The 42,257-nt window shown below is 38.4% G+C and carries 45 protein-coding genes (1 of these 45 cut by a window edge); 11 read left to right on the top strand and 34 right to left on the bottom strand.

Translation table 11 applies throughout. The features are described from left to right. Window positions 1-67 precede the first annotated feature (67 nt). The 7 genes from J2Z32_RS09585 to J2Z32_RS09555 form a co-directional block, all read right to left on the bottom strand. A complete protein-coding gene (locus J2Z32_RS09585) occupies window positions 68-319 on the bottom strand; it encodes a hypothetical protein (RefSeq protein ID WP_210088935.1) in 252 nt (83 codons plus the stop codon). Between the two features lie 125 nt (window positions 320-444). After that, complete coding sequence (locus J2Z32_RS09580; protein WP_210088934.1) at window positions 445-837, bottom strand: YopX family protein; 393 nt, start codon at window positions 835-837, stop codon at window positions 445-447. 210 nt (window positions 838-1,047) lie between these two features. Continuing rightward, window positions 1,048-2,166, bottom strand: a complete 1,119-nt coding sequence (gene dcm / locus J2Z32_RS09575; RefSeq protein WP_210088933.1) for a DNA (cytosine-5-)-methyltransferase — start codon at window positions 2,164-2,166, stop codon at window positions 1,048-1,050. Between the two features lie 34 nt (window positions 2,167-2,200). Beyond that, window positions 2,201-2,458, bottom strand: coding sequence for a DUF7667 family protein (locus tag J2Z32_RS09570; RefSeq protein WP_210088932.1), 258 nt, complete (start codon window positions 2,456-2,458; stop codon window positions 2,201-2,203). A gap of 16 nt (window positions 2,459-2,474) precedes the next feature. Beyond that, complete coding sequence (locus J2Z32_RS09565; protein ID WP_210088931.1) at window positions 2,475-2,744, bottom strand: hypothetical protein; 270 nt, start codon at window positions 2,742-2,744, stop codon at window positions 2,475-2,477. Window positions 2,745-2,758: 14 nt separating this feature from the next. Continuing rightward, window positions 2,759-3,001, bottom strand: a complete 243-nt coding sequence (locus J2Z32_RS09560; RefSeq protein WP_210088930.1) for a hypothetical protein — start codon at window positions 2,999-3,001, stop codon at window positions 2,759-2,761. Beyond that, entirely contained in the window at window positions 2,998-3,786 is a 789-nt protein-coding gene (locus J2Z32_RS09555; protein WP_210088929.1) for a phage antirepressor KilAC domain-containing protein, read from the bottom strand. Before J2Z32_RS09555 ends, J2Z32_RS09560 begins: the two co-directional genes overlap by 4 nt. 66 nt (window positions 3,787-3,852) lie before the next feature. Between J2Z32_RS09555 and J2Z32_RS09550 the strand changes: the two genes are divergently transcribed. Next, window positions 3,853-4,092 (top strand): hypothetical protein, encoded by a 240-nt coding sequence (locus tag J2Z32_RS09550; RefSeq protein ID WP_210088928.1) that lies wholly within the window; start codon window positions 3,853-3,855, stop codon window positions 4,090-4,092. Here J2Z32_RS09550 and J2Z32_RS09545 read toward each other — a convergent pair. The 5 genes from J2Z32_RS09545 to J2Z32_RS09525 all read right to left on the bottom strand — a co-directional run bounded on the left by J2Z32_RS09545 (window position 4,082) and on the right by J2Z32_RS09525 (window position 5,873). After that, complete coding sequence (locus J2Z32_RS09545; protein WP_210088927.1) at window positions 4,082-4,264, bottom strand: hypothetical protein; 183 nt, start codon at window positions 4,262-4,264, stop codon at window positions 4,082-4,084. The two genes, J2Z32_RS09550 and J2Z32_RS09545, sit on opposite strands and share 11 nt — an antisense overlap. A gap of 24 nt (window positions 4,265-4,288) precedes the next feature. After that, entirely contained in the window at window positions 4,289-4,471 is a 183-nt protein-coding gene (locus tag J2Z32_RS09540; RefSeq protein WP_210088926.1) for a hypothetical protein, read from the bottom strand. A gap of 24 nt (window positions 4,472-4,495) precedes the next feature. Beyond that, entirely contained in the window at window positions 4,496-5,233 is a 738-nt protein-coding gene (locus tag J2Z32_RS09535) for a phage antirepressor KilAC domain-containing protein (protein WP_210088925.1), read from the bottom strand. Between the two features lie 13 nt (window positions 5,234-5,246). Continuing rightward, on the bottom strand, window positions 5,247-5,522 hold the full coding sequence (locus J2Z32_RS09530; protein ID WP_245251342.1) for a DUF771 domain-containing protein: 276 nt from the start codon (window positions 5,520-5,522) through the stop codon (window positions 5,247-5,249). 126 nt (window positions 5,523-5,648) lie between these two features. Beyond that, complete coding sequence (locus J2Z32_RS09525) at window positions 5,649-5,873, bottom strand: helix-turn-helix transcriptional regulator (RefSeq protein WP_210088924.1); 225 nt, start codon at window positions 5,871-5,873, stop codon at window positions 5,649-5,651. A gap of 112 nt (window positions 5,874-5,985) precedes the next feature. Between J2Z32_RS09525 and J2Z32_RS09520 the strand changes: the two genes are divergently transcribed. Further along, the gene (locus tag J2Z32_RS09520; protein WP_210088923.1) at window positions 5,986-6,384 is read left to right on the top strand and encodes a helix-turn-helix domain-containing protein; all 399 of its coding nucleotides are present in this window, start codon (window positions 5,986-5,988) and stop codon (window positions 6,382-6,384) included. Window positions 6,385-6,400: 16 nt separating this feature from the next. Continuing rightward, a complete protein-coding gene (locus J2Z32_RS09515) occupies window positions 6,401-7,546 on the top strand; it encodes a site-specific integrase (RefSeq protein ID WP_210088922.1) in 1,146 nt (381 codons plus the stop codon). Window positions 7,547-7,606: 60 nt separating this feature from the next. On the opposite strand, the gene sufB is transcribed toward J2Z32_RS09515, so the two are convergent. Genes sufB through sufC form a run of 5 tightly spaced genes read right to left on the bottom strand, consistent with a single transcriptional unit; the run spans window position 7,607 to window position 12,760 of the window. Then, complete coding sequence (gene sufB, locus J2Z32_RS09510; protein WP_210088921.1) at window positions 7,607-9,004, bottom strand: Fe-S cluster assembly protein SufB; 1,398 nt, start codon at window positions 9,002-9,004, stop codon at window positions 7,607-7,609. A gap of 20 nt (window positions 9,005-9,024) precedes the next feature. Next, window positions 9,025-9,447 carry a Fe-S cluster assembly sulfur transfer protein SufU gene (sufU, locus tag J2Z32_RS09505; protein WP_210088920.1) on the bottom strand — a complete coding sequence of 141 codons (423 nt, stop codon included), beginning with the start codon at window positions 9,445-9,447 and terminating at the stop codon, window positions 9,025-9,027. Beyond that, complete coding sequence (locus J2Z32_RS09500) at window positions 9,447-10,661, bottom strand: cysteine desulfurase (RefSeq protein WP_210088919.1); 1,215 nt, start codon at window positions 10,659-10,661, stop codon at window positions 9,447-9,449. Before J2Z32_RS09500 ends, sufU begins: the two co-directional genes overlap by 1 nt. Further along, complete coding sequence (gene sufD, locus J2Z32_RS09495; RefSeq protein WP_210088918.1) at window positions 10,661-11,959, bottom strand: Fe-S cluster assembly protein SufD; 1,299 nt, start codon at window positions 11,957-11,959, stop codon at window positions 10,661-10,663. The genes J2Z32_RS09500 and sufD overlap by 1 nt, the downstream gene beginning before the upstream one ends. Window positions 11,960-11,977: 18 nt before the next feature. Further along, a complete protein-coding gene (gene sufC / locus J2Z32_RS09490; protein WP_210088917.1) occupies window positions 11,978-12,760 on the bottom strand; it encodes a Fe-S cluster assembly ATPase SufC in 783 nt (260 codons plus the stop codon). Between the two features lie 483 nt (window positions 12,761-13,243). Here sufC and J2Z32_RS09485 point away from each other — a divergent pair, with 483 nt between their 5' ends. After that, entirely contained in the window at window positions 13,244-13,786 is a 543-nt protein-coding gene (locus J2Z32_RS09485; RefSeq protein WP_210088916.1) for a hypothetical protein, read from the top strand. Between the two features lie 108 nt (window positions 13,787-13,894). Here the strand turns inward: J2Z32_RS09485 and J2Z32_RS09480 are convergent, their stop codons facing one another. Further along, a complete protein-coding gene (locus J2Z32_RS09480) occupies window positions 13,895-14,272 on the bottom strand; it encodes a DUF423 domain-containing protein (protein ID WP_210088915.1) in 378 nt (125 codons plus the stop codon). 402 nt (window positions 14,273-14,674) lie between these two features. Here J2Z32_RS09480 and J2Z32_RS09475 point away from each other — a divergent pair, with 402 nt between their 5' ends. The 3 genes from J2Z32_RS09475 (at window position 14,675) to J2Z32_RS09465 (ending at window position 18,155) form a co-directional block, all read left to right on the top strand. Continuing rightward, window positions 14,675-15,526, top strand: coding sequence for a DegV family protein (locus tag J2Z32_RS09475; RefSeq protein WP_210088949.1), 852 nt, complete (start codon window positions 14,675-14,677; stop codon window positions 15,524-15,526). Window positions 15,527-15,621: 95 nt separating this feature from the next. Beyond that, window positions 15,622-16,791 (top strand): sporulation protein YhbH, encoded by a 1,170-nt coding sequence (yhbH, locus tag J2Z32_RS09470; RefSeq protein ID WP_210088914.1) that lies wholly within the window; start codon window positions 15,622-15,624, stop codon window positions 16,789-16,791. Next, on the top strand, window positions 16,788-18,155 hold the full coding sequence (locus J2Z32_RS09465) for a SpoVR family protein (protein ID WP_210088913.1): 1,368 nt from the start codon (window positions 16,788-16,790) through the stop codon (window positions 18,153-18,155). The genes yhbH and J2Z32_RS09465 overlap by 4 nt, the downstream gene beginning before the upstream one ends. Window positions 18,156-18,981: 826 nt before the next feature. On the opposite strand, the gene J2Z32_RS09460 is transcribed toward J2Z32_RS09465, so the two are convergent. The 4 genes from J2Z32_RS09460 to J2Z32_RS09445 form a co-directional block, all read right to left on the bottom strand. Beyond that, on the bottom strand, window positions 18,982-19,704 hold the full coding sequence (locus J2Z32_RS09460; RefSeq protein ID WP_210088912.1) for an amino acid ABC transporter ATP-binding protein: 723 nt from the start codon (window positions 19,702-19,704) through the stop codon (window positions 18,982-18,984). Beyond that, a complete protein-coding gene (locus J2Z32_RS09455; RefSeq protein WP_210088911.1) occupies window positions 19,691-20,353 on the bottom strand; it encodes an amino acid ABC transporter permease in 663 nt (220 codons plus the stop codon). The genes J2Z32_RS09460 and J2Z32_RS09455 overlap by 14 nt, the downstream gene beginning before the upstream one ends. Window positions 20,354-20,549: 196 nt before the next feature. Further along, window positions 20,550-21,404, bottom strand: a complete 855-nt coding sequence (locus J2Z32_RS09450; RefSeq protein ID WP_210088910.1) for a transporter substrate-binding domain-containing protein — start codon at window positions 21,402-21,404, stop codon at window positions 20,550-20,552. A gap of 246 nt (window positions 21,405-21,650) precedes the next feature. Beyond that, window positions 21,651-23,546, bottom strand: a complete 1,896-nt coding sequence (locus J2Z32_RS09445; protein ID WP_210088909.1) for a PrkA family serine protein kinase — start codon at window positions 23,544-23,546, stop codon at window positions 21,651-21,653. Between the two features lie 213 nt (window positions 23,547-23,759). Here J2Z32_RS09445 and J2Z32_RS09440 point away from each other — a divergent pair, with 213 nt between their 5' ends. After that, on the top strand, window positions 23,760-24,545 hold the full coding sequence (locus J2Z32_RS09440; protein WP_210088908.1) for a DUF2161 domain-containing phosphodiesterase: 786 nt from the start codon (window positions 23,760-23,762) through the stop codon (window positions 24,543-24,545). On the opposite strand, the gene J2Z32_RS09435 is transcribed toward J2Z32_RS09440, so the two are convergent. Continuing rightward, complete coding sequence (locus tag J2Z32_RS09435) at window positions 24,526-25,650, bottom strand: aminotransferase-like domain-containing protein (RefSeq protein WP_210088907.1); 1,125 nt, start codon at window positions 25,648-25,650, stop codon at window positions 24,526-24,528. The two genes, J2Z32_RS09440 and J2Z32_RS09435, sit on opposite strands and share 20 nt — an antisense overlap. Before the next feature lie 105 nt (window positions 25,651-25,755). Between J2Z32_RS09435 and J2Z32_RS09430 the strand changes: the two genes are divergently transcribed. Together J2Z32_RS09430 and J2Z32_RS09425 are read left to right on the top strand one after the other, a co-directional pair. Further along, window positions 25,756-26,169 (top strand): hypothetical protein, encoded by a 414-nt coding sequence (locus J2Z32_RS09430; RefSeq protein ID WP_210088906.1) that lies wholly within the window; start codon window positions 25,756-25,758, stop codon window positions 26,167-26,169. Continuing rightward, entirely contained in the window at window positions 26,166-27,233 is a 1,068-nt protein-coding gene (locus J2Z32_RS09425) for a phosphodiester glycosidase family protein (protein WP_210088905.1), read from the top strand. The genes J2Z32_RS09430 and J2Z32_RS09425 overlap by 4 nt, the downstream gene beginning before the upstream one ends. Before the next feature lie 174 nt (window positions 27,234-27,407). Here the strand turns inward: J2Z32_RS09425 and J2Z32_RS09420 are convergent, their stop codons facing one another. From J2Z32_RS09420 to J2Z32_RS09380, 9 genes are all read right to left on the bottom strand, one after another. Then, entirely contained in the window at window positions 27,408-28,475 is a 1,068-nt protein-coding gene (locus tag J2Z32_RS09420) for an ABC transporter substrate-binding protein (RefSeq protein WP_210088904.1), read from the bottom strand. An 18-nt stretch (window positions 28,476-28,493) separates the two neighbouring features. Next, entirely contained in the window at window positions 28,494-29,255 is a 762-nt protein-coding gene (locus tag J2Z32_RS09415) for an ABC transporter ATP-binding protein (protein WP_210088903.1), read from the bottom strand. Window positions 29,256-29,259: 4 nt separating this feature from the next. Beyond that, window positions 29,260-30,336, bottom strand: coding sequence for a FecCD family ABC transporter permease (locus J2Z32_RS09410; RefSeq protein ID WP_342453940.1), 1,077 nt, complete (start codon window positions 30,334-30,336; stop codon window positions 29,260-29,262). Window positions 30,337-30,562: 226 nt separating this feature from the next. Beyond that, on the bottom strand, window positions 30,563-32,395 hold the full coding sequence (locus tag J2Z32_RS09405; protein ID WP_210088902.1) for a UbiD family decarboxylase: 1,833 nt from the start codon (window positions 32,393-32,395) through the stop codon (window positions 30,563-30,565). A gap of 221 nt (window positions 32,396-32,616) precedes the next feature. After that, on the bottom strand, window positions 32,617-32,862 hold the full coding sequence (locus J2Z32_RS09400) for an AbrB/MazE/SpoVT family DNA-binding domain-containing protein (RefSeq protein ID WP_210088901.1): 246 nt from the start codon (window positions 32,860-32,862) through the stop codon (window positions 32,617-32,619). A 121-nt stretch (window positions 32,863-32,983) separates the two neighbouring features. After that, entirely contained in the window at window positions 32,984-33,448 is a 465-nt protein-coding gene (trmL, locus tag J2Z32_RS09395; protein WP_210088900.1) for a tRNA (uridine(34)/cytosine(34)/5-carboxymethylaminomethyluridine(34)-2'-O)-methyltransferase TrmL, read from the bottom strand. 355 nt (window positions 33,449-33,803) lie between these two features. Beyond that, entirely contained in the window at window positions 33,804-34,904 is a 1,101-nt protein-coding gene (gene serC, locus J2Z32_RS09390; RefSeq protein ID WP_210088947.1) for a 3-phosphoserine/phosphohydroxythreonine transaminase, read from the bottom strand. 137 nt (window positions 34,905-35,041) lie between these two features. Beyond that, a complete protein-coding gene (locus J2Z32_RS09385; protein ID WP_210088899.1) occupies window positions 35,042-35,962 on the bottom strand; it encodes a hypothetical protein in 921 nt (306 codons plus the stop codon). A gap of 61 nt (window positions 35,963-36,023) precedes the next feature. Next, window positions 36,024-38,774 (bottom strand): GH36-type glycosyl hydrolase domain-containing protein, encoded by a 2,751-nt coding sequence (locus J2Z32_RS09380; RefSeq protein WP_210088898.1) that lies wholly within the window; start codon window positions 38,772-38,774, stop codon window positions 36,024-36,026. Window positions 38,775-39,200: 426 nt separating this feature from the next. On the opposite strand from J2Z32_RS09380, the gene J2Z32_RS09375 reads away from it, so the two are divergent. Then, window positions 39,201-40,220, top strand: coding sequence for a LacI family DNA-binding transcriptional regulator (locus J2Z32_RS09375; RefSeq protein ID WP_210088897.1), 1,020 nt, complete (start codon window positions 39,201-39,203; stop codon window positions 40,218-40,220). A 126-nt stretch (window positions 40,221-40,346) separates the two neighbouring features. On the opposite strand, the gene glnA is transcribed toward J2Z32_RS09375, so the two are convergent. After that, entirely contained in the window at window positions 40,347-41,771 is a 1,425-nt protein-coding gene (glnA, locus tag J2Z32_RS09370) for a type I glutamate--ammonia ligase (RefSeq protein WP_210088896.1), read from the bottom strand. Between the two features lie 349 nt (window positions 41,772-42,120). Beyond that, on the bottom strand, window positions 42,121-42,257 hold the 3' end of the coding sequence (gene aroF, locus J2Z32_RS09365) for a 3-deoxy-7-phosphoheptulonate synthase (RefSeq protein WP_210088895.1). Its footprint extends 904 nt past the window's final position; only the last 137 of its 1,041 coding nucleotides appear in the window; its start codon lies off the right edge, out of view — the gene reads right to left on this strand; its stop codon occupies window positions 42,121-42,123.

Here is a 42,257-nt window from a genome sequence, read left to right as displayed (position 1 = left end):
TGTTCAATTTCATCAAGCTCATTTTGGTATAAAGGATTAATCATATTTGACAACCTCCTAATATCTGTTATATAGTGTCGTTAATAATTTTGTTTGAGTTTTGATCTCCGCTGTTGGCGCAGCGGTTTTCTTCTATTTGTTGCAAAGTAAGCAAGTTATCATATAGTACATCTACTTTTTCCGTAAACGTTGTTATAACTGTAAGGCGTTGTGTGTCCGAACCTGTTTGACCGATCAATGGACTTACTATATCTAGGCATTCCGCTATATATTTTTTCATTCTCCCTTCGTAGCTCCCTTCTCTGACGATCGTATTCATCACTCGTAACCGAACTATCGAACAAGAAATACTTTCCATCCTTCGATATATCCGCACCTAATTTCTTTGCTAAGAGTATGTCAGCGAATTCTGTACTTATTTTTCTCCTAATGGTTTGGTACATGTCATACCTCCAGTAGTTCAGGGGTGGCGTATTTGTTTCCGATTACCACAAATCCATCTAACACAGCGTCATAAAGCGCTGTTCTCCATTGATCACCTGCGTATTTGGGTTTAGTGTTTACTTGGTATTGCCCTTTGTGAAAAACTACTTCGCCGCTACTTTCATTTAATTTCATTACGTCACCTTCATAAATCTTGTTGCCTTTACTGTCCTTCAATCCTGCGCATTTCATAATCACGCAATCATTAGGCTGTATGTCAACGTGTATATCCTTTTGGTTAATGATGTCAAAACCTTTAGCCGTTACCCAAGGTTCCGTTTCCATATGCAGGTGTAAAACTTCATACATTTTCTTTCTTTTCTTGTGCCACGCCCGATAATCCAGTACGCTCATAGTTTCCAATCCTCCTTATAATCGCTCCTAAACTACAATCTACTGCTTCTTCCATGCAAAATTTACAATGCGGCTGCCACTCTTTGCCTGTGTGTAATTCGTAGTCCGCTTCACGTCCGCACCAGCATTTATTTTCCAACATATACATAGCCTTGTTTCTTGTTATTTTCAGATACGGCTTTAAGTTCTTTAATTCTCAATTCCAGTGGCTTAGCAAACCATTTCTTGTTTACCTTCATTTTGTTTTATCTCCCCTCTGATATTTGATAAGATGTGTGCTATTACATCTACTGTCCAACCATTGCCTAAACATTTGTAGCGCTGTGCGTTGCTAATACCTTGTGTGTAGTCATCTGGTAGTGTCTGCAACCTCTCACACTCAATTGGTGTAAGCTTGCGGATGTACCCATCTACTAAAACACCACGATTATTTTGAGTTGTAAGTGTATAAAACTTATTGCCGTCATTAAATCTCTGGCCGTTTTGTTTTATATCAACTCTGTCTAATGCAATACATCCAAATAGATATTGGCCCATCTTAGCGGCTCCACCGCCTGCGTCTCCACATAAAGTTACTGCTTTGTCATGGATGTAATAGACTCTGTTCGCTTGACTATCTTGTCTAAAATAGCCCATTTTCCCACGCTGTACTTCCTTGTCTAAGATTTGTAAAGTCTGGTCAAATGGGACCATGTATTCGTTGAGCGGAACATGTACTAACTGTCGTCTGCTTTTCTCATAATATTGTTTAGCGTTACCTCCTTTATGATAGTTAGCATCAATGCAGTAGCTTTTTTCTCTATCGACCTCAGAATGCTCATGCACAATGTCTTTTAGCATTATTCCTTTGTCTTCTGGTTGAGATATGTTAGGAATATTAGTCCAGTAAAGACGTTTTCGTCTCTGCGCTGATACCAAGGATGAATTGATTTCAATCGGTTGCACCCCTAAATACTCACTGATAACGTCTTGACACCACTGTTTCATGCTTACATTTTCAAGCAAGAAATATGTCGGGTTTACCTCTTTTAAAATCCTCACATACTCGAAAAATAATTTACTTCTAGGGTCGTCAAAGTTTAATCCCTTCCCTGCTTTTGAAAATCCCTGGCAAGGACTACCGCCTATTAACAAATCTATCTTTGGCAAATCGGCACCTTTTACCTGTTGGACGTCCCCAATCTGTATAGTGTTAGGAAAGTTTTTTTGTGTTACTTGTATTGCGTATTTATCAATTTCACTGGCGTAGTAGTTATCAACTTTGATCCCTGCACGTTGCAAGGCTAATTGACCACAACTAATGCCATCAAATAGGCTTAATACGTTCAATCTATCACCACCTAAAAATATATGAATACTTGGTTTACACCTCAAACAAATCACGCTCTAATGCTTCAATCCTCTGACAAATGTCATGCTGCCAATCTGTATCATTAAGCTCATAAGCTATATAAGATAATGACTTTAACTCGTCTAGCCGCTGAATCATTCGTAAATTTTGTTTGAGTAATGGTTGCAACAACTTAACTGCGACTGTATCTAAATTCAATTCTCCATTTTGATTCATCGACATCCATGTTATAACCGCCATCTTGCGGTGTATGGGATGTATGCCGATCAAGGGGTATCACTCCTTTTTATTTTTTTATGCGTTTGTACATCAGTACAAGATCAGACCTTAGATCGTTTCTCAATCCTACTACTCTTGAGAAAAAGTGTATTTTTTTGACTCGTTCCGCTTCCTTCTCCAACACATATTCGGCGAATTCAAATGCGTCTTTATCTTTTGCGTGTGTAACCCAATGTGTCTCAGCTGTTACCATTAACGCTCTTTTTATATCAAATGCGATGTCAGACATTTCTTGGTATGTTAAATCCACTCTTGCATTGCTTTCAATTACATACATGCTTTAATCTCCTTTCAATCTTGATCTAATATAGAGACTTCTTTTTTGTAGGCTTCATTTGCATCACATAACAGAGTGGTGAAATGATCTAAACGTGCAAACCTTGTGTTTATACCTTCAAGAATTTTATTATTAAGTGTTTTGGTTAACAGTCTTCTTGCTTTTTCATCTACCGCTATTGTTATCTCCATTACTTCTTCAAAGGTCATTGTGCGAAGGTATTCAATCAACTTCTGTTCATCCTGAGTTAGTTTCATGCTGTTTCCCTCCGATCCATCAAAGGTAAGATTCCTCGTTTGCTCAATATTTCATGGATAAAGATTCTTCCTTTTTGCGTCCATTGTGTGTTCATCGTTACATCTGGATCTCCGTTGCTGCGTGTAATATCAATCGTTTTAGATTTTGTATAACCTTTATCGTGATAGTTGCGATATAACAGCCATTGCTTGTTTTGTTTGTATTGGACACGTTCTTCATGAAGAATTTTATTAAGTGCATTACCTGACATTCCGTAATCTTTCGCTATTTGAGTAATCGTCACAGTTCCTTTTGATTCAAGTATCTGATCTAAATAGCTAATCTTAGGCTCATATTCAGCCACACGCTGTTCTAGCATAAGCGACTTAGTTTGTAATGCTTGTCGTTCCTTTGCTTCCTCAATCCACTTTTCCGCACGTTGTACTGGATCATCGATCATGTAAGATGGTGTTGTTATGGATTTAAGTTTCTTTTCAACTTCGATAAAGTAACGTCTTGCGTTTCGCCCTTGATCATTGTTTTCTACCATTGCTAATTCCTTAGCTGTATCAAGTTTAAGAATGTATTCTGTTCTTGGACGACCACTGTCAGAGGTTTTCACCAAAACTGGGGAAAACTCTTCACCATCTGTAAAACCGTACTTTTCAATGCGATCTTTAATCCAAGTTGTAAAATCTTTACCTACATTTAAAAACTTGTGTAATTCTCGACCATCTACAACATGTTCGCCTGTTTCTGTTTGATAAACTGGTATAAGTTCATTTGCTACAAGTTGTTGGTTCATTTGCTAACCTCCTAATAGGATTTAATTAACTCCCTGTTGAATTACCATATAGGGAGGTGAAAAAATATGGCTACACAAGTACACGCTTGTTTATGTGGTAACTGGGTTAACTTGAATGATGATCCTGAATGTGTAATTGGTTCTGACAGAAAGAGTCCTTATCTATGGTGGGAAGAAAATGCTACCATTTGGAGTCCATCCAAGAAAGAAGAGAATACTTACTACCAACTTGATTATGTTCACATCACTTACAAGGGAGTTGATTATCGAATCAACCCTATCTTCATTCAAATAGTTAACAGTTAAATTCTCGTTTCATATTTTTTTCTAGTAAATCCAAGTCGTCAAGCTCCACCTTGTCGGCTTGGGAACTATATAACATATCAATTTGTTGCTTGACTCTTCCCCACTGTCCTAAACTAAGACCGTTAACAGCATTTTTAAATTCGTTAATTTTTTGTTCTGTTAGTTTTTTCATTTCATATCCTCCTAAATTGATTGATCAAATTTCTAATTTACGATTTAAAGCGTAAAGTCTATCAAGCAAGTCTAAGATTGTTTTAACGTATTCAACTACTAGTTCAGGCTCACACTCTTCAAGGCGAATTATCATTTTGTTGAACAATTCCACTAAATACTCTTCGTATCTGTCTTTTTTAATTGTGTTAAATTTTAGTTGGTTCATTTATTTACTCCTTTCAGCTTTTTGTTATGCAATATCTTCACGTTCGATAGTTGGATATATTCCTTGTTGCTTCAATAGATCGTATAAGAACAGCCTGCCTTTTTGGGTCCACTTCGTTGTGATATTTGATTTGTCTGCATCAATAACATGTGTAGATGTTTGTGTATAGCCTTTGTCTTGGTACTTAGCGTATAAGAGCCAGATGTTACCTTGTTTATATTGGACCCCTAATTCATTTAGCTTGCGGTTTAGTGATACTGCACTCATTCCGTAGTCCTTTGCAATCTTTGATACAGATAGTAAGGATTTGTTTTGCAGGACCATGTCGTAATAAGTGGCTTTAGGTTGTAGCTCATTGTTTTGCTGTAGCAACACCAGATTTTCAGTCGTTAGAGATTCCACTTTCTTCTGTAAAAACTCATGCGCCCTTTTGATTACCATTTCTGGACTGTTCCACTTTTGTTCTAATTCAAGGAAGTACATTCTAGCTTGCCGACCTTTTTCATTACGTTGGATCATACATAGTTCTTTTGCCATTTCAATTTTGATGTGGTGGTCTGTATATGTTGTTTCGTTCCCTTGACCTGTTACTCTTTTTTGAGTAATAGCTATAAAGTCCACATTTTCAGTGAATCCATATTCCAGCATCCTAGAAAACCAATCGTTGTATCGAGTTGCTATTTCCAAAAACTCATGAAGCTCTCTGCCACTTACTAATAAATTTCCGTTGTCATTTGAATGCGTTGGTATTAGTTGATTCATTTGATTGCTCCTTTCATCCATTCGTTTGTTCTGATAACCATAGTTCTAAAAATTCTCTTGTTTCTCTAGCTGGAAAAAGCCATTTAGAGTTTACTTTTTTCTTCTTAAATCTAGGATCGTAAAAGAATTGCTCTTGAATAAAATTCCAACTCATGCAAGTTCTTTTCATCAATTCTTTTGAATCCCAGAATACCAATTCAGCATCATAATCTTTAATTATCTCTGCTAGCTTTTGTTTTAACTGCTTCACTACCTCAGATTCATTAACTACCACACTTACAACACTCAATATTCTCCCTCCCTAGAACAGTATTTAAAATACCCTTTTGAGTCAAAAAAATATGCATAATTAAATACAGGTATTGACAATACCTATTTAGGGTAATATAATTATCTATGGTATTGATAATACTTATCAACAAGCAGATGAAACAATATCTGGGAATAACTCGTCAGGCTCTTTGGACAACTTAGCTGAGATTCTAAAAAGTAATTGTGTACTAGGATTAACACGTCCATACTCTAAACTTTTGATGTGTTCAGCAGAAATCCCCAAAATTTCTGCAAACTGTGTACGAGTCCATCCCATATCTTGCCGACTCTTTTGTAGTTCGTGCCTTTTTTCTGTGGAAGCCTTCATCGTAAAGTTTCACCCCCTTTGTGCTTCTCATTATAAATGGTATTTTAACTACCGTCAAGTATTTTAAATACCCTTTTTAAATATTTTTTTTGATGGGAAGTGTATTAAACAAATGTCAACATTAGGTAAAAGAATTAAAGAATTAAGAAAGGCGAAAAAATATACTCAAGAATTTATTGGAAGTAAGTTAAACATGGGTAGATCTAATTTTGGTCATATTGAAAACGACAGAGTAACCCCTTCTGCTGAAGATCTTGAGAAAATAGCTGATATTTTAGAAACAACAACAGATTACTTATTAGGAAGAAATAATCTAATCGTCTCTGAATCAAGAGAACCATACAATATCACCTCTGATGAATTGAACGACTTAAAAGAAATATTATTATCAAAAGGCGAAGTGAAATTTGATGGAGTGTTGTTGGATGAAAATAAAAAACAGAGAGTAATGGATATACTAACTGGCTTGTTTTGGGAAAATAAAGGGTCAATAAAGAAAGATGACAACTAAAAGAAGGTGAATAAATATGGCTTCATACAGGAAGAGAGCTAACACATGGGAATATAGAATAACATATACGGATAAGCAGTCAGGGAAAAGAAGAGAAAAGACTAAATCTGGTTTTTTAACAAAAAAAGAAGCACAACTAAGTGCTGCTGCAGAAGAATTGAAACTAGAAGAAAGAGGATTCTCTAATAACGGAAATGAAATGATTAAAGAGTATATCCTGAAATGGTTAGAGACTCATAAGAGACCTTCCGTTAAATTCAATACTTATACTGTACAGGAGAGAATTGTTAGATTAAATATCATTCCAAGATGGGGTAATTATAAACTAAAAGAAATTAACAGAAATGAGTACCAAAAGTGGATTAACGAATTGCGGAACCATTATAGCGAAGGTACAACAAGACGCATACATAGTATTTTTTCGTGTGCGATTAATGATGCAATATATGACTTCGGAATACTAGTCGATAATCCCTTAAAAAAAATAAAAATAATAAAGGATGAGAGTGCCGAATCTAACAAAATCAAGTTTTTTACCTTAGATCAACTTAATCAATTTTTAGATGCTTGTAAACCAATTAAAAATACAAAGTATGAACATGACATGAAGTATCAAACTTTATTTACATTGCTGGCTAGAACGGGTTTAAGGATCGGTGAAGCACTCGCCCTGCACTGGGATGATATTGACTTTGAAAACTCAACACTAAGAATCAATAAAACACTTGTTTACCCACTGAATACTGACCCTAGAGTAACAACCCCTAAAACAAGATCGAGTATACGAACAATAAAGTTAGATAAATATATGATTGAAAACTTGAAAGAATATAAAACAAATCAACAAGAAGTCGTTAAATTATATAAATACACAGAATCACAACTAAACCTAGTATTTTTTCAACAGGATGGTAGATGGTTGAGGACTAATGTTGTCAGGATGTATATGAATGCGGTTTGCGCCCGTATTGGCTTGCCCGAATTATCACCGCATGCATTACGGCATAGTCATGCTGTCCATCTATTGGAAGCTGGAGCGAATATAAAATATGTAGCGGACAGGTTGGGGCACTCAACGATCAAAACCACCGAAAGATACCTGCATATAACCTCGAAAATAGAAAAAGATGCTCTTGATTTGTATGCCAGTTATCTAAAATAACATGGGCAAAACATGGGCAAGAGCATCAAATATATACTTAAAGTATTGAATTAGCTAGGGTTATCCTATGCTACCTTCCATTTCGAACTTAATCAATCTGTTCATCTCCACCGCATATTCCATCGGTAGCTCCTTCGTAAATGGCTCAATAAAGCCCATGACGATCATCTGAGTCGCTTCGGCTTCACTTAAACCACGGCTCATCAAGTAGAACAGTTGATCTTCGGATACTTTAGATACAGTCGCTTCGTGCTCCAAAACGATGTTATCATTCATGATTTCATTGTATGGAATTGTATCAGAAGTAGATTGATTATCTAAAATCAAGGTATCACATTTAATGTTGGATTTAGCACCTTCTGCTTTACGTCCAAAGGAAGCTAAACCACGATATGTTACTTTACCGCCATGCTTACTGATGGACTTAGAAACGATGGTGGAAGTAGTATCTGGAGCTAAGTGAATCATTTTTGCCCCTGCATCCTGTAATTGTCCTTTACCTGCAACAGCAATTGACAATACGCTACCTTTTGCCCCACGACCTTTTAAGATTACGGCAGGGTATTTCATGGTAAGCTTGGAGCCGATGTTGCCATCCACCCATTCCATGTTCGCATTTTCCTCAGCAACTGCACGTTTTGTAACCAAGTTATAAATGTTTGGCGCCCAGTTTTGGATCGTTGTATAACGAACACGGGCATTTTTCTTAACCAAAATTTCTACAACCGCACTGTGTAAGGAGTTAGTGCTATAAACAGGTGCTGTACAGCCTTCTACATAATGCACAAAGCTGTCCTCATCCGCGATAATCAAGGTACGCTCAAATTGTCCCATATTTTCCGAGTTAATACGGAAATAGGCTTGGAGTGGCACTTCACATTTTACGCCCTTAGGTACGTAGATGAAGCTACCACCAGACCATACCGCACTGTTAAGTGCAGCAAATTTATTATCTGCTGGAGGAATAATCGTACCGAAGTATTCCTTCAATATCTCAGGATGCTCTTTAAGTGCTGTATCGGTATCCATGAAGATAACGCCTTGATCCTCAAGCTCCTTTTGCATGCTGTGGTATACAACCTCTGATTCATATTGCGCAGATACCCCAGCCAAAAACTTTTGCTCTGCTTCTGGAATCCCTAGCTTATCAAACGTTTCTTTGATTTCAGACGGAACCTCTTCCCATGTTTTTCCTTGTCTTTCAGAAGGCTTCACATAGTATTGAATATCGTTAAAATCCAACTCGCTTAAATCTCCGCCCCATTCTGGGTTCGGCATTTTCTCGAATTGCTCTAATGATTTCAGACGGAAATCAAGCATCCATTGTGGTTCATCCTTCATACGTGAAATTTCAGTTACAATCTCACGCGTTAAACCCTTTCCTGATTGGAACACAGACTTATGCTCATCACGAAAGCCATATTTGTACTCTTCCATTTCCGGCGCTTTCTTAGCCATAGTGAACACCCTCCTTATAATTAGTTATTTTCATTGATCCCTTTTTTCAAGGCGTTCCATGCCAACGTTGCACACTTAATTCGAGCAGGAAATTTATTAACACCAGATAATGCTTCTAAATCCTCATAATCGTCAAAGGTAACCTCTTCACCCTGCATCAAATGCGAAAAGCGATCTGCGTAATCCAACGCCTGCTCAACTGTTTTTCCTTTTATTGCTTCTGTCATCATGGAAGCCGAAGAGATGCTAATAGAGCACCCTTCTCCTGTATGACGTGCATCCTTTACGATATTATCCTCAACGATAAGCTGTAAGGAAATACGATCCCCACAGGTGGGATTGTTTAATTCAATCGTAACTGAGTTTTCGTCCAATTTCCCCCGATTACGAGGTTTTTTATAATGATCCATAATGACGCGGCGGTATAAATCATCCAGTTCCATTAGGCAAAATACTCCTTCGTCTGGATTAAAGCCTCTACTAAGGAGTCAATATCCTGTTTCGTATTGTATAGATAAAAGCTTGCTCTAGCGGTAGAATTAGCCTCTAACCAACGCATTAGCGGCTGACAGCAATGATGTCCTGCACGGATCGCTACGCCTTTAGTATCTAAAACGGTAGCTACATCATGTGGATGAACATCAAGAAGGTTAAAGGTAATAACTCCTACTTCGCGGTGACGAGGTCCATATAAAGTAACTCCCTCAATTTCAGATAGACGTGACATGGCATAATTAGCTAGCTCTTTTTCATGCGCTTGAATAGCGTCCATACCAATGCTTTCTAGGAAGTCAATGGCAGCACTAAGTCCAATCGCACCTGCAATGATTGGTGTCCCTCCCTCAAACTTACCAGGAAGCTCCTTCCATGTAGATTCATACAAACCTACATCGTTAATCATTTCCCCACCAAATTCAATCGGCTCCATCGCTTCAAGCAAATGCTTTTTGCCATATAAAACACCGATGCCAGTAGGTGCACACATTTTATGGCCAGACAACGTATAAAAGTCGCAATCTAACGCCTGTACATCTATTTTCATATGTGGTGTACTTTGTGCCCCATCTACCACAATCACAGCACCATAACGATGTGCAATTTCTGCAATAGATTTTACGGGATTAACTACGCCTAATACATTAGATACATAAGCAATGGCAACAATTTTTGTTTTATCCGTAATTGTTTTTTCAACATCCTCAAGCTCGATGTGGCCGTCGGGTTGCATCGGTATATATTTAAGTGTCGCTTTCTTTCTTAGGGCTAGTTGCTGCCAAGGGATTAGATTACTATGATGCTCCATTTGAGTGATCACAATCTCATCACCCTCTTCAACATTAGCTTCACCATAGGAAGAAGCAACTAAATTAATGGCTGTTGTGGTTCCTCTTGTAAAGATAATTTCTTCAGCATGCTTTGCGCCAATAAACTTTGCTACCTTTATCCGAGCATTTTCATAGCCTTCTGTAGCTCTGCTTCCTAGAGTATGCACACCACGATGCACATTCGCATTATCCCACTCATAATAGTGCATGAGCGCATCAATTACAGCCTTAGGCTTCTGAGAACTTGCCGCACTATCCAAATATACAAGCGGGTGTCCGTTGACCTGTTGATGCAATATCGGAAATTGCTCCCTAATTAGTTCAGCATTCATTACGCTAACTTCCCTTCAATTAACCCTTGTAATTGCTTTTGAAGTTGCTCTAATGGGATATCTGAAACGACAGGTGCTAGGAATCCATAAATAATTAGACGTTCTGCATCTGCACGTGAAACACCACGAGACATTAAATAATAAATCTGCTCTGCGTTTACTTTACCCACCGAAGCGGCGTGACCTGCAGTAACATCATCTTCGTCAATAAGCAAAATTGGGTTGGCATCCCCACGTGCTTTAGGACTTAACATAAGCACTTTTTCAGTTTGCTCCCCATTTGCTTTTGTCGCACCCTTTTCAATCTTCGTGATTCCATTAATAATTGCAGTCGCTTCTTCTCTCATTACTGCGCGAGTAATCATTTGACTATCAGAGCTTTTACCGAAATGAATCGCTTTTGTTGTATAATTCAAACGTTGTGAACCAGAACCAACAGCGATAATTTTTGCATCAGAAGTAGAACCATTTCCATTTAGTATGGATAACGTTTCACTCATTGCATCACCGTTGTTCATTTCACCAACAATCCACTCGATGCTACCATCGTTATCAACGATCGCGCGACGATACGTTAGGTCAGTGACAGCAAGCTCAAACTGGTGCACAGAAGCAAATCTTACCTTTGCACCCGCACCAACAAAAACCTCTGCAACACCATGATGGACAACCTGCTCCACATTACCTGCAGAAATATAATTATCCACATAAGTAATTTGACTGTTTGCTTCTGCAACAACGATAACATGAGGTGCAAAACCTTTATTGCTATCATCTAACACAAAAATACTTTGAAGTGGAACTGAAATCTCGACATTTTTAGGTACGTATAAGAACACACCACCATGCCAAAGTGCTGAATGTAATGCACTAACTGCATTTTCGTCCGCCTTCACTGCAGTATGCAAATATTTCTGAACAAGCTCAGGGTGGTTAGCTACAGCACTTTGCAAATCTGTAAATATAACACCCTTCTCTGCTAATTCATTAGACAATGCTGTGTATACTGAACCAGAGTTACGGAAAACAACTAAGTTTGTGTGCTGTTCTTCATCTATCAATGAGCTTGCTTCAGCTGGAATTTCTGTTAACTGGGACAGGGCTGTCTGGTGAAGACTCCCGTAGTTTTGCAGGTTCCAACGCTCCAATTTTGTTTTTTCAAGTTTAGGTAATTGAAGCTCACCTGCCAAGGTGATGCCTTTAACTCTTGATTCTGTCAACCAAGCTGGCTCGCCTCGATTAGCAGAGGCTTGTTTAATTTCCTCTAAAGTGGTTGGCAGAAGTATTGATGTTGTCATATCGATTCTCCCCCCCGCTTAGTTTTCTTGTCCTACAGTTTCATCAACAATACCTAATTCTTCTTTAATCCAATCATAACCGTCTTGTTCAAGGCGTTCAGCAAGCTCTGGACCTCCAGATTTAACGATACGTCCTTGCATCATAACGTGAACAAAATCAGGTTTTACATAGTTCAATAAACGTTGATAGTGAGTGATGATTAAAAATCCACGTTCTTCACTACGCATTGCATTTACACCGTTAGCAACAATACGAAGAGCATCAATATCTAGACCAGAGTCAATTTCATCAAGCACAACAATTTTAGGGTCAAGCAACATCATTTGCAAAATTTCGTTACGTTTCTTTTCACCACCAGAGAAACCTTCGTTTAAATAACGGTGTGCAAATTCAGGATTCATTTCTAATTCCTTCATTTTGCCTTCCATTTGGCGGATAAATTTAATTAAAGAAATTTCGCTGCCTTCTTCACGACGTGCATTAATTGCACTACGCAAAAAGTCTGAGTTCGTTACACCCGCAATTTCACTTGGGTATTGCATAGCAAGAAATAGTCCTGCACGCGCGCGCTCATCAACTTCCATCTCAAGTAGATCTTCACCATCTAGCGTTGCTGTTCCTTCAGTTACTTCATATTTAGGATGTCCCATCAATGCAGAAGCAAGTGTACTTTTACCTGTTCCGTTAGGACCCATAATCGCGTGGATTTCTCCACCCTTAATTTCAAGATTAATTCCTTTAAGGATTTCCTTACCTTCAATTACTGCCTTTAAGCCCTCTACCTGAAAATGTGTAGACATAAGTTAAGCCCCTCCATTTTTATGAGTATGATAAATAATATAGTTTCCTATATTGATTACTTATATTGCTTTAAGCTATCACCTATATTATCATAATAATTATTAAATTATAATAATTCTAGTTGATTATCATTGATTCTCACATCATATTAACTCTTTTCGGTTATATTATCAACTTTTTGTGCGGAATATCACTTGGAATTTTGCATAATTCGTCGATTTTTACCGTAATTTTATTTTAGCTCATTCCTTTAGAACATTCCAACCAACCAGTAATTAATTAGAACCTAAATATGAAATGATATTGTACATTTTTTTACATTATTTTATATAAAAATAAATGCTTTAGGACTATGCGCCTACTCGTACTGGTGATATTATTATTTATATATGTTTTTTTATTAAAGGGTTTTGATCTAAATCAATTTTTTGCCTTTTTTTGCATCATGAAGTAATTATTGAAAATGTTTTTTTGGGGGAACTATGGAGAATAACAGCGACAACGCACAAGACGGATTAGGCTATCTATTTAATGTTGAGATTTTAGTAAAGGATTCCTCTAATGCCAAAGCCTTGCAGGAACTACTAAACGTATTAAATCAAGCCGACAAAATTATCGATTATCGTATCAATTCTGGAATGGAGTTAGGGAAAATTATTGAAGGCTTATTAGCTGAACAAAAGCAAGTTAAATTAAACAATGATCAAAAACAATCTGCAAGTAGCAATGAGGTAAAACAAAAAAACAATTCTTCTTCTACATCTAAACCTAAAAAAGAAGAAGTAAAAAAAGAATCTATTGGCGATTTTACAATGAGTAATGAATTTAATGAGTGGCTTAAAAAAATCATTTCGGAAAATAAACTTATTCGAATTGTTTATGATAAAGGTGGAAAAAGAGTAAGTATTCCTTGTCGTATCCTTAACTTTTTACCTGAAAGCTATGCCATTAATGTATATCATGTGGATGAAAAACAAGTCTATACGTTTAATCTAAATCAAATTATTGATTTTATTGAAAAATAACTCAAAAAAGCTATCATTCCTTCACTTATAGGGCTAGCCCCTGTGAGTGAGACAGGGTTAGTCCCTTGTGCTGGATGATAGCTCTTTTTATAAAATTTAGTTACGTTATTATTTATTCTGAATTATTGCAAAGGCAAACATAAGCCATCCAGTAATAAAACTAACTCCACCTAATGGTGTAATGGGTCCAAACCATCTAGCACCAGTTAATGACAAGCCATACAGACTACCAGAAAATAAAATTATACCACTTAAAAATAAGCGGTTTGCCCATAACAATTTTTTGTTATCTGTCCCCCACTGTGCTGCAACTAGAGTAGTCACCAGTATTCCAATGGCATGTATCATATGATAGTGAACCCCTGTTTTAAAAGTTTCTAACGCTTTTGCACTCAGCAAGGAACTAAGTATATGAGCCCCAAAAGCACCTAATCCAACTGCAAGTGCCATTAGAATAGCACCCATGACAAAATATTTCTTTTGCATGCTTTTATCGCCTCCCTAGTGAATTACTTTGCCAGAACCTTCATAAAAATGCAACGGAGTGGGGATTAAAATAGTATAATAATAGAAAATAGCTACAAATCGCTTTTTTTGGTAAAATAAAATTTGATATATTTTAAAGGCGCTATTCAGAAATTAGTACTTGACATCAACTGGAGCTTGTTAGCTACGATCCAGAGTGTTCTTGCGATTGTTGTTAAAATCATATTCCTATTATTGAAGTATATTTATGGATGGAATTTGATTTTAAGAGACAATCTTCAGAATCGCTTTGTCTCTTCGCTAGTTTGGGGTAGCAGTCAAGCACTTATTTCAAGATTGAGCCGTTTTAAATATGCTTTTGCTAAGCTAAAAATGAATCATCTAATTACTAAGGAGATACTTATGTCTAAAACTAAAATATTTACAGACAGCACCTCAGATTTACCTTCATCTTGGGCATCTCAATATGATATTGGTATTGTTCCGCTTTACGTTGTTTTTAATCAAGAAAGCTATAAAGATGGAATCGAAATTTCACCTAATGATATTTATAAAAGAGTAGCCGAAACTAATCAATTGCCAAAAACATCTGCACCAACACCTAAAGATTTTATGGATGCATTTGCACCAGTCATTGAGCAAGGCCATGATATCGTGTATATCAGCTTATCCTCACAAATCTCATCCACGTATCAAAATGCGTTAATTGCGGCAAGTGAATTTCCAGAGGGCAAAGTGCAGATTGTAGATTCGCTAACGTTATGTACAGGAATCTCCCTGCTAGTTATGAAGGCAGTGAAGGCGGCAGAGGAAGGAAAAAGTGCTAACCAAATCGTGACAATGCTAGAGTCGCTTCGCCACCAAGTAGAAACAGAGTTTGTCATCGACACATTGGAGTATTTATACAAGGGTGGTCGTTGCTCAGGGATGCAGCACTTTATAGGTAGTCTTTTGCAGATTCGACCTGTATTAAGACTTGTTGAAGGAAATATTATTCCTGCCCATAAGGTTAGAGGAAAAAAAGAAAAGGCAGTACAGCAAATGCTCAATAATGCCTTAGAAAATCGTCATCTGATGGACAGTGATCTTATTTTTGTCGTTCATACGTTAGCAGAAGAAGAGGCAATAAAGGTTGCAGCCATTTTAAAGGAACAAACCAACGTCAAGGAGATTGCAATTGCAGAAGCTGGTTGTGTCATTTCTAGCCATTGTGGACCTCATACACTTGGACTTATGTATATTAAAAAGGATTAATATCATCCACTTTTGTTACATATCCTCCCACAGGGACGAATATACTGATGTACAGTGATTGTACATCGGTAGTCACCTAGGGAGGTGTTTTTGTTATGTCATCATCTTCTCGAAACCCCTATAATTTTATCGTCTCAAGAGAGGACTGGTCCTTGCATCGCAAAGGTTATCAGGATCAACAAAGGCATCAAGAAAAAGTAAGAGAGGTCATTAAAAACAATTTACCTGACTTAGTTACTGAAGAAAATATTATTATGTCAAATGGCAAGCAAGTCATTAAAATTCCATTACGAAATTTGGAGGAATATCGGTTTATTCATAATTACCAAAAGCATAAGCATGTCGGTCAGGGAGATGGTCAGAGTGAAGTTGGTGATATTTTAGGCAAGGATACCCCTAGCCCTGATAAAACCCAAGGTGGGGAAGCTGGAAATCAACCTGGCTATGACGTCGTTGAAGCTGAAATCGAAGTTGAAGAAATTGAAGACATGATTTTTGATCAATTTCAGTTACCTTTTATTGAAGAAAAACAAAAGGATGAAATTGAAACGATCTCCTATCAGTTTAATGATATACGCAAAACAGGTATTTTTTCAAACATCGATAAGAAACGAACGATCCTCCACAATTTACGCCGCAATGCACGTCAAGGTAAACCAGGCATACATGGGATTTCCCCAGAGGATTTACGTTTTAAAACGTGGGAGGATGTTGTGGAGCCTAGATCCAATGCGGTCATTATTGCAATGATGGATACCTCTGGCTCGATGGGTAATTACGAAAAATATTGTGCGCGTAGCTTCTTTTTTTGGATGGTTCGGTTTTTACGGCGGCAATACCAGCATGTTGAAATAGTTTTCCTTGCCCACCATACCGAAGCGAAGGAAGTTAATGAAGATGACTTTTTTAATCGGGGTGAAAGTGGCGGAACGATATGCTCCTCCGTGTATAAAAAGGCGCTGGAGATTATTGATGAGCGCTTCCCCCCTTCCTCCTACAATATATATCCTTTTCATTTTTCCGACGGAGACAATTTAACCTCAGATAATGAACGTTGCGTCAAGCTGATTCACGAGCTATTAAAGCGTTGTAATATGTTTGGTTATGGTGAAGTAAATCAATACAATCGGGGAAGCACCTTAATGAGCGCTTATCGACACCTTAAGCATGATCACTTTATGCACTATATTATTAAGGAAAAAAGTGATGTTTATCGTGCCTTGAACCACTTTTTTGGGAAGCAGGATGAGGAGGTTGGAACGTGAGAACAGAGCTTGCTGAGCTAGAATATGCCATTGCGGAAATTATGGAAATTGCTGACAGCTTTGGTCTTGACTATTTTCCGATGCGTTATGAGATTTGCCCTTCTGATATGATTTATACGTTTGGTGCTTATGGTATGCCCACCCGTTTTGGACATTGGAGCTTTGGCAAAGCGTTTCATAAAATGAAGCTACAATATGATTTAGGCTTAGGTAAAATTTATGAGCTAGTCATTAACTCTAATCCTTGTTATGCCTTCTTATTAGAGGGAAATTCGTTAATTCAAAATAAAATGATTGTGGCGCATGTGCTTGCCCATTGTGACTTCTTCAAAAATAACTGCCGCTTTGCCGCAACGAATCGGGACATGATTGAAACGATGTCAGCCACCGCTGAACGGATAAAACACTATGAATTAAGATATGGTCGAAACCAAGTAGAACAGTTCATTGATGCCGTAATCGCCATTCAGGAGCATATTGATCCGCAGCTTATCCAACCACACCATATGAACAAACGCCGCCAAATGGAGAAATTAATTGAATTAGCAAAAAAAGATACTCAAGAGCAAGGAGAAATCCCCCTATTTCCACCTAAGCCTGAAAAGGATGTCGTTTGGTTTATTCAAGAATATTCCTCAACGCTAGAGGAATGGCAAAGAGATATAATGAGTATGCTGCGCAATGAAATGTTATACTTTTGGCCGCAAATGGAAACTAAAATTATGAACGAGGGTTGGGCTTCCTATTGGCATCAACGCATTATACGGGAGCTTCCTTTGTCCAGCGAGGAAACGATTGAATATGCTAAGCTTAACTCCTCTGTCGTACAGCCTTCTACTCATACGTTAAATCCTTATTATTTGGGGCTGAAAATTTTTGAGGATATTGAACAACGTTATAACAACCCAACGCAAGAGGAAAAAGAGCGACTGGGACGAAAACCAAACCGCGGCAGAGACAAAATATTTGAAGTCCGTGAGCTTGATAGTGACACTTCCTTTTTACGTAATCATATGACGAAAAAATTAGTCGAGGACTTAGATTTATATGTATTTGAAAAGCAAGGCACAGAGTGGAAAATTACAGACAAAGCTTGGGAGCATGTGCGTGATGAATTAGTAAATAGCCGAATTAATGGTGGCTTTCCTTATATTGTCGTAAGTGATGGGAATTATATGCGAAATGGCGAGTTATTATTGCGTCATCAATACCAAGGGACAGAGCTTGACCTCAAGTATCTAGAGAGAACACTACCGTATGTGCATGTGTTGTGGGGAAAAACAGTTCACCTTGAAACGATGGTGGAGGATAAGGGGCTGTTGTATTCATATGATGGGGTGAAGGTGAGTAAGAAATTTCTATGATGTTTTGGGCAGCGTGGCGTTTTGAAGGTTGTTTCGAGCGCTTTTAAATCTGGATTCCTCTATTTGAAGGGGTTAGGGAAGGAATCCAGATTTTAAATGCGCCGCTCCGCTTCTCCACAATCCTCCAAAACGCCACTGTAGTTTGAACATCATAGAGCAATTCCTTCCTCACCTTCGGAATTGCAGTATTAGGTTAATAAAAGCCTTCAAACTTGAGCTTTTATTAATATCGGTTGTTTCGTTTCATGGATGCTGCCAGCGCTCTTAAATCTGGATTCCTTTCATTGTACTATATTAGTAGGAATCCAGATTTAAATGCGCCCGCTCCGCTTGTCAGCCTCCTTCTTCTCAACTCCATATCACTGAGGGGCGATTCTTCATATATGGAATCGCCTATTTGGTTGGACTGGTTGTGCTTAGCTCACAACAATACTGGTTAGTATGGAAGTTGTGTTCACTTCCGTTGCACCTTCCATATTATTCTCTACTTCTAAACATACCTAAACTATACCCCTAAAGCTTCATGGAAGCTGTGTTCACTTCGTTGCACCTTCCATATTATTCTCTACTTCCAAACAGTCCTAAATCTTTACTTCTAAGCTTCATGAAAGCTGTGTTCACTTCGTTGCACCTTCCATGTCATTCACTTCTTACAGGCATTCCTAAAACTCTAGCTGCTCCTCAGAGCGCTATTAGAACTGATCAGCAGTTTGAAGTCACACATTAAAAAGCTCCTTCACCTACTGGGAATGTTCCCAGCAAGTGAAGGAGCTTTAGTTTAAGGGTAGTTCAACTATAGCAATATTTAATACGTAAACTATTACGATTATAACACCTTGCTAAGAAAGTCACGTGTTCTTGTTTCCTTCGGATTGCCGAACACTTCTTCAGGTGTGCCTTGCTCTACGATTTTTCCGCCATCCATGAAGAGGATGCGGTCGCCAACTTCACGCGCAAAGCCCATTTCGTGGGTCACGATCACCATCGTCATGCCGTTTTCGGCAAGCTTTTTCATGACGTCTAGTACTTCTCCAACCATTTCAGGGTCAAGTGCAGAGGTAGGCTCATCAAACAACATAACGTGTGGCTCCATCGCCAGCGCACGCGCGATGGCAATCCGTTGCTTTTGCCCACCGGATAGCTGAGATGGATAGGCATCTTTTTTATCCTCTAAACCAACTGTCTTCAGTAGGTTTATGGCAATTTCATTTGCCTTTTGTACGTCTAATTTTTTCACTTTAATTGGTGCCATAGTGATGTTTTCAAGCACGGTTTTATGCGGGAATAGGTTAAAATGCTGGAATACCATGCCCATTTTTTGTCTAGACAAATTAATATTATAGGATTTATCTGTAATATTTTGGCCTTCAAATGTAATCGTTCCACCTGAAGGGACTTCTAGCAGGTTCAAACACCGTAAAAAGGTACTTTTCCCTGATCCAGACGGTCCAATTAAAACAACAACCTCACCTTTTGTAATATTCAGATTAATCCCATTCAAAATTTGAAGCTTACCAAACTTCTTGGTCAAGTCATTAACGTTGATCACGACTCATTAGCCTCCTTTCGAACAAGCTCAAAATTTTAGATAAAGTAAAGGTTAGAATAAAGTACATAATACCAACTACGAGATAAGGCGTTAAGCCATCATAAGTCATCGTCACGATACTGTTAGCTTGATACATCATTTCTGCAAAGCCAACTAAGTATACAATCGAAGATTCCTTAATAATCGTAATAAATTCATTTCCGATTGCAGGTAATACCGTTTTTAACGCCTGTGGTAACACGATAAAACGCATCGTCATCCCTTGACTCATCCCAAGTGAACGAGCAGCTTCCGTTTGCCCACGGTCCACACCTTGAATCCCTGCGCGGAAAATTTCAGCCAAATAAGCAGAACTATTAATAATTAGCGTAATTGCCCCTGATTGCAGTGGACTAAATTTAAGATTTAATGCATCAACCAAACCATAATGAATAATAAATAATTGCACAAGCATCGGTGTGCCACGCAAAATTTCGACCCAGATTGATCCGATTGCTCTTAATACTTTTAAGCGAGACATCCGCATTAACGCCACAATAATACCTACAATAAAGCCACCCAACACCCCAATTGCGGCTAATAATAAAGTAGATTGTAGACCAGATAAATAGTAGTCTCGGTACTCCCAAAACACCTCAAATATTTTCATAGCTATGTTCCTTCCTCATCAAAACTTACAATACGATCTTTCATTAAAACCGCCAGGCATAAATCATGCCTTCATTTAAATTCCTACTATAATTGTCATATTTCTTACTCACACCTAAAATAAAACCCCACAAACTAAAAAAGAAAATGACCTGAACCGCCATTTTCCTGTCTAGGTCATTATTGTACTACGTTTTTTATTTTTTTTCAGCTAGCTCTGTTGCTTCTAGCACAAATTGCTCAATTTTATTTTCAGCTTTAAGTCTGTCTAACGTTTTATTTACTTGATTCACCATTTCGGTGTGTCCTTTTTTAATGCCTACCACATAACCTTCTTCTTCTGCCTCTGGTTTTGCATCGGTAATCACTAAACCTTCTACATTATTCACAAAGGATTTAGCAACAGGACCTTCCATAATTGCTACATCTACTCTGCCGGATTTCAATTGCATCACGATGTCAGAGTTTTTAGCTAATGAAGTTAATGTTGCACCTTCGATTTCTTTAGCAATTCCTTCTTGAATAGAGCCCATTTGCACACCAATTTTTTTACCTTTAAGCTGATCCATCGTTTTGAAGTTATCTTTATTTTCAGCCAAAGTCACTACTGTTTGCTCTGCTTTGTAATAAATGTTAGAGAAATCAATTTCTTTTTTACGTTCTTTTGTTGGGCTAAGTCCAGACAAGATCAAGTCAATGCGTTCGCCTTTAAGCTCATTTAATACGGAAGAGAAAGGCATATCTTTAATTTCTAGCTCTACACCTAAGTCTTTTGCAATTTCTTTTGCAATCTCTACATCAAAACCAACAATTTCATTTGTACCATTAGATGATTTAACTTGGAATTCATAAGGTGGAAAATCTGCACTAAGACCAATAATTAATTTACCAGACTCAATCGTAAGATCACTACCACTTGCTTGACTTGTCGTTGAATTTTTAGGTTGGTTTGCTTTATCTGAATCTGTATTTTTAGCAGCTTTTTGTCCACATGCACTTAACATAACAACAGATAAAATTAAACTTAATGTAATAAGACTCCATTTTTTCATTCTTTGTGATCCCCCTACTGTAATATCGATAACCTGACTAATTATAATATAGTTTGAATATATATGCAAAGGCTAATTTCGTAACTTTTAATTACCAATAATGTTTGCTATTTTCCTTATTTCTATGCTAAAAAAATACCCATGACCTCCCCTATTAAGGAATGTCATGGGTCATTTGAATATTCACAATCATAACTTTAACACTTTACAATTATCGATCTAACGCTTCAATTCAACACTCCAGATTTAACGATTTAACAAGCTTCCCACATAGCGAAGCAGCTCATTGGCACAAATAGGGCAATACCCATGCTCATCAATCAGACGTTTACTAACTTCATTAATTCGTTTTAATTGATTTTCGTCTGGGGTTTTGGTTGAGGTTGTAATTTTAACGATGTCCTTTAAATCTGCAAACAATTTTTTCTCAATCGCCTCGCGCAAGCGATCGTGATGGTGATATTGAAATTTACGCCCTTTTCGAGAATAAGCTGAAATCCGTATCAAAATTTCCTCACGAAATGACTTTTTCGCATTTTCAGAAATTCCAATCTGTTCTTCGATAGAGCGCATTAATTGTTCATCAGGATCAAGCTCCTCATCTGTGAGTGGATCTCGAATTTTAGTCCAATTGCAAAACGCTTCAATATTGTCCAAATAGTTATCAAATAACGTTTTAGCCGACTCCTCATACGAATACACAAACGCTTTTTGCACTTCTTTTTTGGCAAGCTCATCATATTCTCTACGCGCAATATTAATAAAGTTTAAATAACGTTCCCGATCCTCCTTCACAATGGAAGCATGTTGATCCAGTCCATCTTTAATCGCACGAAGAATATCAAGTGCACCCATGCAGGCGACATCCTGTTTAATTAGGGCGCTGGAAATGCGGTTAATGACATATCTCGGATCAATTCCCGACATGCCTTCATCTAAAAATTCAGTTTGCAATTCCTTTAAATCTGCGTCCCTGAAGCCTTCTACCTCTTCCCCATCATATAATCTCATTTTTTTAACAAGGTCTACTCCCTGTTTTTTGCTTTCCTTTAGCCTAGATAAAATAGAGAAAATGGCAGCAGAGCGTAATGCGTGTGGGGCGAGGTGAATATGGTTCATATCACTTTGCTTAATGAGCTTAGCATAAATTTTTTCTTCTTCAGACACCTTTAAATTATAAGGAATTGGCATCACAATCATCCGCGATTGCAATGCTTCATTTTTTTTGTTAGCAATAAAGCTTTTATATTCTGCTTCATTTGTATGGGCAACGATCATTTCATCAGCACTTATTAAGGCAAATCGTCCTGCTTTAAAGTTCCCTTCCTGCGTCAAGGACAATAAATTCCATAGAAATTTTTCATCACATTTTAACATTTCCTGAAACTCCATCAAACCCCGATTCGCTTTATTTAGCTCCCCATCAAACCGGTACGCTCTTGGATCAGATTCCGACCCAAATTCCGTAATGGTTGAAAAATCAATACTTCCAGTTAAATCAGCAATATCCTGCGATTTAGGATCAGATGGACTAAACGTACCGATCCCAATTCTCCGATCCTCGGATAAAAGCACACGCTCAACGGGAACATGCTCAATATCCCCCTGGAACTCCTGCTCTAATCTTAATTGACAAATCGGACACAAGTTCCCTTCAATTCTAATGCCTAACTCCTGCTCAATATGCGGACGTAAAGCATGTGGGATCAAATGTAATGGGTCTTCGTGCATAGGACAACCTGCAATGGCATACACTGCACCTTGTTCCGTTCGAGAGTATTGCTCAAGCCCTCGCTTTAACAAGGTGACGATTGTTGATTTCCCACCACTAACAGGTCCCATTAGCAACAATATTCTTTTCCGGACATCTAACCTTCGAGCTGCAGAATGAAAATATTCCTCCACCAGCTTTTCAATCGCATGATCTAATCCAAATATTTCTTGTTCAAAAAAGGCGTATCGTTTGCGACCATCCACTTCCTCGATCCCATACGATTTGATCATTTCGTACACTCTAGCATGAGCGGTCATTGCAGGTGTAGGATCCTTTGCAAGCAACTCTAGATAGCTTTTTAAATTTCCACGCCACTGTAGTGCATCACTTTCCGCACGATAGGCTGAAATGCGATCAAATATATCCATGCCAGTACCCCCTGTCATTTGTGGATTGCAGGACAGCTTTTACGGATATATGTAAAGGGCAAATTATCTGTAAAAGTGTATTACATACCTATGCAAGGAAACAACAATACTTGACCATTTTTTAAAAGCTTCTTATGTTCAGCCACATGTCATATTTGTATGCTACACTATAATGTGAACTAAGCATGGACAAGGGAGAGGACAATTTCAATTATGGCTGTTATGAATGAAAGTGAACTCTATGCACCACTTAAACATTTTTTTGAGCAAAGAGGTTATACAATCAAAGGTGAGGTGCGTTATTGTGATCTCGTTGGAATGAAGGATGGAAGCGATACGCCTTTAATTGTAGAAATTAAAAAAACCTTTACGCTTGCTTTATTACTGCAAGGACTGGATAGACAAAAATTAACCTCCAACGTTTACGTGGCTGTGGAAAAAAACCGCAGTAAAAAAGGAGCCCACAATCAGCGTTGGTCTGATATTACGTCGTTATGCCGTAGGTTAGGACTTGGCTTTATTACAGTCACCTTGTATAAAACAAAAAATCCTCTTGTAGAGATCATGTGTACACCACAACAAAACCTTGCTGTGGGCGTGCTTGGAAACCCTCCTCGTAAAAGCCCCAAGGGTGCTGCCCGTTTAGTCCACGAATTTAAAGAACGTTCAGGCGATTATAATGTAGGTGGAAGCTACGGCACTAAGCTAATGACCGCTTATCGGGAAAAGGCACTTCGTATAGCACTCGTGATGGCAGATGGGGCAATTATGGCACCAAGACAAGTGAAGGAACAGAGCGGAATCGGAACAACAGGGGCCATTTTACGTGATAACTATTATGGATGGTTTGAGCGAATAGCTAAAGGAAAATATAAGCTTAGTGCATTAGGGCTGGAAAGCTTAACCCAATATGCATCCGTCATTTCCGGCTGGGATCTCACCGCGGCGACCAAAGACAGTGATAGTAACGATAGCAACGTTAGCAAGAGCGAGCTGTAAAATCTTCTAAAATCTCTTGCAAAATACTTATTCCTTTTTTTATTATTGCCTCTGGGTATGCCGCATAATTAAAACGTAACCATTGCTCTTCCTGACAAGTAACACCATCACCCTCTTTGTATGTTTTTGCAATGTACCAAAAGTCAACACCTTGTAGCATCGCTGCCTGAAGCAAATGACGCGCTTGTAAGTCTGATCGTAGAGGGAACCAAATGTATATCCCCTCCTTTACAATGTGCCCTTGGTCAGCCTTACATCGGTGCCATTCCTCACTTTCCATCAGCTGTAGCATCAGTTTGGCTCTTGCTTCATATATCTCCTCCAACTGTAAAAGATGAGTTTCCCATGAAAATAACGGATCAGTGAGCTTGTAATGTAACCGTTGTGCGGACACAACCCCTTGCTTGTCATTCATAAAATCATCATTATGTTCTGCAAGTGACTTCACTTCTTCCGTTCCTACTATCCAAGCTAACGAAATATCAGGGAACCATAATTTTTGCAAAGAATAAATGTTATACGTAAATGGCGATTGTGGGAGTATGATGGGATGTAGAGTAGTGGTTTGATCAATGATAATAGGGAGTTTGTTACAATTGATGAATTTAGTTACTTCACTATCATTTAGCCAGTTAATAACTTGCTGTGAACCTGACCCTGCAATGATACAAGCAGGAGCTTGGAGATTAAATTGCCGCTGAAGCCAGTCTAGCTGAGCAGGCGGTTTTATTATTTTAATGTTTGCTTTTTTATCTTTCAGTAATCTAGTAACTTCCGGGGCCAAGGGAGGCACGATCCAGATTTGTTCAGCACGTTCTATAAGCTGCGCTAGTAATTGACTCCACAACTTTTCAATACTTGTTGCAATCCATAATTTATCCACAGTGCTGTTACCCATAAAATGTGTCTTAATCCACGATAACAACCAGCTTTGTAGTTCATCTCCATTCAGTCTATTTGCGCCCCAATCTCGTGGTAGCACCACACCTCCATCCCCACAATTTTGAGCAAATGAGATCATTGTCCCTCGTTTTTTATGTCTCTTTACCGTTTGCAAAACATGAGCAGGCAGCTGTTGTACTAACTCGTCGAGCCACACTTCCATTCCTCTTTCCCCTCTCCCATAAAATAGGAAAACTAGGTTAGCTTTTTGATAATAGAATAGGGTCATGTTAAAATAATAGCTGGAAATCATAGAGAGGTGATTGTAATGTCTTACCCTACGGAGCCTACACCAACAACTCTGGCTTCACCAAACAACAGGCGAAATCGGAGGCCTTCCGTAAAAAATGTTTTAATAACTTGGATCGTTTTAATTATTTTAGGTGCTACAGCAACAGTGCTATATAGTAACTATATGAAGAAATCGATGCTGGAACAACTCAATTTACAAATGACTCAGGAAATTAACACCATGAAAAAGGACAACGCGGCAAAAATAGAACTTCTCACTGCTCAGGTAACGGAGCTAGAGGGCAAAGTCCAGACATTTAACGAGTTGCTCACCTTCACTAAAGATAATAGCAATGACAAAACGGATAACAGTAACAAGCTCTATTCTCAATTAAATGATGTAAAGAAGCAGCTTTCTAAGCTTCAAGCACAAATGGACTTATTAAAATGATTGCACCACATAAACAAATAAATCGTTTCTTCTTATTATTAGCAGGTCCCTTGCTTGGACTATTCATTGGACTTGTAATTAGTGGAGTAACGATTCAATTATTAGCTGTGAATGAAAGTTTGTCTGAGCCTGAGACGTTATCCAACCAGTTAGTCAGTATTAACGAGGAGTTACAGCATTCCGAAAACTTAGCACGCAGTATAAGCGCTTCGATGAAAAAAACTGTCGATTTGTATAACAAAACGACGTCTACGATGAAATCAATTAACCAGTTATCGAAAAAAACAGCGGAGCAGCCAGAGAACATCTATAATAATCGGATTACAACAAAGCTGGGAACGCCGTATGCCAACATCCAAAGTGATAAAATTCGAATTGAGATGTACAAGGTTAAGCCAGGTACCTATGAAGGTTATGCGATGAAAATCAAGCTCAAATCGGCGGATGCCATGAAAATGGTGTTAGCCAAGGACAAGCTTGGTGCTGCCGAAACGACACTACAGGCGGTTCAGCGATCTGGCGCAGTTGCAGGAATTAATGCGGGTGGGTTTGCAGATAGCAAAGGGCAACGTTATCCATTAAGCACTACCGTTTTGGATAAAAAATATGTTGGAGGCTTCGAACCTACATACAAGGATTTATTTTTTGTAGGCTTAAATGAACAAGGTAAGCTTATTGGCGGCAAATTTAGTCAACAAGCTCAGCTTGATTCACTTGGACCTGTATTTGGAGCTTCTTTTGTCCCCGTGCTTATGCAAAATGGAAATAAAACGACCATCCCGGATAAGTGGAAAACCTCACCATTACGCGCACCACGTACAGTCATTGGCAACTATAAGGATGACCAACTCATTGTTTTTGTCGTGGATGGTTATGATGAAAGAGGTGGCTCAGGAGCGACGCTAGAGGAATTACAAGGCAGAATGGTCAAATGGGGCGTACAAAATGCCTACAATTTAGATGGCGGTGGCTCCTCCTCCCTTGTTGTTAACAGTCGAGTTGTGAATCGTCCTTCTGATGGCAGTCTAAGAGCTGTACCTACTCATTTTCTATTTTTTAAATAGAGGAACTATATACGAATTAATGGATGACCCTATGGAGATGGAAGTCTCTTTTCGCTAGTTGAGGGTGATGGTCAACAACTAGTTCAAATGAGTACACAAATGGAGATATATCTTTAGAGGATTTTTTCTCTTTAAGATATATCTCTTTTTAGTTTGTTTCACATTTAATTTATATTATTTAAACAAATCCGGGTACATTTCCTTCGCTAAAATCTCCATACCATCAATCGTATTGTACCCATATCCAAATAAATAGTTGTATTCTACAGCGTAAATTTGTTTATTTTTAATCGCCTTCATACTGGATAACTTAGGGTTATTATATAAGCCTTCTTTAATTTTATCAGGCGTTGCTCCCCCTGTTGCTGTCCAATTTGGAATAATTAACACATCTGGGTCAGTAGCAATTAAGGTCTCTATGCCCACGTCCGCAGTTTGCCCATCAAAAGCATTAGTCAGCTTCACCATTTTCATCGAATCATTTAAAAAGGATTCATTCCCTGCTGGATAAACAACAACTTCTTTGTCATCAGACATGTGTAAGTAGACAAACGTTTTAGAATCAGTAATCGTCGCCAATTTGCTTTCAATTCCTTGTTGTCTTGCCTGTAATTCCTTAATGTAGCTCGCAGCCTTTTCCTGTACATTAAAGATTTTCCCTACATTTTCAATATCCTTATAGACAGATTCATAAGTGCTCCCTGTCACAGAGGACTCTAGTACATACGTTTTTACACCCATATCATTTATGCTATCAACGGTACCTACACCCCAATCAGCATTATCAAACAAGCCGCCACGGCCAAAAATCAGATCAGGATTAACACCAAGCGCAACCTCTTTGTTAATATAGCCAGTACTTAATTTTTTTAATTTTTCATACTCCGCTGACACTGTTTGATCCGCTTCTCCAAAATCAGCACCAACAGCAGCAATTTTATCAGCTAAGCCTAAATGTAATAGTAATTCTGCGGCAGGCTTGGTCGTTGTCAACACTCTTTCGGGCGTCTTATCAAACACCTGATCTTTCTTTTCCCATGTCGTTCCACCTTCGACTTTTTTATAGTTTTGGATGGTGAGCGGATAACTCGTTTGAGTAGATTCCTGTTGAGTATTGCTAGCTACATTACTATTCACTTTTGTGGTATCCGTTGTTTTGGCATCATTTTTACTCCCACAAGCACTTAACACCAATACTATAGCTAATAAAGTTGCCGTTACCATTACTAGATTTCTTTTCATGAAAATGTTCCCCCTAAATTAAATTCCGTATGCAAAGCTCAATCCTTTTGTAACTGGATTAATGTATGTTTGGCATTTTACTTGATAAAGCGATTCGATCGTTTCCGGCGTTAACACCTCTTGTGGTGTTCCATGCGTATATACTTCACCGTCTTTAATCGCATATAAATAATCACAATAATAAGCAGCAGTTTCTAAATCATGGAGTGCGGCTAGCACACCAATGTTTAAGCCTTTTACACAGGATAAAATTTCAAGCTGATACCGAATATCCAAGTGATTTGTTGGCTCGTCCAAAATCATAAATTGTGGCTGCTGTGCAATTGTACGAGCTAAAATCACCCGTTGCTTTTCACCACCAGATAGGGACAAAAAGCTGCGATCCTTGTACGTTATTAAATTAGTCCTTTGTAATGCATCCTCTACAATGTCATAATCTTCTCTCTTATCGCTTTCAAGCATCTTTTTATGTGGTGTACGTCCTAACATGACCATCTGAAGCACCGTTAAATCAAAATGCATTTCATTAAATTGGCTCACTACCCCTAACTGTTGAGATACCTTTTTCTCAGAGGTTTTCAGTAGATCAAGATCACCTAAAAAAACAGTTCCATTTTGGGGTACTAAGCTTTTATAAATACTTTTTAATAAAGTAGATTTGCCACAGCCATTGGGTCCAATTAGCCCTACAAATTGCTTTGCTTTGACCCATACTGAAACGTTTTTAACAATATCCTTTTTGCCAAGCGTAATTCCGATTTCGTTTGCAGTTAATTCCATTGCATTACCCTCCGAAATTGTAGCCTTTTTTAACAATCATATAAATAAATAATGGCGAGCCAATGACAGAAGTAATAATGCCAATGGGTAACTCCACATTTTGGATTAGCGTTCTGGATAAAATGTCTGACCAGATTAAAAACAATCCGCCTAATAGCAACGTAGCTAACGTCAATTTACGATGGTCCGCACCAAATACACCTCTAGCAATATGCGGAATAATTAAGCCAACAAAGCCGATCATGCCCGAATACGCAACCATCGTGCCCGTAATTAATGCCGTAGCAATCATATATAATTTGCGGTAAACACTTAAATTAATGCCTAATGTAACAGCCGATTCGTCTCCTAACAGCATTGTATTTAATACGCGGTATTGTGAAAGAAATAAAGCCACACCCACAACAATAACAACCGCTAGAATCGGAGTTTTGTCCCAGCTTGCAGATGCCAAGCTTCCCATTGACCAAAAGGTAACTGATTTAATCCCTTCCGCATTGTTAGCAAAATAAACGATGAGACTTGAAAATGCACTACATAAAGCCCCAATCACCACACCTGACAAAACTAGCTTGACAGAGGTTGCTCTGCCACCGATGCTAGACAAGACCAGCACCCCAAACGCTGTAATTAACGCACCTGTAAACGCACCAAAGGCGATCCCGAATTGCGATAGTATTGCACTACTTCCAAATCCAACTAAAATTGCAAAGGTTGCCCCAAGTGATGCCCCTGAGGAAATGCCAAGTATGTAAGGATCAGCAAGTGGGTTTTGAACTACCGCCTGCATAACGACACCACATAGAGATAAGCCTACTCCAATCAGCAAAGCGAAGATAACTCTAGGCATCCGAACCTGCAAAATAATATTTAAAAATGATGGGTTGTCAATATGCTCGATTGACCCAAAATGTCCATTTGTAACGGAATGAAGCATAATATTCATCGCTTGATCAAAGGGAATATGAACTTGTCCGATGGAGACAGAGAATACTGCTGAAACGGCAATCAAACCTAACAAAACAAAAATAAAAACGTAATACCAGTTACCAAGCCTTTGATCCACGCGTGGATTACTCACGAATTCACCTCCTTATGTAAAAGCTCACAAATGATAATCATCTTGATATTGATAATCATTATCATAATATACGATGAATTAGTTAAAATTACAATCCATAATTTGAATTTCTCATGATTTTTTGACAAAATAAAAAAGATATCTCCAGCGCCTTTTCAGGTTTATGAGATATCTTTTTTACATTTTATAGTTATTTTTACGCAGCTTTAGATAACTAATAGGTATCTTAAATTTTTACTTGCGCTAAGCTACCACCTTTAACAAATAATCGCTCAATTGATTTCTCTACCGCAGGATCAGCAACCAATGGTGGAGCCTGGTGTGGCTTAGTACGAGCGTCTATAATCATTTGGTCACATCCCCAATGCTTGAACCGATACCCGCTATTTACACCATATATATCATGGGATGGATTGCTTCTCGTAAAAGTGACCCATAGGAAGTTTTTTATATCCTCACTAAGGAAAGAAGCATCATCACATAAAATGATCATTGGGCAACCCTCAAGTCCACCTCTGTTTGCCAATTCTTGTCCTAATGTATTCATCTCATTTTGCTCATTTTCATAGTCTGTAAAGGTAGGCCCTTGCAATGCCACAATACCTGGCATTACTAGCTTAGCAGAGTCATAGCCACGAAGCTGTCGTAATGTACTTGGCACCTCTGTGCACAACGTTCTTTTTTGATCGCCATAAGCTGCAAATACGACTTTACTTCCTTGGTTTAATCCAGAGCCAGAATAATCAAGCGTATCGATCGTTGTATTAGTATGAAAATGAATATCACGATGCAAATCCATGCGCTCAAGGATATAGGTTACAAAATGCTCAATATTGTGTGTGCTTAGTTTTTGATCCTCTTCTGCAGTGATAAATAAGTATTTTGCTAAACTAAGCTGACCCGTTCCCAAAACTCGATTAGCTAATGTTAACAGCTCTGCGGGTTGCTTTGTTTGTTGATAAGGGGTATACCGCTCACTCCCAATTGCAAATAACAACGGATGAACTCCTGCTGCATCCACTGCATGTACTTCTTTTAGCCCAGGGATTTCTTGACCAATCGCATCACCTGTAATTTCATGAATTAATTCACCAAATGACGTATCCTCCTGTGGTGGTCTTCCTACTACCGTAAATGGCCAAATCGCATTTTGTCTTGCATATACTTTATGCACCTTCATAACAGGAAAGGGATGAACAAGACTATAGTAACCTAAATGATCACCAAAAGGGCCTTCAGGCTTCGTACCTTCAGGATATATTTCGCCTGTAATTACGAAATCCGCATCATTACTAATACAATAGCCGTCCACATAGCTATACCGAAAACGACGTCCTGAGAGCAAACCATTAAAGGTCATTTCGCTTAATCCTTCAGGAAGTGGCATAATTGCAGCTATCGTATGTGCTGGTGGGCCTCCTACAAAAATACTCACCTTCAGTGGTTTTCCTTGCAATGTTGCTTTATGCTGATGCACACCAATCCCACGATGAATCTGATAATGCAAGCCAACCTCATGATCTAGCTCATAATCATTTCCGTCTAACTGAATCCGATACATTCCTAGATTAGAATTCATAATACCAGGATGCTCTGGATCTTCAGAGTAGACCTGAGGTAACGTAATAAAAGCCCCCCCATCCATCGGCCAATGCTTGATCATAGGTAAATCAGATATGTTAATTTCCTGTGCCATAACGGGACGTTGCCCCTCCGTTTTCCAAGGCAAGGCATGAAGAGCTGAAAATGCTGTTTTTACATGCTTAAAAGGATTTTTTAAAGCCTGCATCGGATTGCCTCTTAAATTAATGACAGATTGCGCAGACTCAAGTGTATCTCTAAACATAAATTTACTACGTTCCATAGTCCCAAATAAATTAGAAACGGCACGAAATTTAGTGCCCTTTACATTTTCAAATAAAAGGGAAGGACCCCCAGCCTCATACACCTTCATATGAATGGCAGCCATTTCAAGATAAGGATCTACCTCCTCCTTAACTCGGATTAAGTGACCATGTCTTTCTAAATCATTTACACAATCCTCTAAACTGCGGTACATGCCATAAGCTCCAATCTATCTTGTATTTTCATTAGTAAGAAATTTAATAATATCTAGTCATTCATTGCAATCATTAGCTTTATTTAAGCTATCTATTTAAGTTAAAAGGAATTCATAGTTGTTGTCAAATGAGCTAGCTTTAAACAAATGCTGAAAAAGCAAAAAACGCACCCAATTTCTTGGATGCGTCATGTGTGTAGCATAATTCACTTACGTGAAAATTATGCAAATTGGTTCATTTCAGTCATACACTGAGAACAAATTGTACGTTCCTTAAATTCAGAAACTTCTACCATTGAACCACAAAATACACATTTAGGGCGATATCTTTCAAGAATAATATGATCTCCTTGTACTAAAATCTCTACAGGATCTCCTTCATTCATTTGATATCTTTTACGTAAAGATTTAGGCAACACAATACGCCCCAATTGATCTACTTTACGAACCACACCAGCCGGTTTCATAATTTTGCACACCTCTCCTGTTATAATACACAAATATGTAAAATAATTAGTAAATCGATCTTCCTATATTTCGCCATTAATTTCTTAATTCCTGCTACGTTTCGACAAAAATTGTGAATAATTAATTCATATTTTCAAAATTTAACTGTCTTAGCGCCTCATATACAACAATTGCAGCAGAATTCGACAAATTTAGCGATCGAACTTTATCTGTCATGGGCAAACGCATCAGGGTATCTGGATGGTTTTGTAAAATTTCGGGTGACAATCCTTTGGTCTCTTTACCAAATACAAAAAAGTCCCCATCCTGAAACGTAAAATCACTATATCTTTTGGTTGCTTTTGTAGTAGAGAAAAAGAATCTGCTTCCCTTATACTTTTCTTCGACTTCAGCAAAAGAATCGTGATATTCAATATTCACCGCATACCAATAATCAAGACCTGCCCGCTTTAAAGTGGCATCATCTGTACGAAAGCCAAGTGGCCGTACCAAGTGAAGATGGACGCCTGTTGCCGCACATGTTCTTGCAATATTTCCTGTATTTGCAGGAATTTCCGGTTCAACAAGTACAATATGTAAAGCCATTTTCTTATTCACCCCAAACCTTTAGTTGCAAATTACTACATTTTAATGCAAAAACCTTTCGCCGTCAAACAGCAAAAGGTTTTTAGTAATTTTCGTATATTTTTAAGGCTCAACATATTAATCAGTGCTTGACAATCTTTGGGGTGGGAGGCTACGTAGCAGAGGGTGGCTTCGACCCCTGTTACAGCCTGATTTTCTTGAATTAAATATTTATCGGTTGAAAAACAGGCTGTAAAGGCGGACGTGTTCACTTCTCCACCATCCCTCTACCCCTTCGCTATTTTTGCTTCCTGTCCACCACTAATTTCTAAGTTGAGCCTTTTAAATTTACTCTTTTTAATATTAATGTGTATGCTTAACCATTTTTTTGTTGGAAATGATTCATAAAGTCAGTTAAGGCTTTGATACTGCTATATGGTACAGCATTATAAATGGAAGCACGAAGTCCCCCTACACTGCGGTGTCCCTTTAAGCCCACAAAACCTTCTTGTTCTGATTCCTTCGCAAATTGTTTTTCAAGCTCCTCAGAGCCTAGACGGAAAGTAACGTTCATAATAGAACGGCTATTCACATCTGCACAACCACGATAGAAGCCACCACTTTGATCAATCGTGTTATAAAGCAAGCTTGCTTTTTCATTGTTTTTTTGTTCAACCCCTTGTAAGGAGCCTTGCTCCTCAATCCATTTAAGGACCTCATTGATCATGTAAACCCCAAAAGATGGTGGTGTATTGTACAAGGAATTGTTATCAGTATGTGTATCATAACGTAACATAGTGGACAAATGGGACGGTGAATTTTGCACCAATTCCTCGCGTGCTAATACAACCGTTACACCAGAAGGACCTAGGTTTTTCTGAGCACCTGCATACACAAGCCCAAACTGATTTAGATCAAATGGTCTACAAAAAATATCACTAGACATATCCGCTACTAATGGGATATTACCTGTGCTTGGAAACTTATGAATTTGTGTTCCTTCGATCGTCTCATTGGAGGTAACATGGAGATAAGCGGTATTTTCTGGTAAGTCAAGCTGACTTAAATCAGGCATCGCTAAATATTTTTGCTCTTCAGAAGAAGCAGCGACAAAAGTATCCCCAATCAGCTTCGCTTCTTTAATCGCCTTATTTGCCCAGCTTCCAGATTTCACATAACCAGCACTTTTACCTGCTGTCAATAAGTTCATAGGAACCATCGCAAATTGCGTGGATGCCCCGCCTTGTAGAAATAATACCTTGTAGCCTTCAGGGTTACCAAGCAAATTAAGCAAGCGGCTTGCCGCCTCATTATGAACTTTCTCATACACTGCACCACGATGAGACATCTCCATAATTGACATTCCTGTACCCTGATAATCCACAAATTCAGCTTGTGCACGTTCCAACACTTCAAGCGGCAATGCCGCAGGTCCAGCATTAAAATTATAAGCTCTCTTACTCACTGCTTCCCCCATCCTCTCATCTGTTTGTTTCAACAGTTCATGTTTAATCCTTCTTGTCCACATTTGGATAAACATAATGATAGCAACTATTTCTGGCTTCATCAAGAAAATATTGCATTAAAAGAGTAATTGTTTGCAGAATTGACACATTAACGCTTTATCAAGGCAGAGAAGTGAAAAAATTCATAGCTTCGTGTCCATTTAAATACATCTCCTGGCGCAACCTCAATCTCAATAAAGGTTTCTGGAGAAATGACATGCCCGCTCCCCCAAACCGCAACATTTTTGAGTGGAAATTGACTTATTTCACGTATTCCGACCCCACTTGGCTGATGAATCAATTCCCATATCCAAGGAGATTTTAACTTCGTTGGTGTATTAGAACGAAAATAAAAGGGAGAAACTGCTGGCTGTTTCCACGAGATTAGAGTGCTAGTTTGCAGCTCAGTAAAAATAAGATTTTGGATTGTGTTTGGATCATCATAAGTAGGTTTAATTTGAAAAGGAAATTTCAACATGTACTCATCACTAATAACATGGTTATCAATACCAATAAAATTATGACAATATTCAGTTGTGTGTAGCTTTAAGTCACCTACATTATGCAGCTCATAGTGAATGTGTAGTGAATTTTCGATTAGTGTCAATTGTTTTTCAAGCTGAAAGGCATAACCCTGACAAGGTTTAGGTAAGCTAATAAATTTAATTGTTGCAGCATTAATCTGCTCCACAATCACCTCATAAGGTTCAATAGTGTAAGGGAAATCAAATTGATATTGTCGATTATCTGGTTTAGTTAGTAAACCAACGCCTATTTTCGAAAATTGCTGGGTGGGTAAGATTTCATCATAACCAATCCCCTGAGACATCCCAAACTCATTACATAAACCTATTCCGTTTGTTCCTTCAACTTCTATTAGACTTTCAGGGACACAATATTGATGACTCCCGTCCAATAACTCAATTCCAGTAATAAAACCAGTCCAATCAAAGCGGGCACCTTGATATTTTCCGGGAAATGCAATTTGTACAGCTAGCTTATCATTCATAAGCTGGTAGGACATGAGCATCGCTACCCTTTCATTTAAATTAACTAGAATCATCCAATTAAATTTAACTATTGGCGAGTTTTCAGACACGCCCTAGCTTCACTTTTAACGTATGGCTTTGACCTGTATCAAGTTCAGTAAATAAAGCACGTGGAAGAACACATTTGAATTCTGAATTTACTTGCTCCTGTGGCAGGCTGCTCACTTTATTGCCATTCAGCATAATTTCGTATTTATTAATTTGATATTTACCATAATCAAGCCGATCCACATTTTCGTATTCAATTCGTAGTTTTCGATCTGCAAATAGCGTTTCTACCACTGCTAGTCCTTCTTGGTCAAATTGCTGTGCTAATAGCTTCGGCTCTAACTGCAAATCGCCATAAAGCCCCTTCACACCATACGCCTCTGTTAGTTCAGTTAACAATAACCAGCTTGCAGAACCCGTCAAATACGTGTACATCCCACGTCCCTTGGCGTTAATATATTCTGGAACACCAGGATACATCCGACTGACAGGGAAATTAGCAGATAACTTGTAAATAGAGTTAAGAACATCATACCCCTCTTGAACAAAACCTCGTTTATAAAGTGCATTAGCATACATCACAGTCATGTGACTAAACATCGCACCATTTTCTTTATGCCCAAAAGCAAAACCAAACGCTCTACCTAAATTTTGTTGAATCTCTCCAAAATTAGAATTTAACCGATATCCAATCTCTTCATCCTTTAAATAACGATTCACAGCAGTAATTATTTCTTTAACCTGCTCATCTGTTGCTACACCGCCCATAATCGGGAACACCTGACCTGTTAAGGTCATACGAACCCCGTTAGGATGATCCCCCTCTACTCGTTTAGCATCATTATTGTAATAACCGTTATACCAGCTGTATCCTTCTTGATTTCCAATCCACTCATTTGTACGAAGATGCTCTGTTAACCACATCGATTTCTGATGAAGGTCATTAGCAACCTGAACAATATCCAATTCAAGCTGTTTGCCACTTATCGAAGGCATTAGGCTATCATAATAGCGTTCAAGCAACGCTTGCTTCGCATCAATACTGTTATAATCGATAGGGTGAGACAACGTGTCTAGTAAAATAGTCATTTCCTCGGCTAATGCTATTTTTTGAATGTTGCTGCGATCATGCACGTCTAGTAATAGCTTGACAATTTCTTTTAAATTACTAGCGTAAAAAGCTGTAAATGCTACACTTTCTCCATGATCTGCACCAAGATCCAGGCCATCATTCCAGTCTGCGCCCTCCAGCTTGATATTTCCATGCTTACCCACATGAAAAAATGGAGTTATATTTTGCAATATCATATGTTCAATAATTGTACCCTTATATATATGTCCATGTTGATCTACCAGATGATTACCTTGATTTACATTCCATTCTTTATCCTTCACCTGACAACGTCGATGAAAGGCATCACTAAAATACGTTTGCGGCTGAAGCAATATATCTACATCACCAGACTGATGAATATACAGGAGTGTAGTTAATAGCGGCCATGCGCCATGATCCATCCACACTCGTGGAATGTTGTTGCGATCAGCAATAAATTGACCTGGCTGGCTCCCAATAATGGTTGCATTACTACCATCTATACGAACACCAGCAAAATTATTAATTAGTAAATTACGTACCTCTGCAGGCTCCATGACCATTAATGCTAGACAATCCTGCCACAAATCACGCCAGCCACGTCCCCCACGTCCATAATCATGATAAGGTAAAAAGGAATTACCATATAATCTTCTCAAAATAGGCTGGATTGTGACCCATTTCAGCCATAAATTATAATCAGAATCACCAGATTGGAACGACAATACGTCTAGCTTATCATTCCAATATTGCTCTGTTAATGTAAGCCAAGTGTCAAATTGCTGTTCCGATAAATATTTATTTCTTAATTCATGACCTTCAATATCACCATCAGCAATCATCATCATTGTAATATAGCTTATGGACTGTCCTGGAGCCAGCTCTACAGTAGCAAAACGTATGCCACCTACGGCCTCATAACCCTCAATGACTTCCCCTGTATGTGCCGTTGGCTCCATATTAGCAACAACAGCTTTGGGCCAACTAAATGAGCCACCTTCACCAATAAAATCATCCACGATTGGAAAAAAGCCAATAGGACTTTTCCCCTGACCTTCTGCCCCAAGTACCGTATAGGTTTTATGATTCACCCGATGCCCACGCTCATCAAATGATAACGTTGGTTTAACAGTGATGCCATACGATAAGGTATATATTCGATGAAGCAATGAGGTGACGTGACGATGATCACGTAAATCATCCGCAGACCGAGCATACAATGGGATGGCAGAGGTTGGCGTAAACGTAATTGCCTCCGTAGATGTATTTGTAATTTTCACCTTCATCAATTCAACTTGATCCTCACTTGGGGGAACAATATTGGTTGTTTCAGCTTTTAAGCCAAGCTTTTTATGTTTTCTCGTAAGCTTATGCCAGAGAAATCCAGCCTCAATCTCACTTTCCTCCTCTTGCCCACTAAATTTTAATCCTTGCTGCTGTGCAGAATTCCCACTAACAGACCATGCCCCTTCACCCTCAACAAACAGCCAAAAGTTTCTCGCTGCGTTGGAATTATGAAGGGATTCTACAGAGATTGGCTCCATTAAAAATGTGTTATGTCCTGAGGTGATGCTACCATGAAGTGTAGGTGTGACCGCAGACATCATCCCTGCTTCGTTCACAAGCGGAAAATACAAATAATTACTTTCGTCCCCATGCTTTAATTGAAAAACACCATGGCGATCCTTAAAGCGCCAGCTTTCTTGTGTCATTTGCCAATCCTCCATTTTAAAATATATATAGTTTTCCGAAAAAATTTTCGGATATTATGTTTAAAATTTGATATTTTACGAAAACGGTTTCGTTAGTGAAATTATTACACTGATTTTTTATTTTGTAAAGTTATATTTACTACAATTGTCACACTGCTGCCGCCCTCTTATTAACCCTTTATTTTCTGCTTATTTGATAAATTTTCATTTCTTTAAATGATTTATAAACCGTTCATTTTAGTCTTTAGTTATACGCTATACATTGACGTGGTGGTTTAATTAAGGTACACTAATTTACGAAAATTTTCGCTCAGTTCTTGTTTTTCCTTTAAATAAGGCAAAGACAAATTTTCTTTCTTAAAATAGCTATCTTATACTTGTATTAATTGAGTGTACTGCTTGTGATGGAGGAGGGTACTATTGAAAATGAATATTAAAAAAATAGCTGAGCTGGCAGGTGTATCCGTCTCTACCGTCTCAAAGATTATGAATAACTATAGTGATATTTCAGAGGAGACAAAAACGAGGGTTCTCCAAATTATGAAGGAAACTGGTTACGTCCCTTCTAATTCAGCTAAAACATTAGCAACTAAAAGATCTAATCTTATTGGGGTCATCTTTGCCGGAAAATTAAATATTGATTTCACACATCCCTTTTTTATCGAGGTGCTTAACTCTTTTAAGAAGCAGATGGGCGTATTAGGATATGATTTATTATTTTTTTCAAATGAAAAGTCTCATACAGTAGACGGTGATTATTTGGCTAGATGCCGACATTTCCAAGTGGATGGCTGTATCATCGTAACAGGGCAGCAATTAGAGCCCTCAATCTATGAATTAGATCAGAGCGAAATTCCTTGTATTGGTGTAGACATCGAACTAACAGGGAAAACATCAGGCTATATTATGTCTGACAATTTCAACATGGCTTACAAGGTAGTGGAGCATTTTTATTTACAAGGCTATCGTAAGTTAGGCTACATTGGGAGCACCATGGAATCTCATATCTCCAACATTAGAGAAAAGGGATATAAAAATGCAATTGAAAGCTTTGGCCTTACGATTCACGATACGTGGTTTATGAATGGCGATACGTTTTTTGAGGCAAGTGGATATGAAGCAATGAAAACGATGATGAAGCGTGGCCATATTCCTAGAGCGATCTTTGCTGCTTCAGATTTACTTGCTATTGGTGCCATGCGAGCATTAAAGGAAGCTTCGCTTGAGGTACCTAAGGATATCGCGATTATTGGCTGTGATGATATTGAAGCGTGTCAATATACTACACCTACGATTACAACGATTCGGCAAAACAAAGAAAAAATCGGTAAGCTTGCTGCATTAATGTTATTTGATCTTATTAACAATCAAGCCGAAGCGAGTAATATCGTTGTTGAGCCTGAGCTTATAATTCGAGCATCCTGTGGCGGAGGAAATATGGATTAAAATAAAATAACCCTAGCTATCTACGAAACTCTGCTAAGAGTTCGCATGGATAGCTAGGGTTTTGTTCTGTAATCAGAACAGCTTTTTTAGATTACTGATTAGTTATTGGATTTATTAGTCACTCGATTACATATCGTAATACAAGCTGAATTCATGAGGATGGACACGGATTGCTACACTTCTTGCCTCAGCACGTTTGAAGTCAATATAATTAGCAATGAATTCCTTTGTAAATACGCCACCTTCAGTTAAAAATTCAGAATCTGCTTCAAGTGCATGAAGTGCTTCCTCTAAAGAACCCGGAACACTACGAATCCCTGCTTTTTCTTCCTCAGGTAACTCATAAATATTTTTATCAAAAGGTCCATATCCAGCAGCCTGTGGATCAATTTTACGTTTGATACCATCAAGTCCAGCCATAAGCATGGCGGAAAATGCTAGGTAAGGATTAGCTGTAGAGTCTGGGGTACGGAACTCAATCCGACAGCCCTTTGGTGTTACCGCAGCAACTGGGATACGCACAGCCGCAGAGCGATTACCTTTAGAATAAACTAAGTTTACTGGTGCTTCATAGCCCGGAACAAGACGTTTGAAGGAGTTGGTACTTGGGTTCGTAAATGCAATCAATGCAGGGGCATGATACAAAATACCACCGATATAATGAAGTGCCATCTCACTCAAGTTAGCATAAGCACCTTTTTCATAAAACAAAGGGGTGTCGCCATCAAAGATAGATTGGTGAACGTGCATCCCACTTCCGTTATCTCCAAACAATGGCTTAGGCATAAACGTTGCCGTTTTACCAAATTGAACTGCTGTATTGTGAACAATATATTTATATTTTGTTAGGTTATCAGCGGTTTTGAGTAGTGTATCAAATCTAAAGTTAATTTCAGCTTGACCTGCTGTCGCTACTTCATGGTGATGACGTTCGATGCGAAGTCCAGCATCCTCTAACAAGCGGCACATTTCACTGCGTATATCCTGTTGTTGATCCATTGGAGCAACTGGAACGTATCCTCCCTTGACAGGGATTTTAAAGCCTGTATTTCCGCCTTCCTCTGCACGTCCAGAGTTCCAAACCGCTTCCTCAGAATCTACAGCATAAAACGATTTGTTCATCCCACTTTCATAACGCACATCATCAAAAATGAAAAATTCAGATTCAGGTGCAAAAAATGCTGCAGTTCCTACACCACTTGTTTTTAGATAATCTTCAGCGCGAGTAGCAATACTACGTGGGTCACGCTCATAACGGTCTCCATCAGGTGTATAAATATCGCACAATACATTTAACGTTGGGTGTGCAGTAAAGGGATCCACATAAGTAGATGTCGGGTCTGGCATCATCACCATATCCGATTCTTCAATGCCACGAAACCCTGGGATAGATGAACCGTCAAAAGCAACTCCATTCACAAATGTATCTTCATCGACTTCTTTAGCCGGTAAAGTAATGTGGTGTGTGCGTCCAGACAAATCAGTAAAACGGAAATCGACCCACTCAATTTGTTTCTCTTTAATTGCTTTAAGAACTTGCTCTGCTGACATTTGATTTCCCCCAATCACGAACATTAGGCTATAGTTTACCCCCTAACGTTCATCCTTTTTACGTATTCTGTCGTCATTATAAAACCGTAAAAAGTCATCGTCAATACCCATGTTAGGTATTTTTATGCCTCATGTTAGCTTTTATTACATTCAGTACAAATTTCTCGACAAATAGTATAAAAGTACAGTTCCAGCAGTTCCCAGCCTTATTTTAAGACCCCAGTAAAACACGATCTTCAGTTTAACATTTCATGATTAAATTTTAAAAATGATCTATCTATAACTAATAAAAAAATGTCCTTTGTAGAGGGACACTCCCTTACAAAGGACATTTTTAATTTAAACCAAATTAGAGCACAGCACTTTTTGGTGTTGCAAAGGTTTTACCAAGTAATGGCGCTAATTGTTCTAAATCACGCAACAAAGCAGCAAATTGATCTGGGAATAAAGATTGTACGCCATCTCCTGTCATTGAGTTATCTGGAT

Source organism: Paenibacillus turicensis (genome assembly GCF_017873435.1).
Lineage (GTDB): Bacteria > Bacillota > Bacilli > Paenibacillales > Paenibacillaceae > Fontibacillus > Fontibacillus turicensis.
Note: the sequence above shows the minus strand (reverse complement) of the source record. Positions and strands in the feature narration are given on the sequence as shown.

Coding starts and splice junctions, on each gene's coding strand:
- J2Z32_RS09545 (WP_210088927.1), bottom strand. CDS start 4,264: ATGAAAAAACTAACAGAACAAAAAATTAACGAATTTAAAAATGCTGTT.
- J2Z32_RS09400 (WP_210088901.1), bottom strand. CDS start 32,862: ATGAAACCGGCTGGTGTGGTTCGTAAAGTAGATCAATTGGGGCGTATT.
- J2Z32_RS09375 (WP_210088897.1), top strand. CDS start 39,201: ATGAATATTAAAAAAATAGCTGAGCTGGCAGGTGTATCCGTCTCTACC.
- J2Z32_RS09425 (WP_210088905.1), top strand. CDS start 26,166: ATGATTGCACCACATAAACAAATAAATCGTTTCTTCTTATTATTAGCA.
- sufC (WP_210088917.1), bottom strand. CDS start 12,760: ATGTCTACACATTTTCAGGTAGAGGGCTTAAAGGCAGTAATTGAAGGT.
- J2Z32_RS09450 (WP_210088910.1), bottom strand. CDS start 21,404: ATGAAAAAATGGAGTCTTATTACATTAAGTTTAATTTTATCTGTTGTT.
- J2Z32_RS09385 (WP_210088899.1), bottom strand. CDS start 35,962: ATGCTCATGTCCTACCAGCTTATGAATGATAAGCTAGCTGTACAAATT.
- J2Z32_RS09455 (WP_210088911.1), bottom strand. CDS start 20,353: ATGAAAATATTTGAGGTGTTTTGGGAGTACCGAGACTACTATTTATCT.
- J2Z32_RS09420 (WP_210088904.1), bottom strand. CDS start 28,475: ATGAAAAGAAATCTAGTAATGGTAACGGCAACTTTATTAGCTATAGTA.
- glnA (WP_210088896.1), bottom strand. CDS start 41,771: ATGTCAGCAGAGCAAGTTCTTAAAGCAATTAAAGAGAAACAAATTGAG.
- J2Z32_RS09540 (WP_210088926.1), bottom strand. CDS start 4,471: ATGAACCAACTAAAATTTAACACAATTAAAAAAGACAGATACGAAGAG.
- J2Z32_RS09405 (WP_210088902.1), bottom strand. CDS start 32,395: ATGTACCGCAGTTTAGAGGATTGTGTAAATGATTTAGAAAGACATGGT.
- J2Z32_RS09500 (WP_210088919.1), bottom strand. CDS start 10,661: ATGAATGCTGAACTAATTAGGGAGCAATTTCCGATATTGCATCAACAG.
- J2Z32_RS09475 (WP_210088949.1), top strand. CDS start 14,675: ATGTCTAAAACTAAAATATTTACAGACAGCACCTCAGATTTACCTTCA.
- J2Z32_RS09555 (WP_210088929.1), bottom strand. CDS start 3,786: ATGAACCAACAACTTGTAGCAAATGAACTTATACCAGTTTATCAAACA.
- J2Z32_RS09535 (WP_210088925.1), bottom strand. CDS start 5,233: ATGAATCAACTAATACCAACGCATTCAAATGACAACGGAAATTTATTA.
- J2Z32_RS09480 (WP_210088915.1), bottom strand. CDS start 14,272: ATGCAAAAGAAATATTTTGTCATGGGTGCTATTCTAATGGCACTTGCA.
- J2Z32_RS09515 (WP_210088922.1), top strand. CDS start 6,401: ATGGCTTCATACAGGAAGAGAGCTAACACATGGGAATATAGAATAACA.
- J2Z32_RS09430 (WP_210088906.1), top strand. CDS start 25,756: ATGTCTTACCCTACGGAGCCTACACCAACAACTCTGGCTTCACCAAAC.
- J2Z32_RS09520 (WP_210088923.1), top strand. CDS start 5,986: ATGTCAACATTAGGTAAAAGAATTAAAGAATTAAGAAAGGCGAAAAAA.
- J2Z32_RS09440 (WP_210088908.1), top strand. CDS start 23,760: ATGGCTGTTATGAATGAAAGTGAACTCTATGCACCACTTAAACATTTT.
- J2Z32_RS09380 (WP_210088898.1), bottom strand. CDS start 38,774: ATGACACAAGAAAGCTGGCGCTTTAAGGATCGCCATGGTGTTTTTCAA.
- serC (WP_210088947.1), bottom strand. CDS start 34,904: ATGGGGGAAGCAGTGAGTAAGAGAGCTTATAATTTTAATGCTGGACCT.
- J2Z32_RS09585 (WP_210088935.1), bottom strand. CDS start 319: ATGAATACGATCGTCAGAGAAGGGAGCTACGAAGGGAGAATGAAAAAA.
- sufD (WP_210088918.1), bottom strand. CDS start 11,959: ATGACAACATCAATACTTCTGCCAACCACTTTAGAGGAAATTAAACAA.
- J2Z32_RS09445 (WP_210088909.1), bottom strand. CDS start 23,546: ATGGATATATTTGATCGCATTTCAGCCTATCGTGCGGAAAGTGATGCA.
- sufU (WP_210088920.1), bottom strand. CDS start 9,447: ATGGAACTGGATGATTTATACCGCCGCGTCATTATGGATCATTATAAA.
- J2Z32_RS09580 (WP_210088934.1), bottom strand. CDS start 837: ATGAGCGTACTGGATTATCGGGCGTGGCACAAGAAAAGAAAGAAAATG.
- J2Z32_RS09435 (WP_210088907.1), bottom strand. CDS start 25,650: ATGGAAGTGTGGCTCGACGAGTTAGTACAACAGCTGCCTGCTCATGTT.
- J2Z32_RS09550 (WP_210088928.1), top strand. CDS start 3,853: ATGGCTACACAAGTACACGCTTGTTTATGTGGTAACTGGGTTAACTTG.
- J2Z32_RS09485 (WP_210088916.1), top strand. CDS start 13,244: ATGGAGAATAACAGCGACAACGCACAAGACGGATTAGGCTATCTATTT.
- trmL (WP_210088900.1), bottom strand. CDS start 33,448: ATGGCTTTACATATTGTACTTGTTGAACCGGAAATTCCTGCAAATACA.
- J2Z32_RS09565 (WP_210088931.1), bottom strand. CDS start 2,744: ATGTATGTAATTGAAAGCAATGCAAGAGTGGATTTAACATACCAAGAA.
- J2Z32_RS09415 (WP_210088903.1), bottom strand. CDS start 29,255: ATGGAATTAACTGCAAACGAAATCGGAATTACGCTTGGCAAAAAGGAT.
- sufB (WP_210088921.1), bottom strand. CDS start 9,004: ATGGCTAAGAAAGCGCCGGAAATGGAAGAGTACAAATATGGCTTTCGT.
- J2Z32_RS09525 (WP_210088924.1), bottom strand. CDS start 5,873: ATGAAGGCTTCCACAGAAAAAAGGCACGAACTACAAAAGAGTCGGCAA.
- yhbH (WP_210088914.1), top strand. CDS start 15,622: ATGTCATCATCTTCTCGAAACCCCTATAATTTTATCGTCTCAAGAGAG.
- J2Z32_RS09560 (WP_210088930.1), bottom strand. CDS start 3,001: ATGAAACTAACTCAGGATGAACAGAAGTTGATTGAATACCTTCGCACA.